Raw genomic sequence first — 55,557 nt, 5'->3', positions numbered from 1 at the left:
TGGGCGGACGTGCGCAGCTCGCTTGGCGAGGAGCGCATCCGCGCAGCCAACCTATGGTCGTTCGGACTGGCAGGATGCATCGTGGCCGGCGTCTTGGCCATGCCCGGCCCTGCCGCCATCACGGCGTTCCTGCTGCTGTGCGCGAGCTCGTTCGCGCTTCTCGCAGCCTCACCGCCGAGCACGACCGAGCTCACGAGCGAGCGCGACGAGCGCTGGCTGGCGGAGACGAGCCGGTACAGCCCGAACGGCTCCTACATCATGCTGGTCGACGGCATAATGTGCGGCGTGATAGCAGGGCTCGTCGTCGCGCGAATCAGCAAGGGCGTCCTGCCGCCCATCACCATGGGCGCGGCGTTCGTCTGCGTCGCGCTTATTTTCCTGCTCCTGAGCCGGAAGGCGCCCCGGCTCCTTGCCATGGGAAGGGTGCAGCTCGTGCTCTTGCCCTTCCTCGTGTGCGGGCTCATCCTCTCCGGGTTCCTGCAGGCGCCTTGGAACACCGTCGCCGCGCCGCCGCTCTTCGTCATCCTGTACCTGCTGGACTACACGAACGCCTCGGTGCTGTCGCTGCGCGGCACGCTGCTGTCCATCTCACCGTGCTACTGCTTCGCGAGAGGACGCTTCTTCATCGTCCTCGGCCAGGCACTCGGCTGGTTCGCCGGCGCGTTCGTGGCCACGGACTTCGGCAAGGGCTGGCTCACCGTGGCGGCCATGGTCCTCATCATGCTGGTATGCGCCTACATCGTGGTCGCCACCGTCAGGCCCGACCAGTACGCCATCGTGGCCGAGGAGCCCGAGCCCGTCGAGGCGCCTCCCGCCCCGATGTCCGAGCCCGAGACCGACCCCGAGGCGGTGGTGGAGCAGCATTACAAGCACAAATGCGCCGAGGCGACCCGCACCTTCAACCTTACCCCACGCGAGGGAGAGATACTGTTCTACCTGGTGAAGGGGCGCAACGCGCGCCATATCGCCGACCAGCTCTACGTGGCCGAGCGCACCGTCAAGACGCACACCTACCACATCTACCAGAAGATGGGCATTCACTCGCAGCAGGAGCTCATCGACATCGTGGAGGCCCAGGAGGCCGGCGATACGGCATGAAGCGCGCCGGCCGGCCGCGCGTCCAACGCGCCTCCCGCTCCGTCAGGCGCCCTGTGCGCCGATGAGCTGCACGAGCGACAGCGCGCCGCGCACGGCAAGCTTGCCCGCCGCTACGCCCAGCACGCAGGCAACAAGGCTGCCGCCGGCGTAGAGCGCGGCCGTGGCGTACTTGCCGCCCTCGAACAGCGCGAGCGTCTCCAGCGAGAACGTGGAGAACGTGGTGAAGCCGCCGCACACGCCCGTCTTCAAGAAGAGCGCCGCCTCGGCCGACAGGGCCGACGTGGCACCCGCCACCTCGGTTATCGCGCCGATGGCCACCGCACCGGCGAAGTTCACGAGGAACGTCATAAGGGGGAAGTCCCCCTCGGAGGGCACGAGCCCCAGCAGGTAGCGCCCGACGGCGCCCAGAAACCCGCCGGCGCCCACCCAGAGCACCGCTGCCATATCCCGTCCTTTCCGACACCCCCCCGCCGGCCGCGCGGCATGAAAAAAGCCGACGACCCGCGCGCGGGCGCTCCCCCATGGGGAGTCCGTTTGCAGAAGTCATCAGCTTTACGCGGTTCAAGCCTTCGAGCGGCTTAGGGAGAACCTCATTCCCGCAGGCATTCTACCGCTTGCGGGCCCCGCCCGCAAGCGACGCGCTCCCCTCGTCCTCGGGTACGACCTCTTCCACGAACCAGCGCGGGTCCTCGAAGAACAGGTACTTGTCGCGGCCGTGAACCGTCACCAGGTAGCGTATCCCCGTGCCGCCCACCCGGGTGGACGCGCGCCGGATGGCCTCGTGCACCCGGTCGATCTCGAACGTCCGGCCGTCGCGCCATCGGATGGACAGCGGCGTCACGCGCCCGTCCACGTCGATGTTCGCCACCACGTCCACGTATGTCTTGCGAAATCCCATGCGCCCATGCAACCATGCCCGGCACCCCGGCGCAATCGCCCGCATCGACCCGTAGCGAAACGAATGCCCGCGCGTCATGCGCGACGGCCGGTGCAAGCGCCGGCGGTAAGGGGTCGGCGGCGCGCACCAGCGGCCACGGGGCACTCGGCGGTAAGAGCCAGGGCGGAACCGGAGGGCCACGGCCTCCGTCTCGAATTTCTTTCCCAAGGGAAAACGCCAGCCTCCCCCCGCCTTGCGAGCCGCCTCTTCATGGTTTAATGGTTCGAACAATCGAACCGTATAAGACGCGATGGACGAAGGATCATCGATGGACGAACGCGAATGGGCGCAGAGCAGGCTGGACCTCGCAGAGGGGTTCAAGAAGTGCCGGGGCATCATCGGGGCTCTGGGCGACGAGACGCGCCAGCAGATCATCATGGCGCTGTTGGAGGCCGAGGAGTGCGGCTTGCGCGTGGGCGAGATCACGGTGCGCACGCACCTCTCCCGCCCCGCCGTGTCGCACCACCTGAAGATCCTGCGCGACGCGAACATCATCGCCCTTCGGCGCGCGGGCACCATGAACTTCTACCACATTGCCGCCGACGACGCGCAGTGGGCGCAACTCAAGCAGCTCGTCGACCGCGTCTACGAGCTGGTACAGCAGGCCAACCTCGAAGGCTACCTGCAAGACAGCGAAGGCAAGGTGCAGCGATGACAACGAACCCGCACGAGCAGAAGGAGCGCGGCATTATGGAGAAGGTCGAAGGAGGGCCCGGCGGCGCCCGCGAAGACGAGGACATGCCCGGGAGAGCGCATGAGAACGCCGCGGCGTGCGAGGATCGCACGACCCCCTCAGGCGGCGCCCTCCCCCTCTGCACCGTCGAGGAGGCGATGGAGCGCCGCCACTCGGTGCGCAGCTTCACCGGCCAACGTATCGAGGGCCCGGTGCTCGCCGCACTATGCGACGAGCTGGACGCCTGCAACCGCGAGGGCGGCCTGCGCATGCAGGTCGTGCTCGACGAGCCGCGGGCGTTCTCCAGCATGCTGGCGCGCTACGGGAAGTTTGCCAACGTGCGCAATTACGTGGCGATCATCGGGAAGACGGCCGACAACCTGGACGAGCGCGCGGGCTACTACGGCGAGCGCCTCGTGCTCGCGGCCCAGGCGCTCGGGCTGAACACGTGCTGGGCAGCCCTCACGTTCAGCAAGCGGCAGGTCCGCCGCCTCGCCGGGCCGGAAGAGAGGCTGGTCTGCGCGCTGGCGCTCGGCTACGGCGCCACGCAGGGCAGACCGCGCAAGTCGAAGGCACCCGAGGACGTGAGCCGTGCGGCCGGGAAGCCGCCGGAGTGGTTCGAACGCGGCGTGCGGGCGGCACTGCTCGCCCCCACGGCCCTGAACCAGCAGAAGTTCCGCTTCGAGCTGCTGCTCGACGGCAAGACGGTGCGCGCCCAAACCCTCTCCGGTGCCTACACCGCCGTGGACCTGGGCATCGCAAAATACCACTTCGAGGTGGGCGCCGGCACGGAGAGCTTCGCCTGGGCGAGACAGGGGGGGGCGTGACAGGGGGACGGGGATAATGTCTCATTCCAATACGTCTGCCGAAGCCTTGCCGCATCGCGGAATGAGACATTATCCCCGTCCCCCTGTCACGCCCCCCCCTGTCTCGCCCTCGAACCTGCTAGATGCTCAAGTCGCGCCGGTCGAACACCGCAACTGCCGCAGCGAACAGCGCCACCGCGCTCGCGGCCAGCGCAATCGCGCCCCCGATGGCCGAAGCGTCGCCTGCGGCCAAGCCGTAGTAGTCGAACAGCGTCAAGGGGTTGACGTTCTCCAGGAACTCGAACTTGTCGCCAACCTGCGACACCATCTGCATGAGGAAGAACAGGATGCAGAGGCCGCCGCCCACCCACAGCGCCGCCGACGAATTGGAGAACAGGCAGGCCGACAGGAAGCACAGCCCGGCCGTAGCCAGCCACAACGCCAACAACCCCAGGTTCACCTGCACGAGCGCCCGCACGTCGAGGTCGCCGGGGAACAGCGCCTCGGCGAAACCCACCTCGAGCGCCGTGGTCAACGCGCACAGGCCGACCAGGATGGCAACCATCACGCCGACCATCGTCAACGCGATGCGCGTGCGGCTGTTGGGCGTGGCCAGAAGGTATGCCATCGCTCCGCGGTCGAGATAACGCACCATCAGCTTGTTCACCATCACGAGGATCAACACGAGGATGAAGATGGTCAGCAGGAACCCGTACAAATAGTTGAGCATGAACTCGAGCAGCGTGGTGGCCTGCATCGACATGCCGAATGCCGCGAACAGCTCGGGCATGCTCTGCATCATGAGGTCGAGGCTCTCGCCCAGCTTAGGATCGTACATCGCCACGATCGTGCCGATGTACATAGCCAGCACCGCGGCGATGATGCCGCTGACGAACAGGTTGGCGCGCAGCTCCTTCGCGAACAGCGTCTTATTCATGGGAGCCTCCTTTCAACCCCGACCTGCGGTTCGACGCGTCGCCGAAGGTGCCGTACAGGTGCATGAACAGCTCTTCGAGCGTCTGCTCGCGCGCGGTGAGATCGACGATCTCGTACGCGGCCAGGTCCTTCACGAACGCGTCGAGGTTGCCGGACACGGCCGTTTCCACGCTGGTCGTCCCCTGCTTCTGCACGCTGAAGCCCGCCTCGCCGCAGCCGTCGGTGTCGCGGTGGGCCGCCGCGTAGCGGTCGCGCGCGGCCTCGTCGGCGAACGTGACGACGAACAGGCGCTTGCGCGACTTCCGCACGTCGTCCATGCGCTCAACGGCGGCCAGCTTGCCCCCGCGGATGAACGCCACCCGATCGCACGTGCGCTCAACCTCCTCGAACAGGTGCGACGATAGCAAGATGGTGGTGCCGCGGCGCTTCTCTTCCAGTACGAGGTCGATGAAGCGGCTCTGCATGAGGGGGTCGAGGCCGCTCGTGGGCTCGTCGAGCAGGACGATGTCGGGCGAGGCCATGAACGCGCAGACCAGCCCCACTTTCTGCTTCGTGCCCTTCGACATCTTGCGAATGCGCCGCGCGGGATCCAGCTCGAAGTACTCGATCAGCTGCTCCATGCGCGTGCGGTCGCGCAGCTTCTTCATGCGCGCCATGAATTCCAGGAACGCCGCGCCGGTCATCTCGTCCATGCAGGCGATTTCGCCGGGCAGGTAGCCCAGGTGCTCCTGGATGCGGGCGCGCTGGCTGAAGCAGTTCAGGCCGCTGATGCTCACGGTTCCCTCATCGGGGCGGATGAAGCCCATGAGGTTGCGCATGGTCACCGTCTTGCCGGCGCCGTTCGGTCCCAAAAAGCCGAACACCTCGCCCCGCTCCACGGCAAACGACACGCCGAACACGCCGCGCCCGCTTCCGTAATCTTTCTTGAGCCCCTCGATCGCAATCGCGGGGCCGATTGTTGCGCTCATCGGTATTCCTCCTTGTACGAATAGGCTTTCAGCATGTCGCACCAGCGGTACATCTCGTCCAGCATCGCATCCATGTCGAGGCGCTGATGCAGGGCGCGCTGCTGGTGCAGGTAGCCGTCAGCCAGCCAAATCAGCAGGTCGAGCACGTACTTCGGGTCGATGTCGTCGCGGAACCGGTCAAACCGCACGCATCTGAAGTACGTGGAGAACATCAGGTCGATTTGCCGCTGCGTCCAGCTGTCCATCGTGTCCTTGATGTCTTTGTGCTCCGGGTAGAAGGCCCGGACGGAGAACTCCAGCAGGTAGGGGAAACGCGAAAGCACCTTGCGCTTGGTTTCAGCTGCGTACACGAGCAGATCGAAGAAATCGTCGATCTCGTAGAATCCGTCGTCCACCACCAGATCGGACACCTTCTCCATGAGGTGCTCCATGAGGTAGAGGTACAGCTCCTTCTTGTTCTTGAAGTAGAAGAACAGAAGGCCCTTCGAGATGCCAGCGCGCCGTGCGATGTCCTCGGTCGAAGCGCTTTTGTAGTCGCATCGACCGAACGTTTCCACGGCGGCGTTGACGATAGCCTCGCGTCGCTGTTCGGGGAGGCTCTCGAACTTGCTGAAGTCCGCATGCTCCCTATCGTCCGTTGCACTCATTGCCGCCGCCTCCCTTCCTGCCGCTCTGCGGCCGTTGACCGCTCGGTCAACGGATTGGAGATCATGCTACCCCGTTGACTATTTTTTAGAAGGGGTCGAGGAGGTTTTTTCATTGGGAGAGCCGCCAAGCCCGTAGCGCGCCGGGCCCGCATGCGAGGCCGGCGCCCCCGAGCCATGTCTGCCTCGCATGCGAGGCAGACGGGCACGACCGACGCGCAAGGCCGGCATGTCACGCTGCACCCACCGACGCGCGCTGCCGCCCTCCCCTGCGACCGGCTGAAACGGGGAGGGGCACCCCCAGCCCCCTTCCCCCTCCTGCTCCCTCCCGCCCGCTCCTCCGGTGGCAGCCGGCCCGGCCCCCTCCTCGCCCGTCTGCTATCATGGACCCGTATCACGCGACACGCCCTCCCGCCGACGACAGGAGACGCCATGGCCCGCTCTTCGAACCTCCCCGAACCCACCGCATCCGCCGCTCCCGTCCGCGCGCTCGGAGCGCGCCGCCTGCTGCTGGCGCTCGCCGTCGTCCTGGCGCTCTACGCCGTCGACCTGGCGTGCGCGGCCACCGTGCCCGCCTCGGCCCACGCGTTCGCCGTGAACGTGGCCGTGCCGTTCGACCTCATGGTGTGCGTGCCCGCCGCGTTCTACCTGCTGGTGGTGCGCCGCCGCGGCCTCACGCCCCTGGCCGTGCTGCCGGTGGTGTGGGCGGGGTACCTCGCGGCGTCCCAGCTGGCCGCGCCGGGGCTGCTCTCGCCGCTGGCGGTCTCCGCGGCGGCGGGGTCGGCCGGCACGTTCTCGCTGCTGCCGCCGCTGTTCGCCGCCTCCTTGTACGCCCTTCTGTGGCTCGTGGCCGCCGCGCGCGCCAGCGTGCTGAACCCGCTGCTCGTGGACGACGAGACGCTCACCGTGCGCTGGGCCGCCTTCGTCTGCGAGGACGTGCCGCTGCGCCTCGTGACCGGCGTGGGTGCCGCCGCGCCCGACGTCCCCAAGCGCGAGCGCCTCGACCTGGGCGTCATGGGCGCCCCGCCCTGTTGGATCGAGCTCTCCGAGCCCCTGGAGGTCCGCACGCTCGCCGGAACGCGCCGCCCCGTGCGCGCCATCAACGTGTCGCCCGACAACGCCGCCGCCTTCAAGCGCCTGGTGGGAGCGCGCCTGCGCTAACGGCAGCGCTGGCGCATCGCAGGCCGCGACGAGACGGCCCCGGCCCGGGCATCGCCCGCCCCAGCCGGGCCTGCCAAGCGAGCCATGCCCGGGCCGACCGCAGCCGTGCAAGCCGACCCGGGCAGACCGCAGCCACCCGCACCCCTCGAGCCGCACGGCGACGAAAAAGGCCGGGGGCTGTGCGCCTCCGGCCTGCTGTTTCCTGGAGCCAGTGACAGGACTCGAACCTGCAACCCACAGTTTACAAAACTGTTGCGCTACCATTGCGCCACACTGGCATAAGAATTGTCGTGCCTGCGTATTGTACGACATCCTGTCCGTTTCGGGAAGAAGCATCCCCCATCTTGACAACGAATATCCGTTCGCCCATACTAAGCGAACAGATATTCTCGCGAACACTTGATCTGGCGAACGGGCGTGCGTATGGAACTGATCGACAAACTGGAGATACTTGCCGATGCGGCGAAATACGACGTGGCCTGCACTTCCTCGGGCATCGACCGCGACGCCCAGAAGGGGAAGCTTGGCAACACGATGGCGGCGGGATGCTGCCACAGCTTCGCGGCGGACGGGCGCTGCATCACGCTCTTGAAGGTGCTCATGACCAACGTGTGCGTCTACGACTGCGCCTACTGCGTGAACCGCTGTTCCAACGAGATGAGGCGCGCCGCCTTCACGCCGCAGGAGCTGGCCGACCTCACCATAGCGTTCTACCGTCGCAATTACATCGAGGGGCTGTTCTTAAGCTCGGGCGTCATCAAGAGCCCCGACTACACCACCGAGCTCATGATCCAGACGCTGTCGCTCCTGCGGGGCGAGCACGGCTTCCGCGGCTACATCCACGCCAAGGCCGTGCCCGGCACCTCCCCCGAGCTCGTGGACGAGCTGGGGCATCTGGCCGACCGCATGAGCGTGAACATGGAGCTGCCCTCGCAGCAGAGCCTGGCCCTGCTCGCCCCCGAGAAGAACAAGCAGCAGATCATCGCCCCCATGCGCCAGATCCGCGACAACATCGCCGTGGACAAGGACACCCGCGCGCTCGTGCGCAAGAACACGACCTACATGAAGGCGGTCAAGCCGAAGAAGAAGGAGCGGGCCTTCGTGCCCGCCGGCCAGTCCACGCAGATGATCGTGGGGGCCACGCCCGAGAGCGACTTCCAGATACTCAACCTCTCGGCCGCGCTCTACCGCACGCTCTCGCTCAAGCGCGTGTTCTTCAGCGCCTACACGCCCGTGAACGACGACGCGCGTCTGCCCGGCACCGACGCCCTGCAGCTCAACCGCGAGCACCGGCTCTACCAGGCGGACTGGCTCCTGCGCTTCTACCGCTTCGACGTCACCGAGATCATCGACGAGGAGCACCCGTTCCTGGACCCCGAGGTCGACCCGAAGGCGAACTGGGCCCTCAACAACCTGGACTTCTTCCCCGTGGAGGTGAACAAGGCGCCGCTCGAGGCACTGCTGCGCGTACCCGGCATCGGCGTGAAGGGCGCGCACTCCATCATGCGCGCCCGGCGCTCCACCACGCTCGGCGAGCGCGAGCTGCGCAAGCTGGGCATCGCCTACAAGCGGGCGCGCTTCTTCATCACCTGCAACGGCAGCTACGCCGGCCAGGGAACGGACTTCTCTCGAGAGGGCCTGCGGGCGCATTTAGCCGCAACGCCGAAGGGCGGCGGCCACGGCCGTCGCGCAGACAAAGCCATCCCCGGCCAGCTGAGCCTGTTCGAGAGCGTGGAGACGCCCGAGAAGGCCCGCATCGCGCAGGGTGCGGGGGCCGATCCCCGCGGGCACTTGGGCGCGGCGACAGGCGGTCGCCTGGGAACGGCGCCCGCCGGACAGCTCGGCAGCAGGGCGAACGGACAGCGCCACGGGAATGCCGACGGCGCGTTTGGCTGGCAGCACGCCCTCGAGCAACCCGAGGCGGCCTGCGCATGAGCACCGACCACGGAACCGGCTTCGAACGGCCCTCGGGAGCTGCGGCGGCCGAGGCCGGTTCCGGCCGCTCGGCCGCCCCGGACAAGGGGGCGGGCGGCCGTGCGGCCGCTTTGGCTGCGACGGGAGCGGGACGGGAGCCCGCCGCAGCCGGCGATGCCCCCCATGGGCCGGTAACGCCGGAAGAGCCGCTCGCCAACGTGGCCTATGCCTACGACGGGACGCTGGAAGGCCTGCTGTCGGCCGTGTTCGAGGCGTACGTGCGCCGCGAGGACCCGCAGGACGTCACGGCGCAAGCCGCGCTCCAGCCACGCCTCGGGCAGACGGTGCGCTTCGTGGAGACGGACATGGAGCGCGCCGTGCGCGTCCAGCGCGGCATCAAGCGCGTCTGCGGCCACGCCGCCTACGACGCCGTCATGCGCGCCTCGCTCTCGGACGACCCGAGCGCCGGCACCGTCGTCTACCGCTTCGTGCGCTACGCCATGGCGGCCAAGCGCCCGCACGACTGCACGGGGTGCCGCCGGCGCGGATCGTGCAGCGGCCCCATGGCCTCGTCGCGGCCGACCGATTCCCTCGGCTGCTCGGGAAAGGCGCGCGGCAGCGTGCTGAACGACCTCGCCCACCCTGCCGTGGAGCCCCTGCACCGCCTCGTGCGCTCCGTGGGCAACGAGCGCCACCACATGGTGCAGTTCCTGCGCTTCGAGCACCTGGAGAACGGCGTGTGGCTCGCGCGCTGCAACCCGAAGGCCTCGGTGGTGCCGCTGCTCATGGACTGGTTCGCCGGCCGCTTCAACACGCAGCCCTTCATCATCTACGACGAGGTGCACCACCTGGCAGGCGTCTACGAGGGGCGCGACTGGTACCTCGTGCGCACCGACGAGCTGGACGTGCCCGACCGCGCCGCGGAGGAGAACCTCATGCAGGCAGCTTGGAAGCGCTTCTACCGCACCGTCGCCGTGGAGGCCCGCTACAACCCGGAGCTCCGCCGCCAGTTCATGCCCAAGCGCCTCTGGAAGAACATCCTGGAGATGCACGAGGATCTCCCCGGTACCGAGCTGGCCCGCGCCGCCTCCCCGCGAACCGAGCGCCTCTGGCGCGGCTGATGATAGCGGTTCGCGAGTTTCCCCAGAACCCGCGAACCGCTATCATGAGACCCGACGAGAGAACCGCACGGGAGGCGTTTCAAAAGCTCCGAGGCCCAAGCCCGCCAGGGGCCGCCCCGTAGGGCGACAAGGCGGAGCTTTTGACACAACCTCGATAAGGAGGGAACATGGAAACGGCAAAGGTGTACTTCACAGACTTCCGCACGCAGGCGTTCGGGGACGGACTGCCCACGAAGCTGAAGAAGCTCGTCCGCCGCGCGGGCATAGCCGACCTGGACCTCGACGGCAGGTTCGTGGCCATCAAGCTGCACTTCGGCGAGCTGGGCAACGTGAGCTACCTGCGCCCGAACTACGCGCGCGCCCTCGTGGACGTGGTGAAGGAGCTCGGCGGCAAGCCGTTCCTCACCGACTGCAACACCATGTACCCCGGCAGCCGCAAGAACGCCCTCGAGCACCTGGAGTGCGCATGGGAGAACGGCTTCACGCCGCTCACGGCGGGCTGCCCCATCCTCATCGGCGACGGCCTGAAGGGCACCGACGACGTGGAGGTGCCGGTGGCGGGCGGCGAGTACGTGAAGGCGGCGAAGATCGGCCGCGCCGTCATGGACGCCGACGTGTTCGTGAGCCTCACGCACTTCAAGGGCCACGAGCTCACCGGGTTCGGCGGCGCCATCAAGAACATCGGCATGGGCTGCGGCTCGCGCGCCGGCAAGACCGAGCAGCACAGCAACGGCCAGCCCGACATCGACGGGGAGAAGTGCCGCGGCTGCAAGAAGTGCCTGCCCGAATGCGCGAACGGCGGCCTCGTGTTCGACGAGGCCGCCCGGAAGATGGGCGTGGACAAGGATCGTTGCGTAGGGTGCGGGCGCTGCCTGGGCGCCTGCAACTTCGACGCCATCGACTTCGCGCAGGACGCCGCCAACGCCGACCTCAACCGCCGCATGGCCGAGTACGCAAAGGCCGTCGTGGACGGCCGGCCGCAGTTCCACGTTTCGCTCGTGGTGGACGTGTCGCCCCATTGCGACTGCCACGCCGAGAACGACGCCCCCATCCTGCCGAACCTGGGGATGTTCGCTTCCACGGACCCGCTCGCCCTCGACCAGGCCTGCGTCGACGCCTGCCTGGCCGCCTCCCCCCTCCCCGGCAGCAAGCTCTCCGACAACCTGGCCACGCCCGGCTTCGAGCCCTCGGGCGACCACTTCGCCAACTCCACCCCCGAGTCGGAATGGCGCACCTGCCTCGAGCACGCCGAGAAGATCGGCCTGGGAACCAGGGAATACGAGCTGGTGAGGATGTAAGATAAGGGCTATTCCATTCGCTGTCCCCGCACGTCTTCGGCCCCTCCCAAGGCGCGGCCGAAGACGTGCGAAAGCAGGCGCCTTCGGCCGCGCCATCCGCACGCTGCGTCCTTGTCGAACCGGCGCGATGGCGTCGGCTGAGCGCACGTCCCCGCGCGCCTTGCTGAGGCCGCCCCCCTACACCCCCGTCAGGTCGAACGGGGGGATGAAGCTCTCCTCGGCTGCGCCGCCCTCCTGCCAGAAGTAGTCCTCCACACCCAGCGCATCGGCGTAGTCCAGCAGGCGCTCGTAGTCCTCGTCCGGGACGCGCCGGGCAAGCTCCGGGCAGCGGTGCAGCGCCGCCGCGGCGCGCTCGTCGCCCGCGGCAGCCGCATCGGCTAGAACCGGCGTGTACTGGTTCATCAGCGACAGCAGCACGTCGTCGCCGAAGCGCTCGTGCACGAGGCGCACGACGCGCTTCGAGTCCTCGAGGGCTCCCGGCAGCATGAGGTGGCGCACCACCGTCCCGCGAACGAGGCGCGGATTCCCGTCCACCTCGTCGAACTCCGGGGCGCCGGTCTGGCGCACCATCTCGCCAAGGGCGGCCAGCGCTGCATCCGGGTAGTCCGGCGCCTTCGAGTAACGCGCCGCCAGCAAGGGATCGGCGTACTTGAAGTCGGCGAGGTACACGTCCACGGTACCTGCGTTCGCCTGCACGGCCGCCACCGTCTCGTAGCCCGAGGTGTTCCACACCACGGGAAGCGCCAGCCCCCGCCCACGCGCCCGCGCCACGGCGGCGCGCGCTTGCGGGGCGTAGTGCGTGGGCGTGACGAGGTTGACGTTCAGCGCGCCCTGCGCCTCCAGCTCCAAGAGCATCTCCGCCAGCCGGTCCACGTTTACGGCGCGCCCCGCCTCGCCAGCGGCTATCACGGCGTTCTGGCAGTAGCAGCAGTGTAGGGGGCAGTGCGCGAAGAACACGGTGCCGCTGCCACGGCTGCCGCTGATGGGAGGCTCCTCCCAGAAGTGCAGCGCCGCCCGTGCCACCACGAGCGCATCGTCGGCCCCGCAAACCCCGCGCTCCCCCGCCGCACGATCCGCCCCGCACCGGCGAGGGCAGAGGTCGCAGGAGGTTGAAAGGTTGTGCTTCATATCCCCACCGGTCCAAATCAGTCAGCGAGGGCCGTCCTCGCGCCCAAGGTCAACCCGTATCGCGGCCTCACGCGCTTCTCCACGAGGCGCAAGCGAGAAGGAGCGGAGATCGGGTACGAGGGCGGCCCGCAGCGCCGGCCCGTTCCGTCGCTCGCCAGAACGGCGGAGCTCAATTCGCCGAATACGCTCCGAAGCCGCCGGGGAAGTCGTCGCCGTCGCCGTCGCCGTCATAGTCGTAGTCCTCCCCCGCCTCCTCGGAGGCGTAGGCCTGCTCGGCGCGCGTCCAGTCCAAGCCGTTTTCGGCGCAGGCCGCCTCCTCTCCGTACACGAGGGCCAGTGCCGAGGGCGCCTTGTCGGCGCCGCCGATCACGGCCAAAAGCTCCAGCAGGTGCAGGCACGCCTCGGCCTGCGGCAGGATGAGGTCCACGTCGTCGGCGGCCATGAGCGCGGCCGACAGCTCGGACATGAGCATCTCCACGGTATACGCGCCGTCGAAGCGCCCGGCGTTCACGGCCGCGAGCACCTGCTCGGCCTCGGGCGTCGTGGCGCCCGCGCGCCCGAACGTGGCGCCGAACGCGGCGGACGATCGCTGCACGGCGCGGTAGAGCGCGTCGGCCTCGATGGCCGACATGATCTGCGCCGACGTCTGCAGCGTGTAAGCTGCGCGCGCCAGCTGGGCCGACCCCGATCCGCCCGTCTCCTGCACGGTGCCCACGAGCGCGTCCAGCACGGGGCGCGCCGCCTCCACGTCGTCCTCCTCGCCCCCCACCAGGCACATAAGGTTGTCGCGGTCGGAGAGGGCGTCGGACAGCATCGGGTCGGCCACCACGAGCGGCGCCTCCACGGCCGCCAAATCGCTCACGATGGCCACGGCGTTCAGCTCTCGCGCGAAGCTCGGCGTCGAGGCCGACAGGTCGATGAGCACCGTATTCGGCGACGCCGCCTGCACGATGCCGTTCTCGTCGAAGTACGCGTCCTCAAGCGCCGTCTGGGACGTGCAGTACGTTACCACCATGCCGGCGCTCGCCACGTCGTCCGTGCGCGTCCAGCCTGCCGCGTCCAGGCGCTCTCGCACCACGTCGCCCACCGCTTCGTTCCCGATAAATGCATACCGCTTGTCCATAAGAGCAGCCCCTTTCCGGGCGTCGTTTCTCGAATGCGTGCCGCGCGCCTCGGCGGCGCCTATCCCTGCTTGACCTTGCGCGCTATGCGGTCGGCCACCGACATGTCCTCGCGCTTGTCGCCGCCCCAGAACACGACGGCTATCATGCCGGGTCCCACATGCGAGCCGATGACGGGCCCTATGCTGCTCTCCAAGAACAGGATGGAGTCGTCTACCTTGCCCAGCGCCTCCTTGAGGCGCCCCACGTCCTTCGGGCAGTCGGCGCCCGCCACCACCACGCACTGGCCGGGAACGCTCTCCGCCACGCGCTTCTGGTAGTACTCGGCCAGCTGCTTGATGCCCTTCTTGCGGCCGCGCGCCACGCCCGCCAGCGACAGCTTGCCGTCCGGCGCGATGGTGAGCATGGGCTTCACGTCCAGCTTGGAACCAGCATAGGCCACCGAGCCCGGGATGCGCCCGCCGCGCCGCAGCGCTTCCAGGTCCTCAACCATGAACTCGGCGTCCACGAAGTAGCGGGCTTCCTCGGCCCATTGGGCCAGCTCGCGCGCCGTCAGGCCCTTGTCGCGCTGGCGCAGCGCCTCGTGCACCAGCAGCCCCTCCGCCACCGAGGCCAGGTGTGTGTCCACCAGGTAGAGCTCCGCATCGGGATGCTCGGCCATGATCTGGCCGTGCACGAGCACGGCCGCGTCGAAGCTGCCGGACAGCCCGCTCGAGAAGCTCAAGTACACGGTGGGCACGCCGCTCTCGACGGCTCGCTCGAAGGCTGCGCGGAACACCGGCACGGGCACCTGGGCCGTGGTTGGCTCCTCGCCATCGCGCATGGCCTGGTAGAAGTCGTGGGCGCTCGATGCGCGGTACAGGTCGTCGGCATGCTCCCCGTCGCTCATGACGTAGGGGAACTCGATGAGCTCCACCCCGTCGCGGTCGACCACCTCGAACGGCAGGTCGCAGCACGAGTCGATAATGAGGTTGCAGGAATGCGGCATAGGGGCGTCGGCCTCCTTGTCGAATACGGTTTCGTCCATCGGGCGGGCCGGCGCGCTCACGACGTGCACAGGCGCGCCTGCACCGGCGCCGTGAGCTTGCCGGCCAGTGCGCTCGCGCACTCGTAGGCGATGCCCACCGCCGGCCCCACGTGCAGGCCGATGACAGGGCTCACGGGCAGCACCGGCACCGAGCGGCCCAAGAGCGGCTCCACCACCTCATGGGCCCACGCCACAGCCGGCGTCTTGTCGCCTATGTAGTGCACCACCACGTTCTTCAGCCCGTACTTCTCCACGTCGTCCTTGAACGTGGCCAAAATCTTCTCCAGCGCCTTCTTGCGCGTGCGCACCTTCGCGAGGGTCGTGGCCTTGCCGTCGCACACCGTGAGCACGGGCGAAAGCTGGATGAGGTTGCCCAGAAGCGCCGCCGCGTTGCCTATGCGCCCGCCCTTCTGAAGGAACGTAAGCGTCTCGGGCGTGAACAGGAAACGCGTGGACTCGATGCCCTTCAGCACGGCGCGCGTGCAGCCCTCCAGGTCCTCGCCGGCCGCGCGGGCGGCCACGGCGTCGAACACCGGCCACGCCTCGTCGTAGCCGCACGAGCTGGAGTCCACGAGCGCGTAGGAGAAGCCGATGTTGCGGGCGGCCACGGCGCGCGCGGCGCGCACCGCCCCCTCGTAGGCGCCCGAGAGGCCCGTGGAGATGAACACGCCCAGCACCTCGTCGCCTGCCTGCGCGGCCTCCTCGAACACCGCTTCCAACGCAGCCTGAGAGGGCTGGCTCGACATGGGGATGTTGTCGACCATATCGTAGATGTCCGCGTAGAACGCGTCCAGGTCCATGTCCGCATCGGCCAGCTCGCGGCCGTCGCGGTTCACGTAGAGCGTTATGACGTCGATGCCCGCCTCCCGCGCAGCGTCGGCGGGGATGGAGGCGACCGAATCGGTGAGTATCTTGATCATGGCACGTTACCTTGGGCTAGGGCGCACGGGGCGCGAGGTTATCGTTCTCCCATTAAACTACGCGATGCCACGCATGCGGGCAACCAATTCGCGGCGGCGCTCAAAAAGACCATATTCGAGGCCCACGGGATAGGTATGCGGGTTCAGCATGCGCTTCTGGCTCTCGTCGAGCAGCGCGAGCCCCTCCTGCGCCCGCGCGCGCGCCGCCTGCGCGTCGCGCCCGGCGGCGTCGAGCACCGTCCTGCCGTCGCGCGCCAGCGGCTCGAGCAGCGTCTTGGAGCACAGCCCCGCAAGGTTCTTCTGCCTAAGATCGTCGGCGGGGTCCACGATCACCTCGCGGCTCTGGTCGCCCGGCGCGTTCACGTCGAACACCATGTCGCCGGCCAGCCGCCCGTTGTCGCAGTAGAAGTAGCGCCGCACGTCCAGCACGCCGGGCGTGGTGAGCTTGCCCACGGACTCCGAGATCTTCAGGCGGTCCGTCCACTCCCGCTCGCCCGGCTCGCGCGTGGCCGACAGCTTGTACACGCCGCCCAGCGTGGGCTGGTCGTAGGCGCAGGCCAGCTTCGTGCCCACGCCCCACGACATCACCTGGGCCCCCTCGTCGCGGATGGACTGGATGGTGAACTCGTCCAGGTCGTTCGACAGCACGATGCCGCAATCGGAGAGCCCCGCCTCGTCCAGCATGCGCCGCGCCATCTTCGCGAGCCATGCGAGGTCGCCCGAGTCGATGCGGATGCCGGCCAGGCGCTCGCCCCGCGCGCGCATCTCCAGCCCCACGGTGATGGCGTTTCTTACGCCCTGGGCCACATCGTAGGTGTCCACGAGCAGGATGCAGTTCTTCGGAAACGCCTCGGCGTAGGCGCGGAAGGCGGATATCTCGTCGGGGAACGACATGACCCACGAGTGCGCATGCGTGCCCGACACGGGGATGCCGAACAGCTTGCCGGCCAGCACGTTGGAGGTGGACGCGCAGCCGCCCACCACGGCGGCGCGGCTCGCCCAGAGGCCGCCTGCCGCGCCCTGGGCGCGGCGCAGGCCGAACTCCGCCACGGGCGCCTGGGCCGCCTGGCACACGCGCGCCGCCTTCGTGGCGATGAGCGTCTCGAAGTTCACGCAGTTCAGAAGCGCCGTCTCGATAAGCTGGCAGTCCATGATGGGGCCGCACACGCGCACGATCGGCTCGTGCGGGAACACCACCGTGCCCTCGGGCACCGCGTCGATGTCCACGGACAGGCGGTAGCCGGCCAGGTAGTCCAGGAACTCCTGCTTGAAGAGCCTTCCACCGCCCGGCGCGTCGAGCGACGCCAGGTAGGCGCGGTCCTCCTCCGAGAACGCGAAGCCCTCCACCAGCTCGGCGAGCTGGGCCATGCCGCAGGCCACGGCGTAGCCGCCCTTGAACGGGTAATCGCGGAAGTACATATGGAAGCACGCCTCCGTGGCGCCCTTCCCGCTTTCCCAGTACCCCTGCGCCATGGTGATCTGGTACAGGTCCGTGAGCAGCGCGTAATCGAGCTTCAATGCATCCTCCTCAAGCATGCGGCGGTTCCGTCAGCGTTCCGGTGCCGGCAGCGTCCCGGCGGCACCGCCAAGGGTGCGGGCCGTCTCCCCGAGCACCCGGCTACTCGGCCTTGCCGCCCGCGGCGCCGCCCTGGCCCTCCTGCGGGCCGCCGGCCTTGTGGCTGCGGCGGCGCGCCCGGCGGTGTCCGCCCTCGCCGCCCGGCGCGGCCCCGGGAGCGCCCGACGCGGAGGCCCCGGCGCCCTGCTGGCGCAGGCCGGAGGAGCGCTGGCCGGGACGCGGTCCCTGCTTGGAAGCGCCCTGGCCGCCCTTCGCGCCCTGCTTCTTGGCGTTCTTGTCCGCGCCGCCGCGGCCGCCGCCTGCCGGAGCGCCGCCGGTGCGCCCCTGGCCGTTCTGGGAGCCGGAGCCCTTCTTGCCTCCGTTGCCGCCGCCCTGGGCGCCGTTGCCGCCCTTCTTCGACCCCTGCTTCCTGCCCCCTCCGGAGGCCGCCGCGCCTCCTTGCTTCGGCTTGCGCTTGGAGGGCGTTTCCTCGGTCGTCGCAGGCTGGGCCGTGCCGTCGGCCGCCACCTTCGTGGAACGGCGCCGCCGCGGCTTGCGCGACTCGTTGCCGGAGCCGGCCGAGCTGCCGCCCGATCCCGTGCCGGATTCCTTCCCTGCGCCGCCGCGGCCCTTCGGGCCGCCCTTGCCGCCCGATCCCGTGCGGCGCACGGCCTTCGGGTCGGCCAGCTTGTCGGAGCCGGTCAGCTGCGAGGTGGCGAAGATGGAGCTCTCGCCCGCCACGCCGATCACGGCCTGCGTCGTGGCCTCGTCCCAGGCGTCCTGCCCCACGCGGTTCGGGCGGTTCGAGCCCTCGTCGGGCGGCTCGAAGTCCGCGAGCGGCACGCGCACCGGCTTCTCGCCCTCCACCTTGAGCGACACGATCTCGCGCGGCACGTCCAAGTCCACGACCTTCGCCATGCCCGCCGGCGTCTCCACCTGCGAGTTCTGCTTAGGCGCACGGCTCTTGAAGTCCTTGTACGCGTCGAACTCGTAGCGCAGGCAGCACATAAGGCGGCCGCACACGCCCGATATCTTCTGCGGGTTGAGCGAGAGGTCCTGCTCCTTGGCCATGCGGATGGACACGGGGCAGAACTCGCCCCCCAGGCGCTTGCAGCACAGCTCCTGGCCGCAATGCCCCAGGCCGCCCACCATGCGGGCCTCGTCGCGCACGCCGATCTGGCGCATGTCGATGCGCACGTGGAAGTGCGCGGCCAGCCTGCGCACGAGCTCGCGGAAGTCCACGCGCTCCTCGGCCTCGAAGTAGAACACGGCCTTGTCGCCGTCGAGCAGGAACTCCACGGACACCGGGTGCATGTCCTCGCTCGCCTCGGCCGCCATCTGCTTGAACACGGGCAGCGCTTCCTCCGAGCGGCGGCACATCTCCTCTGCGCGGGCGACGTCCTCTTCGCTCGCGAGGCGCTTCACCGGCTTGAGCGCGGTCTTCAGCTTCTTCACCTGGGCCTCGTCGGCCTCGAACACGTCGTCGGCCATGCGGCCGAACTCCAGGCCGCGCGCCGTGGACACCACGACGGGATCCTCCTTCTTCAGTTCCAGGTCGCCCGGGTCGAACCAGAGCGTCTTGGGGTTGTAGGCGAGCCTGATGGGCGCTATGCGAACCATTGCCGATACCTCTCTATCTCACGGCCCCGGCGCCCGCGGGCGGGCGGGGGCGGTAGAGCGCGTCCCTTGTTTCGAAGAGCAGCGCGTCGATGCATGTCTCAGGGGATACATTATACGAGATGGCCTCGTCGCAGCGGCGCACGGCCGAAAGCGCGGCGGCCACGCGGGCCTCGTCGGTGGCGCGTGCGGCGTCCTCTATCGCGCCGCGGGCGTCCACGTTTATCACGAGCTCGGGCGTCTCGGCGCACACGGCCAGCACGTCGCGCAGCCACGAGCGGATGATGGCCGTGAGCTGGCGCAGCGACTCGAGGCTCTTCGCCGTCAGCTGGCGCTTGTTGCGCGCCTCTATCTGGCGGATGGCCGACTTCGCCAGGAAGTCCGCGTTCTCGGCCAGCTCCTCCTCCTGCGCGGCGCGCACGACGTCGAGCGGGGCCTTCGCCAGCACCACGAGCTCGCCCGCCTGGCCCACGAGGTCCCAGTCGTCGGCGTTGCGCAGCAGGGCCAGCGCCTCGAGCACGCGGGCGCGGAACGCCAGGCGCTCGTTGGACTTCAGGAACTCGATGCCGCGCGTGATGGAGCCGTCGCACGCCTCGATGGCGATGCGGGCCTTCTCCCGCGACGCGCCCGTGTTCTGCGCCAGGATGCCGGCGGCCTCGCTGGCCGGGATGTGGCGGAACGGCACCACCTGGCAGCGCGACACGATGGTGGGCAGCACGCTCTCGCGCGTGCGGCCCAGAAGTATGAGCACCACGTCGGACGGGGGCTCCTCCAGCGTCTTCAGGAAGGCGTTGGCCGCCTGGACGCCCAGCAGGTCCACGCGGTCGAGGATGTATATCTTGCGGTCGGCCTGGATGGGCGCGAGCACCGTGTCGGCCGCGATGTCGCGGATCTGGTCCACCAGGTAGCCGCCGGCGCCTTCGGGCGCGAAGTAGCGCACGTCGGGGTGCTTCTTGCGCTTGACGCGCCGGCAGATATCGCAGGCGCCGCACTCGCCGCCCCGCGGGCCGTGGGGTCCCTTCGGGCACAGCAGCGCCTGGGCCAGCGCGTAGGCGGCCATCGTCTTGTTCGACCCGGCAGGGCCGGTGAACAGGTACGCATGCGTCACGCGCTCGCTCGCCACGCTCGCGCGAAGGAACTCGCGCACCTGCGGCTGCCCGAGTATGTTCTCGAAGGCGTCGGCCACGGCCTATCTCCCCTGGCCCTTGCCGCGCGGGGCGCTGCCGTTCGAGCCCTGCGAGGGCTTCCCCTGCCTGGCACGGCCGCCGCCGTTGCGGCCGGCTTTCGCTCCCGGGTTGCCGCGGTTGCCGCTTTTCCCCTTCGCGCCGCCGTCGGCGCCGTTGCGGGTGCCGCCGCTGCCACGGTTGTTGCCGTTGCTGCCGCCGCGGTTGCCCGAGCCGCCGCGCGCTCCCTGCGGGCGCGGGCGGCGCACGTCGAGCGAGGCGAAGTACGACGGGTCGTCCACGACGTCCGCCATCCACGGGAAGAGGTCGGCCAGCTCGCGGAACACGAGCTCCGACGTCCGCGACTTCCGCGCGGCCGACTGCACCACGCGCACGCGGTCGGCGTGGGCCCGCGCGATGTCCAGGAAGCCCTCGTTCACGCGCGTGTGGAACTCCTCGCCCGCCCGCTCCAGCCGGTCGGCGCCGCGGTGCGTGGCGCGCGAGAGCCCCGTGCGCGCCGAGCCGCCCGTGGTCAGCAGGATGGTGCGGTCGGGCGACACGCCTTGGCAGGCGAACGCGTTCGCCTGCTCCACGAAGGCGGCGTCCAACCCGCGCCCGTGCACCTGGTAGGCGATGGTGGAGTCCGCGAAGCGGTCGCACAGCACCACGGCGCCGCGCTCGAGCGCCGGGCGGATGACCTCCGCAACGATCTGCGCGCGGGCGGCCTCGTAGATGAGCAGCTCGGCCTCGTCGGAGAGGTTGTCGTTCTTCGGGTCCAGCACCACGGCGCGCAGCTCCTCGCCCACGGCGGTGCCGCCGGGCTCGCGCAGGCGCACGACCTCGCGGCCGCGCTCGCGCAGCTTCTCGGACAGGAAGCGGATATGCGTCGTCTTGCCGGCGCCCTCGCCGCCCTCGAACGTTATGAAGATGCCGCGCGGGGCATCGTTTTCGGCAAGTTCCTGCGTCACGGTGTCTTTTCGATCCTAACGGTCAGCGCCGGAAGCGGCGCGCTCAGGCGAGGTCGTACACGTCGCGTCCCTGGACGTCCACGCCCACGAACACGGGGAAGTCCACCACCTCGATGCGGCGCAGCGCCTCGGTTCCCAAGTCGTCGTACGCCACCGTCTCCGATGATGCCACGCACTTGGCCAGGTAGGCCGCAGCGCCGCCGCACGCCACGAAATAAACGGAACCCGTGGCGCAGCAAGCGTCGCGCACCTCGGCGGAGCGGCGCCCCTTGCCCACGGTCGCCACGACGCCCGCGCGGTGCAGCGCCGGGGCGGCGAAGTCCATGCGGCTGGCCGTGGTGGGCCCGACCGCGCCGAACGGCCGGCCGGCGGCCGCGGGCGTGGGACCGGCGTAGAAGATGGCCTGGCCGTCCAGGCCGTAGGGCAGCGTGCCGTCCGCGGCCTCGAGCTCGGCCATGAGGCGCACGTGCCCGGCATCGCGCAGCGTGTACAGGGGGCCCGTGAGCAGGCACGCGTCGCCCGCATGGAGCTCGGCGAGCCGCGGGCGGTCGAGCGGCAGGAACAGGCGGATCGCTTCGTCGCTCATCGCGCGCCCCCTTCCGATGCAAGGTCGATCGTGCACCGGCGCATGGCGGAGCATCCCATGTTGATGGCGAGGGGCAGCGCCGCGATGTGGCACGGAGCCGTGGCCACGCGCACGGCGAGCGCCGTCGTGGCGCCGCCGAGGCCGCCAGGGCCCACGCCGGTGTCGTTCACGGCCGCGAGCAGCTCCTCCTCGAGCATGCGCAGACGCGGATCGGCCGCCGGCTCGTCCACCGGGCGCATGAGCGCCCGCTTCGCAAGGCCCGCCACCTTGTCGAACGTGCCTCCGATGCCAATGCCGATCACCAGCGGCGGGCAGGCGTTCGCGCCCTTCTCGCGCACGCAGCGCACAAGCTCGTCCACGATGCCCTGCTTGCCGGCGCCCGGCACGAGCATGACCACGCGGCTCGCGTTGTCCGAGCCGCCGCCCTTCAGCATGAGGTGCAGCCGCGCCGCGCCCGGCTCGTCCACCGGGTGGATGTCGCAGAACGCGGGCGTGTTGTCGCCGGTGTTCGCGCGGTCGAGGATGGCGTCGCGCACCACCGACTTGCGCAGGCGCGCCTCGTCGTAGGCGCGGGCGACCGCGTCGTCCACGTCGGCGAACACGTCGCCGGCCACGAGCACGTCGGGGCCTATCTCCAGGCTCGCCCACACCGTGCCGGTGTCCTGGCAGAGGGGCACGCGGTCCTCGCGCGCGATGCGCGCGTTCTCCGCCAGCTGGTCGAGCACCGCCCGACCGCGCGGGTTGCCCTCCACGGCGCGCGCCGCAGCGATCCCCGCCTCGATGTCGGCCGGCAGCTCGCACGCCAGCCGCGGGATGGCCGCGTAAACAGCGTCCGCGACCTGTGATTTCGTGATGATGGTTTCCATGGGGATGAATTATACCGCAAGCAACGCCCCACCGCGCGAGATGCCGGACCTGCGGCGCTGCGCACCCCTCCTCGAGCGCGAAGCCACCGCCAGCGCGGCCGCGCCCGCACGGCAAGAACCCGTCGGCGCGGCATAGTACCGTCGCAGCAGGCAAAGCGACGCGAACCGGACGAAGGCGCCTCGCCAAGAGCCCGATCTCGGGCTTGCGTTGACCCCGCAATAGCATCTTCTGCCGAAAAACACGCGATTTGGCAATCGGCGGCGTTTTTCAAAAAAACCGTAGTAAAACGCCATCTGGTCTTTTCTTCTCAATTCGTCGAAAGAGAGTCCGGCGACGTCACGAGAAATTGCCAAACCGGCTCGTTTCTGACAGCAGGAGCCATTTCGCGCGACATCGCGACAAAGCGTCGAAAACGCGCGGGGGAACGCTTCTACTTCACTATGAAGTCGCCCGGCATGCGCGGGGCCGTGCGGGGATAGGACACGACGGGACGACCGAGCAGCAGGCACATCTGCAGGGGGCGCTCGTCCGACTCGAGAAACGCGCGCACAGCGGGGAGCTCCTCGGAGGCGCGGCAGAGGTAGCCGTTGAACAGGACGCCGAGGCCCTGCGCGGCTGCCATGAGCTCCATGTTCTGAGCCGCCAGGCCCGCGTCGTCGGCGCGCTCGGCAGCCACGTACGCGACGGCCGGTGCGTCGCGGAACAGGAAGTCCTGCCTGCCCGCGCACGCGTCGCGCAAAAACGGCTTGTAGAGCTTCACCCAACGCGGCTTCTCGTCTGCCGGCAGAGCAAGAAGCCCGTCGATACCGTCCCACACGAGCCGCTTGAGCTCGGCGAGGCCGTCCTGGACCACGATGAACCGGCAGCCCTGCGCATTCTTCGCCGTGGCCGTGTAGCGACCTGCCTGCAGCACGAACTCGAGCTCTTGGCGTCCCACCGGCTCCGGCTTGAACGAACGAACGCTGCGGCGCGACTTGATGGCGCGCAGGAGGTCGGCGGCGTCGATCGTCTCGCCCGCCGGCGCAGACGGCTCCACATCGGCCATGTCGTAACCCGGAATGGACACCGCCGCCGTCGGGCAGACGGCCACGCAGTGGCCGCACAGGATGCAGCGCCCTTTCACCTGCGCGATGCCGTCTTCCACGGCCAGATTAGACCCCACGCAGTCGGCAACGCACTTCCCGCACCCGATGCAGCGCCCGGCGTCGATCTCTATCAGCATGTTGAACCCTCTCTTCCCAAGGGAGTCCGACCCCCCCCAACGAAGAAGACGCCGCCTCAAGCGACGCCTCCTTGTGAGCCGCACGGAAGCCCGCCACCTCGCAGCCCCTCGCCTAGGGCGGAGGGAGGCCGTGCGGTGCGACGAGCTTTCGCGAAGTGTGCGAAGAGTGCCGCACGGCCTCCCTCCGCCCGCCCCGCAGGTCGACCTACTCCGGCAGGTTCGCCAACCCCGCGCGCACGCTGTCCGCAGACGCGCGCAGCGCCGCCAGCTCCTCGTCGTCGAGATCGAACTCCACGACCTCCTCCACGCCGCCGCGCCCCAAGCGCACGGGCACGTTCATGTAGAGGTCGTCGATGCCGTACTGGCCGTCGATGTGCGCGCACACGCTCATGATCTCGTGCGTGTCGCCCAGGATGGCCTCCACCATCTTGGCGATGGACGCGCCGGGCGCGTAGTAGGCGCTGCCGGTCTTGAGGTGCGCCACCACTTCGGCGCCGCCCTTCACGCAGCGCTGCACGACCTCGGCCACGGCCGCCTCGTCCATGAGCTCGGTGATGGGGGTGCCGTCCACCGTGGTGAAGCGCGGCCAGCACACCATGCCCTCGCCGTGCGCGCCCACGGCCCACGCCTCCACGGCCGCCGGCTCGCAGCCGAGCTTCTCGCACACCGCGAACGACAGGCGCGAGGAGTCCAGCACGCCGCCCATGCCCATGAGGCGCTCCGCCGGCAGGCCGCTCTCGCGGAACGCCAGCGTGGTCATAACGTCGAGCGGGTTCGTCACGCAGATGAACACCGCGTTCGGGGACGCCTCCTTGGCCTGGCCGATCACCGACTTCATGATGCCGGCGTTCACGCCGAGCAGGTCCTCGCGGGTCATGCCGGGCTTGCGGGCGATGCCGGCGGTGATGACCACCACGTCGGAGTCGCGCGTGTCGGCGTAGTCGTTGGTGCCGGTCACGTGCACGGTGAACTTCTCCACGCTGCGCATGTGCATCATGTCGAGCGCCTTGCCCTGGGGCAGGCCCTCGGCCACGTCGATGAGCACGACGTCGGCCAGGTTCTTGGACGCGATGATGTGGGCGGCGGTGGCACCGACGTTGCCGGCGCCGACGATGGTTACCTTGGGCATGTGATTGTTCTCCTTCGAAGTCAGGTTCTGCGCCCCGCATTGTAGCGCCCCACGCGCCAAGCTGCGACGACGAGTCCCGCATCTCCAGCGAAACGGCACGTCGCAGTTGGTGACTGTTGGCGACGCGGAGCCGCACTGCACACTTTTCACCAGATTTCTGCACTCAGGCACTTGAGACCTCGCCGCAAGGAAACGCGATCAGGGGAAACGGTCAACGCTGATAGCCTGTTCGGCTTCACAAGTCGGAAAACCCGCCTTCCAACGTAAAAAACTGGTGAAAAGTGTGCAGCAAGAGCCCGAAGCCGTTGCCCGGCCGACCGGTCGATGCGTAGGTACGGGACAGCGCAGCCGCGGGGCTGCGCTGTCGAGGTAGGTCAGGGCCGACCAGACGATCGATCGGGAATTGGTCGCTAGGCTTTGTCGGAGGAAACCTTCTTGGCAGCCGGCTTCTTCGCGGGAGCCCTCTTCACCGCGGGTTTCTTGGCGGGAGCCTTCTTGGCGGGCGCCTTCTTGGCCGGGGCCTTCTTCGCGCCGCCCTTCGCGGCGGTGCCCTTCTTCTCCTCGTCCTGTTCCTTGCCCGGGCAGTCGAAGTTGGGGCAGAGCTTCCACGGGCCGCGCGCGGTGGTCACGATCACCATCGGCGCGCCGCAGTGCTCGCACACCTCGCCCGTGGCCGTGAGCGCGCCGTACTGCGGCAGCGGATAGCCCACCCCGCACTCCTCGTAGTTCTCGCAGTGGATGAAGCGCTTCAGCGTGCGCGGGTTCTTCTGCGCCACGAGGTTCGCCTGCTTGCCCTTCTCCTTGCACACGGGGCACTCGCCCACGATCACGTCGGGCTCCTTGTTGGTGGCGCAGTTCGGGTCGATGCAGATGGTGCGCGGCTTGGCTCGGAACGCCGTCACCTTCACCTGGGGCATGCCGCAGGTGGGGCACGGCTCGGGCACGGCCTCCACCTTGCCCTTGGGCAGCGGGTAGGTGACGTCGCAGTCAGGCCAGCCGGCGCAGCCGATGAACATGCCGCGCGTCTTCTGGCTCGCGCGTAGCTGCAGGTCCTTCCCGCACTTGGGACACGGGCCCACGTAGGCGTCGGCGGCCACGGCGTCGGCGAGCGCGTCCTTCACCTCCTCGGAGTGCGGCAGGAGGCTGGCCAGCTGGTCGGCCAGAAGGTCGCGGCTCGTGTCCACCACCTTCACGCGCGTGGTGCGGCCCTCGGCGATGTTGTCCATCTCCTCTTCCAGCTCGGCCGTCATCTCGGGATGCGTGATGTGCGGCGCGAACTTGTCGAGCGCGTCGCACACGGCCATGCCCAGCTGCGAGGGCTCGATGGGGTCGTTCACGATGTACTTCACCGCGTAGAGGCGCTCGATGATGGAGTGGCGCGTGGACTTCGTGCCCAGGCCCAGCTTCTCCATCTCCTGGATGAGCTTGCCCTGGCTGTAGCGCGCGGGCGGCTCGGTCTGCTTCTTCGTGCAGGTGGCGCCGTTGAACGCGATCGTCTCGCCCTCCGCGAGCGCGGGCAGCTGCTCGTCCTTCTTCAGGCCGTAGGGGTAGATGGCGCGGAAGCCCGGACGCACCAGCACGTCGCCCTTGGCCACGAACGGCTCGCCGTTCACGTCGAGCGACACCTTCGTGCCCTCGACGACGGCCGCCTCGGAGAGCGTGGCCAGGAAGCGCCGCGCGATGAGGTTGTACAGCTTGTAGTCGGCCGGCGCGAGGTCGTCGGGCGTGGCCTTGGCCGTGGGGTAGATGGGCGGGTGGTCCGTCGTCTCCTTCTTGCCGCGCGTGGCCTTGAGCTCGCCCTTCGCCAGCAGCTCCTTGCAGTACGGCGCGTAGGCGGGGTTGCCGGAGATGGCGCGCACCGTGTCGGCGAGGTCGAGCGACGAGGGGTACACGGTGTTGTCCACGCGGGGGTAGGAGATGTAGCCGTCCATGTAGAGGCTCTCGGCGATGCGCATGGTGCGCGCGGGCGAGAGGCCCTCGGCGGACGCGGCGGCCATGAGCGAGGTGGTGTTGAACGGCGCGGGCGGCTGGACCGTGCGCTTCTTCTTCTCGACGCCCGACACGCGGGCGGTGGTCGCGCCCTCCACGTGCGCCATGACGGCGCTCGCCTCGGCCTCCGCCTTGAAGCGGGCCGTGGCGTGCGGAGCCTCGAACGCGTCGGGGTCGGCGCCGAACGCGCCGCGGATCACCCAGTAGTCCTCGGGCACGAACGCCAGGCGCTCGCGCTCCTTCGCCACGATGAGGGCGAGCGTGGGCGTCTGCACGCGGCCCGACGAGCGCACGTTGCCGTAGCCGGCGAACTTCACGAGCGTCAGGTAGCGCGTGAGCACCGCGCCCCAGATGAGGTCGATGTCCTGGCGCGACGCGCCGGCGGACGCCAGGTTCACGTCCAGCTCCACCAGGTTGTCGAACGCGTGCGTGATCTCCTCTTTCGTGAAGGCCGAGTAGCGGGCGCGCTGCACGGGCGCGTCGGGGTTCACCTCCTGAATGCAGGAGAGCGCGTCGCTTCCGATGAGCTCGCCCTCGCGGTCGAAGTCGGTGGCGATGATGATGGAGTCCGCCTTCTTCGCCAGGTTCTTCAGCGAGCGGATGATCTCCTTCTCCTTGGGGAGCTTCTTGATGGGCGCGTACACCAGGTACGGCAGCGCGTCCATCTTCCAGGTCTTGAGCTCCACGCCATCCTCAGTGAAGGGCTTTTTCTTTTTGAAGGGGGGCTTGGGCAGCGTCGCGGGCAGCTGCGCCGGGAAGGTCTCGCCTTCCTCCGTGACGCCCTGCCAGCCGCCGCGCTTCTTGTACACCATGGTCGGGGTGAAGTCGGGCTCCAGGATGTGGCCGCGCAGGCCGATGGTCACCCACTCCTCGCCGTCCACGTCGAAGCGGTACACCGGCGTGGAATACACCTTGTCCGCCTTGGGTTTCTTGACGCCGAGCAAGTCGGCGATTTTCTGAGCCGCGTCGTTCTTCTCGGTTACCACCAGCTTCACGCGGTTCCTCCTCGTCTTCTGGGCCGCCTCCCGCGGCTCGGTCGTTCACACGATGCCCCATTCGTTTATTAACGTGTGCGGGGATGGCGCGCTTGGGCGCGCAGCAGACGCTAGCATACACGATTTGCGGCGGTTGCGGCGAAAAATACGCATCTTGAAGCGAGCGCGGAACCGGCGGGCCGCACCGCGGCGGAGGTGACGCGGCGGTAGGGCGCTCACACGAAGCTGATGCGCAGCTTCTTGCCGAGGCCCTTTGCCACCTGCTGCAGCGTCTTGAGCGTGGGGTTCGCGTTGCCGGACTCGAGGCGCGCGAACGCGCTCTGCCTCATGCCGCAGCGCTCGGCCAGCTCGCGCTGGGTGAGGTTCTGCTCGGCGCGCGCCATCGTGATGGCGCTGATGATGTCGTACACCGGCTCCAGGCGCTCGTACTCGGCGGCGTACTCGGGGTCCTGCATGTACCTCTGATGGCTCCTGTCCAGATCATCCATTGACAAACCTCTCTTCCCAATCGGCCTTGAAGGCAAGCGCGCGGGCGAGTTCTCTGCGAGGCGTCTTCCGCGTCTTCTTCACGAACCCGTTCGTCACGACGATGCGGCTACCCGAGAAGAAGAAGTAGAACGACCGCGCAATGTCGTCGCCCTGCCTGCTGCGAAGCTCGGACAGCCCCTCCCCCATGCACTTCGATTGTGGCTCGCGCAGCTTATGGGCCTCCTCGCGCAAAGCACCGAGGTCGCGGTGAACCTTCGCGTTCAGCTTCGGGGGAAGCGACTCAAGGAACTCGTCCATGGGTACCGTTCCGTTCAACTTACGATAGAAAACAACCTCGAAGTCTTCCATTCCTCCCCCTTTGCGGGGTGCAAACAGTATATAACATATATGTTATATACACAAGCATCCGCCCATCTCATACCAGCAGGCTTCCGCCGATCATAGCGCCGCGACCTTGCATGGCAGTCGTCGGCCGACCGCTGCGAAACCGCAAAAACCTCGCGCGCCTCAAGCGTGTCGGCCGTGCGCTTATTGCGCGGCGACCGCCTGTTCCTTGCCGAATCCTTGCACGATTGCCGCATGAACCTAGCAGTTTTTCGCTTCGCACGAAAACCCCTGATGACGCATTGCCTGCCCTGGAATGAAGCCGAACCGCTTCGGGAAATGCGATGGGGATTTCGTTACCGCGCGTTGGAGAAGCTGCGGGCGTTTCGTGAACCGGGCGATTCTCGGGTAGGCTATCCTTCGGGTAGGCCGCCGAACCACGACACCCACCGCCGCGCGCATCGACCACGAAACGCACCAGCGGCGGAACCGCCCGCAGCCGCGCGACCGCGCAGCAGCGCCGCACGGCGCACCGCACGCCGCGCAGGCCATCCAAACTGCAAGGAGGCACCTCATGAAGAAAGTCCTCGGAGCGCTTCTCGCCCTGCTCGCCGTCGTCGTGCTCGTCGGCGTGGGCGTCGTCGTGTTCTCGAACACCTCGCTCGGCCCCGTGAGCGATGCGGCGCAGGGCGCCAAGGCGGCCGTCGCGAACGCCGCCATGGACGCAACCGACCTCAAGGGCCAGGTAAAGAACGCCATCGACGAGCGCAAGGACGACATAGCCGCCGCAACCGGCCTCACGGCCGACCAGGTGGACGCGCTCGTGGCCGAGCTGGACATCGACGGCTGGCAGGCCGCCGCGTTGCCTGCGGACGCCGTGGAGACCGGCACCGTGGACGGGTCGTACGCCGGCATCGACGGCACCATCACCACCTACGACGACCCGGGCTACGTCACCGTCTCGGCCTATGGCCAGAACGTCACCCTCGCCGTCCCCGAGAGCGCGCAGGCGTACCTGCCGTACCTGGCACTCGCGCAGTAGATGCCTCTGGGTGCCCGCGAGACAGGGGCGAGACAGGGGGACGGGGATGATGTCTCATTCCCAGGAGGTTCGCAAGGCCGTACCGCGTCGGGGAATGAGACATCATCCCCGTCCCCCTGTCTCGCCCCTACGCCGTGCGCGCCTCCTTCAGGCGGCGCTGGTAGGCGCGCACGATCTGCGAGAGCGTGAAGCACACGACGAAGTAGATGAGCGCCATGATGCCGAAGATGGCGAATATCTGCACCGTTGAGTTGTAGCTGTTCATGAGTATCATGCCGCGCCCCATGAGCTCCTGCAGCGCCATGGCGCCCCAGAGGTAGCTCGTGTCCTTGATGGTGGTCACGAACTGCGACAGCAGCGCGGGCACCATGTTGCGCAGCGCCTGCGGCAAGATGATCAGCAGGTACGTCTGCACGGTGGAGAAGCCCTGCGACTTCGCGGCCTCGTACTGGCCGAACGGCACGCTCGCCAGGCCGCCGCGCACGATTTCGGCTACGCTCGCGCTCGTGAACAGCGTGAACGCCAACACGGCTGCGCCGATGGGCGGCAGCTGCGCCACGAAGAACGTGAACATGATCCACAGGAGCAGCGGGGTGTTCTTGAATATCTCGATGTAGACCGTGGCCACGCCGCGCAGCACGCGGCTGCTCGACGTGCGCATGACCGAGATGACGGTGCCGAGCACCACCGAGCACAGGATGGCCAGCGCGGATATCAGCAGCGTCATACCCAGGCCCTGCAGCAGGAATCGTATGTTCACCCAGGTGAAAAGGGCGGTTATCTCGCTCATTTGCCCTCCCCTCGCTTGTCCTTGCCAAGGCCCTCGAGGCCCTCGCGCCGCAGGCGCTCCATGCGCGCGGCGGCATCGTCGGCCGCGCGCGCAGCCATGCCGGCAAGCGCCTCCATGTCCACGTCCTCGGGCACGACCGTTTCCGGCCCGCTGGACTCCCTTGCCTCCTCGTCGCCGCTGCGGCGTTCGCGGCGAGCTTGGCGCGCGGCCGCATCCTCGCTCTCGGCGTCGAAGTCGGCCTCGTCGTGCGGCGCGCGCACGTGGGCGGGCCGCTCTGCCGGCGCGTCCAGCTCGCCGGGCACGTAGTCGTTGTCGAGGAAGGCCTCCGCTCCCAGCTCGGCCTCGTCGTGCGCGTCGGCACGTTGGCGATGCACCGTGCGTCCGCCCTCCGCGCCGGCAGCCTCGACGGGAGCGCGTTGCGCATCGGCCTCCAACGCGGCGCCGCCGTCGACGCGCTTGCGCACGTCGCGGGTGATGCGGTCGCTCGTGGCCGTCTCGGCCCGCGAGGCCAAGGCCTCGTCGGCCTCCGGCGAGCGCCTCGCTCCCAGGTCGCGCACGCCCTCGGCCACGGCATCCGGCGACGCGGGCGCGGCGGCGCCGGCCTCGGCCTTGCCGGCAACCGTGCTCTCCACCCCGCGGCGGGCGGCCGCGCGGCGCTCCAGGCGGCGGTGAGCCTTCACGCGTCCGGCCTTCGTGCGCATCACGCGCGCTGCGCAGGCCTCGTCGTCGCCGCATTCCTCGGCTATCTCCTGCGCTATCTCGCGGCCTATCTCGTCGGCGATCTCGGCGGCCACACGGCCGGTGTACGCCTGCTCCATCGGCCCGCGCTCGCCCGGGCCGTCCGCCTCGTCCCCCAGCACGTGCAGCGGGTGGCGCGGAGAGGGGGCCTGGCGGGCCGGGGCTATGTCCACCGTCTCGAACATGGTGCCCACGCCGCCGGCAAGCGCGTCGGCCGCCGCGCGCCCGGTGATGTCGTGCGTGCCCGGCGTGACCTCGAGCGCGTCCTCGGCCAGCTCCTCGGTCGCGTCGCCCGTGGACAGATGCCGGTGCGCGCGGGTGCGGCGCTCGAGGTACAGCGCCAGGCGCGACAGCGGGAAGCAGATGACGAAGTACAGCAGCGCCGCCACCACGTACACGGGGCCGTAGTAGCTCGTGGCGCCGGCGAACGAGTTCGAGAAGTACATGAGCTCGCCGCCCGCGATAAGCGCCAGCACCGAGGTGTTCTTCACGAGGTTCGCCGCCTGCACGGCCAAAGGCGGCATGATGATGCGGATGGCCTGGGGCAGTATGATCACGAACATCGACTGCCAGTACGAGAAGCCCTGGCTCTTCGCCGCCTCGAACTGCCCGCGATGAATGGAGCCGATGCCGCTGCGCACCACCTCGGAGATATAGCCGCCGTGGTAGATGCCGATGGCCAGAACCCCGATCCAGAACGCGGCGAGGGAGAACCCCAGCAGCGGGAAGATGGCGTAGAACACGAACACCTGCAGAAGCAGCGGCACGTTCTGCACCACCTCCACGTACACGCGGGTCACCCAGCGCAAAGGCGCGATGCGCGACACCGACAGCACGCCGAACACGATGCCGAGCGCCAGCGCGATGACGAGCGCGAGCACGGAGATGCCCACCGTGGTGCCGAACGCGGCCAGGATGTCGGGCCAGCGCTGGAAGAGCGCCTCCCACTTGTAGGGCGCGAAGATGTCAAGCATCCTGCCCACCGTCCTTCCCGTCTCCGGCGGGCGCGTCGTCCACGAGCCCCCAGCGCTCCTGGAGCGAGCGCAGCGTGCCGTCGTCGGACATGGCGCCGATGGCGGCATCGATCTGGTCGGCTAGCTGGGTGTTCGACTTCTTCGTGGCCACGCCGTACTCCTGCGGCGCGAACTGCGCGTCCAGCAGCATGGTGGAGTCGTCCACGTAGCCGTTCAGGATGGAGCGGTCCACCGAGAAGGCGTCGACGCGCCCGGTGACGAGCGCGATCTTGATCTCGGGATACGTCGAGTACTCGGCGAACTTCATATGGATGCCGATCTCGTCGCCGGCGGCCGTCAGTTTGTCGCGCGTCGTGGCCGACAGCGCCACGCCCACGGTCTTCCCGTCGAGGTCCGCCAGGTCGGTTATGCCGGAGGACTTCTTCACCAGCACGCCGATGTGGTCGGTATAGTACGGGCGCGAGAAGTTGTAGCTTTTCTTGCGCGCCTCGGTGATGGTGAACGTGGCCAGCGTCGCGTCGAGCGTGCCGTTGTCGAGCATCGCTCCGCGCGTGGTGACGTTCACCCCGGTCACCTGGAGCGCGTTCGGGTCGCCCTTGATGCGCTTGGCCAGCTCGCGCGCGATGTCCACCTCCATGCCCTCGATGTTGCCCGTCTCGGGGTTCTGGAAGCCGAAGCCCGGCACGTCGATCTTCGTGCCCACGCGCAGCACGTCTCCGTCGGGCGCGCAGCCCGCGAGGGCGATCGGACCGCCGGCCAGCGCGAGGCCGGCCGCGGCCAGCGCCGACGTGCGGATGAAGGTTCGTCTCGTGATCATGGGCGGCCTCACAGGATCTTCGACAGGAAGCTCTTGACGCGAGCGTTGTCCGTCTCGTCGAACATATAGTGCGGGGTGCCCTGGTCGACGATCAGGCCGTTCTCCATGAACACCACCGTGTCGGCCGCCTCGCGCGCCAGGCCCATCTCGTGGGTGACCATGACGATGGTCATGCTGGTCTCGGCGAGCGACTTGATCACGTCGAGCACCTCCTGCACCATCTCGGGGTCGAGCGCGCTCGTGGGCTCGTCCAAGAGCATGATCTTGGGATGCATGTTGAGGGCGCGGGCGATGGCCACGCGCTGCTGCTGGCCGCCGGAGAGCTGGTCGGGGTACTTGTCCACCTTGTCGGACAGGCCCACGCGGTCCAGGTAGGCGCGCCCGTCGCGCTCGGCCTGATCGCGCGGCACCTTCAGCACCTTGATGGGGGCCAGCGTCACGTTCTCGAGCACCGTCTTGTGCGGGTAGAGGTTGTAGCTCTGGAACACCATGGCCACGTCGCGGGCGAGCGCGCGGGCGTTCACATGCCGGTCGGACAGGTCCATGCCCTCAACCGTGATGGAGCCGAAATCCGGCGTCTCCAGCCCGTTGATGCAGCGGATGAGCACGCTCTTGCCCGAGCCCGAGGGACCGATGACCACCACCTTCTGCCCCTCGTCGACCTCCAGCGACACGCCCCGGAGCGCCTCGACCGTGCCGAAGTTCTTGCGTATGTCCTTGACCGATATCGCGCTTCCCACCGTCGGAGCCTCCCGTTTCACGCGTGAAAGGCCGCGATCGTCAGTGCGCCGCGGTCTTGCAAGATTTCATGACGAAGTGCATCGACCAGTCTAGCATGCACGTCATCGCCCCAGATGGCAGGGAGGTTACGGGAGGCTGACGATAGCGAAATCGACGGAGATGGAAGCGAAACCGGCACACGCGGGGAGACACGGGGACGGGGATGACGTCTCATTCCGCGGGGCGACGCGCGGCCCGGTGCTCCGCCCCTGACGAGACGTCATCCCCGTCCCCGTGTCTCGCCCCTCCCCGCGTCTCGCCCCCGCCTAGCGTGCGAACATCAGCCGCTCGCTGTTGAACATGCGCTGCAGCACGAGCACGCCGGCCCCCGTGTACGCCAGGTTGCCCAGCACGCACGCGGCCACGTTCAGCGGCTGGAAGTCGAACGTGAAGATGCCGATCATGCACTGCACCGAGTTGTAGAGCGGCACGAGGTAGAACCAGAGCTCCTCCCTCGCGCCGCCGCCGAACATGCCGAGGACGCCCACGAGCATGACCGCGATCATGAGCGGCGTCAGGTACATGCCCGCCTCCTTCGTGGTCTTGGCCAGCGCCGACACCACGGTGATGAGCATGACCACGAGCAGCGTGGTGGACACCACCACCAGCACCAGCAGCAGGTAGTCCGCCGGGCCGTAGACGTTCATGTCCACCGCGCCCTGCATGATGCCGGGCAGCCCCGCGAAGATGCCCAGCATGCTGGACGCGGCGATGGCCAGCCCGATGAGCGTGACGGCCAGCACCTTGCCGAGCGCGATGTCGCGCCGCTTGATGGGCGTGGACAGGAGCGTGGCCATGGTGCCGCGCTCCTTCTCGCCGGCCACCGACTCCGCCGCGATGTTCATGCAGCTGGTGAACAGCAGGATGAGCAGCAGCATGGGCACGATGGACACCACGAGCGAGCCGGCGATGTCGCGTTCCGCGGCCACGTCGTAGGCGCCCTGCCCCGCGTTCACATCGAAACGGTTCGCCAGCGACGACTCGTAGGCGTCGAGCAGGCCGGTGAGGGCCGCGTACGCCTGCGACGAGTTGGGGTCGGTGGAGTCAAAGTAGACCTCCACCTGCGGAGCCGGCTCGCCCGATGCCGGGTCGTAGGCTGCCACGGCCTCGTCGAACCCGGCGGGGAACACGGCGAACGCCTGCACGCTGCCCTGACCGATGCGCTCCCGCATCTCCTCGGCCCCGGGCAGGGCCTCCTCGCCCACCATGTCGATGCCGCCCTCGGGCGCCAGCGCCCCGATGCTCGCCGGCTCGTTCACCACGGCCACCACGGGGCGCTTGCCCTCGTCGGGCGAGAACAGGGAGCCCATGGCGTCGCCCATGACGGTCCACATGAGGAAGATGAGCAGGCCGGGCAGCACGATGGAGACGATGGCCGACGCCTTGTTGCTGAAGAACCTCGCCAGCTCCTTCTTGGCTATCGTGAGCACGTTGCTTCTCATGAGGCCTCCCCCGCGCTCGCGGCGTACAGGTCGAAGAACGCGTCCTCGAGGGAGCGCCCTCCCGTGAGCTCCGGCAGGGTGCCGCTGGCCGCCATGCGCCCGCCGATAACGATGCCGGCACGGTCGCACACCTTCTCCACCAGGCTGAATATGTGCGTGGACAAGAGGATGGTCTTGCCCTGGCCCTTCAGCTCCACCAAGAAGTCGGTCACGACCTTCGCCGTGAGCACGTCGAGGCCGTTCGTGGGCTCGTCGAAGATGATGACGTCGGGGTCGTGCACGAGCGACACCGCAAGCGACGTCTTCTGCTTCATGCCGGTGGACAGGTCGGCCACTTTCGTCTGCGCGAAACGGTCGATGCCGAAGCGCCCGAACAACGCCCTTTTGCGCGCGTCGCGCACGGCCGGCTCCACGTGGTGCAGCTCGGAGAAGAAGTCGAAGAGGTAGTCCGGCGAGAACGTATCCTCCAGCTTGAGCTCGCTCGTCAGGAACCCGATGATGCCGCGCACCCTCATGGGGTCGTCCACCACCGAGACGCCCTCCACGAACGCGCTGCCCTCGTCCGGTTTCACAAGCGCCGCCAGCATGCGCAGCGTGGTGGTCTTGCCGGCGCCGTTCGGGCCCAAGAGGCCGTAGATCTCGCCGCACCGCACCTCGAACGAGAGGCCGTCGACGGCCGTCTTCGTCCTCGCGTCGGTGCGCTCGAGCTTGCGCTGCTTGGCGGAGAGCCTGAAGGTCTTCCGCAGGTTCGTAACGGTGATGGCTGGTTCCATCGGCAAGCCTTTCGGTGTCGCATCGGGAGACGGAGGCGGGAAGGGCGACGTCTCCTCCCGCAAGGCAACACGAAGGCGCCTCGCACCGTGGAGCGAAAGCAACCCGCCCCCATCTCGCCCTCGCATCCGGATCAGTATAGCAGTCGAGGGGAAGGGATCGGCCAGCAACCCCGCAGGCTCCTTTTCATCATAACCCGGTTCCGGGCCGGAAAGAAAACCCGGCAAAGCCTGGTCCAAGCTCTAGTGGGGCGAGCGTATTTCGACCGCCGCCGCGGCTCCCGACCGGTCTGCTATACTGGCCGCATAGGGAGGCTGTCAAGAAGGGCGGGATGGGCATGAAAGGTCGTAGGGCGGTATCGGTACTCGCATCGCTGCTGGTCGCAGCAGCCCTCGCCTGCGGAATACCGGGAGCCGGAGTCGGCGCCCTCGCCTCCGCGAACGCCGCCGAGGGCGGCCGCACGACGATACGCGTGGCCTGGCCCGACCAACCGGGCCTCACCGAAACCGCGGAGGACGGCACGCACTCGGGGTACACGTACGACTACCTCCAGCAGATCGCCCAGTACACCGGCTGGGACTACGAGTACGTTCATGTGGAAGGCGACCTCAACGAGCAGCTCACCATGCTGCTCGACATGGTGGCGAACGGCGAGGTCGACATCATCGGGGCCATGAACTACTCCGACCAGCTCGCCGAGCAGTACGATTTCGCCATCAACGCCTACGGGTCGGCGCACACGGCGCTGTTCGCCTCGAACGAGAACGAGGATCTGTCCTTCACCAACATCTACACGAAAGACAAGCTGCGTGCGGCGTTCAACGGGCCCTCCCCCAAAACGCGCGCCGCAGTGCAGACGTTCTGCGATATGAACGGCATCGAGCTCGAAGCCGTGACCTACGAGAGCGCGGACGAGTTTCTCAAGGCTCTGGAATCGGGCGATGTCGACGTCCTCACGGGCGTGGACATCAATCTCATCGGGGGCGCTCATGTCGTGGCCACGCTCACGCAGACGCCCTTCTACTTCGCCGCCACGAAGGGGAGCCCGGACGTAGTCGCCGCCCTCAACGAGGCCATCGTCCAGACGCGGAAGGCCGAGCCCACGCTCGAGCAGGATCTGTACGACAAGTACTTCAACAGCTACGAGGATTCCACCGGCCTTTCGAGGGACATGCGGGAGTACGCATCGCGCAAGGGCTCCGTCCGAATAGGCTACCTTCCCGGCGCCGCGCCCGTCCAGGATGTCGACGAGAAGACCGGGCAGCTCGTCGGGGCGTCGCAGGCCGTGATCGACTTCATCGCCGACTACACGGGACTCTCGGTAGAGCTCGTCCCCCTGACGGGGAACAGCAGCTGGGTCGACGACATGGCCCGCCTCGACCTCGATGCGGTGGCGGGCGTCCTCCACAACTTCGACTTCGCACAGCGGCATGGACTGTCCTTGAGCACATCCTATCTCACGTCGCGGCGGTGGACGGTGGTCCGCGACGGCTTGGACGTCGCCGACCTATCGACAAAGCGGATCGCCGTGACGAAGGACGCCTACGTCCCCGAAATCGGGGACGCCGTCGTGTGCAACACGCTGCAGGACTGCATCGAGGCCGTCGACTCCGGCAGGGCCGACTATACGTACACCGACGGCTACTCGGCCCCCTACTACGCCAACGAGAACCGCTACCGCAACATCACCTCGCTCGCCAACTCGGACCAGGCAAACGACACCTGCTTCGCGTTCGCGCCGTCGAGCGACCTGGAGCTTATCCGCATGTTCAACGAGGCGGTGCGCGAGATGCCCCGCGGCGCCGTGAACGAGAGCATCTACGACGCCGTGCGGGAGGAAGACGAGCCGACCCTCGCCCGTTTCGTCGAGGCGTACGCCAAGGAGCTCGCCCTCGTCGGACTGGGCGTGATGCTGGTCGTCGTGGCGCTGTCGGTACTCTACGTGCGCAACAGCTCGAAGGCGCTCAAGATCATCCGCGCCGAGAAGGACCGCCTCAAGGCGGTGGCCGACCGGGACGGCCTGACGAACCTGCTCGCCATGGGCGCCTTCCGCAAGGCCGTGGAGACGCTGGCCTCGCGCGGCGAGGTGGGCGGGTTCGCGGTGATCGACGTGGACGACTTCAAGGGCGTGAACGACACTTATGGCCACCAGACCGGCGACAAGGCGCTGCGCACGCTGGCGGACGAGCTGCGCAAGACGTTCGGCGAAGACGACCTGATCTGCCGCTTCGGGGGCGACGAGTTCGCCGTGTGCCTCGTCGGCCCCGTGGATGCCGCACGGCTCGAGGAGCGCTGCGCAAAGCTCGTGCGCTCGGCAGCCGCCGCATCGCGCGCGGCGGGCTGCCCCTACACCGTGAGCGTCGGAGCGGTGAAGGCCGCGGGCAGCGAGCGCTACCAGGACCTATACGACCGCGCCGACCAGGTTATGTACCAGGCCAAGCGCTCCGGCAAGGGACGCTCGGTCGTGGCGTAGCAGGAGCATTCGGGCAGCCGTGCCGTCAGGCAGCCGACACCGCCGTGCCAGGATCGCCCTCCTCGCCCTTCCGGGCGTCGGCGGCACCCGCCGCCTCGGCCTCCTCGCGCTCCAGCACGCGCTGCATGGCCGCGATGGCGCATTCGATCTGGCCGTCGTCGGGCTCGTTAGTGGTGAGGTACTGCATCTGCATGCCGGGCCACAGCACCACCTTCACCAGCGGGTTCTCGGGGTGGCTGCCCGCCCAGCGCACGGTGATCTCGTAGGAGATGCCGGCGATGACCGGCATGAGCAGGATGCGCACGAGTATGACCAGCGCGAGCTTCGGCGCGCCGTCGGGCACGCCCCAGGCCGCGATGAGCCCGTTGATGGGCGTGACCGTGTACACCAGGATGGCGATGATCATGACCATGATGAGGAACGCCGTGCCGCAGCGCACGTGCAGGCGCGGGAAGCTGCGCGCGTTCTCGGGGGTGAGGGGCAGGCCGTGCTCGTAGCAGTGGATGGTCTTGTGCTCGGCGCCGTGATAGCCGAACATGCGCTTGATCTCGGCCATGCGCCCGATGAGCCACAGGTAGAACACGAACACCGCCACGCGAAGGAGGCCGTCCACGACGTTCCAGAGCACGGTGTTCTGGTCGTACTCCCCCACGATGAGGTTCGTGACGAAGGCGGGCGCCACGATGAACAGCACCACGCCCAGCACGAGCCCGAGCACCATGGACACCGCCATGGCCCCCTTGCCGAACTCCGCCTCCTCGTCGAGGAAGGACTTCTTCTCGGGCTCCGCGGCGCAGGGGCGTCCGCCGTCCAAGGCATCGGCATCGCCGCTGCCCTCAGCGTCAGGCCCGCCGACAACCTCGAGCGACGTCTGCGCCCCGAGGGCGTCCATCATCGTGCCCGGCCGCCCGAAGTCGTCCTTCCAAGAAAAGCCCTTCCCCTCATCGGCGAGGGAGCCGCCCGTGCCCCCTTCGACGTCCGATACCGCAGCATCCGCATCGGAAGGCTCGCCGCCAGCATGCACCCCCTCGACCGCCTCGGGGCGGAGGGAGCGGGAGGGGCCTGGGGCGAGTTCCGCACGAGCCGGACAGCCCAGCGGGCTGTCCGTGCGAGCAGGACTGCCCGAGCCACAGGCCCCTCCCGTTCCCTCCGCGGTCTCGCAGGTAGGAGCGGCCGCCTCGCCAGAATCATCTTCCGCAAACGCATGCTCCGCCGCGATCTCGAGCGCCTTGAACCCCAGCACGAGCGACTCAACGAGCGCCCTGCAGCCGCGCACGAGCGGCCAGTGCAGCCAGCCGTTCTTCGCGCGCCCGCTCGCCAGGTCATGCTCCTCCACGTAGATTCCGCCCGCCGGCTCGCGCACGGCCACCGACCAGTTGTACTTGCCGCGCATCATGATGCCCTCGATGAGGGCCTGCCCGCCCACGTGCGTCTTGCGCGCGCCGTCCTCGGAGAATGCGCGCGAGAGGTCGCTCTTCTCTTCGCCCATGCTAGCCCCTCTTCACGCGCGGATACGGGTTTCCGCAGGTCATCTTCCCCTCGGGGCAGGTGCCGCCCACACAGGGGGCGCCGGCGTCCAGGAAGATGAACGGCGCCGTGGGACGCGCCAGCTCAAGCATGCGGTGCGCCATGTCGCGGATCTCCCACTGGGCGCGGTTGCAGCAGCGCAGGGAGAAGAAGTGCAGCAGCTCGCGCACGTTCATGGTGATGACGATCTTCGTCTCGGCCGCGTTCGGCAAGAGGTAGCGCGCATCCTCGGCCGGCACGCCCGCATCCAGCAGCTTCCCGTACGCCTCGACGGCGGCGGCGATGGCCTGGTCGAACACCGAGCTCGCCTCCTCGCTCGCCGCGACGCTCTCGGGCTTCACCGTGGCCACGCCGTCCGCGAACCTCACATAGCGCTGGCTCTGCTGGTTGAAGCTGGCAATACGGTGCCGCACCAGCTGGTGCGTGAGCGCGCGCGACACGCCGTCCACCGCGAAGGTGTAGCTGGCGTGCTCGAGCGTGGAGAAGTGGCCGCTGCCCATGATGGTGGAGAGCACGCTGCGCACGCGCTCCTCGGGCATGGTCTCCATGAGCTCGGCGGCGCCCACGGGCGCGTAGCACAGGCGCGCCGCCGTGGCTATGGCGCGCTCGGGGTCGGGAGTGTGGTACAGAAGTTCGACGTGCATGGGTCGGATACTCCTCAATTCGGGATAATTTTGACGATACGGCTCGTTTCGGCGCTGTCTTTCGCTAGTATGGTAACCGATGCCGAGAACCCGCGATGCGAAAGGCTTCCCTATGGTCGAAAACTCCATCCACGAAACGCCCGACGGCTCCCACCCCGACAAGCCCGCAACCGCCTTCACGCCGCTGCTCACCACGCACGACTGGAACGAGGAATGGAAGGAGCTGCAGAAGGCCCGCCGCGCCGCGGACGACGCCTCGCACTGGGACAAGCGCGCGGCCACGTTCGGCTCGAAGGACGCCCCGAACCCCTACGTGGAGCGGTTCCTGGACCTGGCGGGCATCCGGCCGGGCGAGTCGGTGCTCGACATGGGCTGCGGGACCGGAGCGCTGTCGGTGCCGCTGGGCGCGGCGGGACACCCCGTGGTGGCCGCCGACTTCTCGCAGGGCATGCTGGGCGTCTTGGAGGGCGAGCTCGCCGAGCGCGGCATCGTGTCCGTTACGCCCAAGCTCATGAGCTGGGAGGACGATTGGGCCGCCCACGGCGTGCTCCCCGGCTCGGCCGACGTGGCCGTGGCCTCGCGCTCCATAGCCACCGCCGACCTGAAGGACTCGCTCATGCGCCTGACCGACGCGGCACGCCGTCGCGTGTGCATCACGCTGCCCACCGGCGGCTCACCGCGGACCGACGAGCGCGTGCTCACCGCCCTCGGCCTGCAGAACCAGCTGGGCCGCGACTACCTCTACGCGTTCGCCATCCTTGCAGAGGAGGGCCTGAAGCCCGAGGTGTCCTACATAGAGAGCGCGCGCCCCGACACGTTCGACACGCCCGAGGAGGCCTACGAGACGTTCTCACGCATGGTGGACGACACCGTGGGATCCCTCGTCACCACCGCGGAGCGGGACGCCGCCCTCGCGCGCCTGCGCCCCTGGCTCGCCGACAACCTCGTGGAGAACCCCCGCGCCGGCCAGCCCGGCCGGAAGGGCGAGCCCGAGAAGCGCCTCGCCCTGCGCGAGCCCCGCAAAGTCACCTGGGCGTTCATCGCCTGGGACAAGTAGCGGAAACCTGCTCAGGAAAATCGCCGACCAGCCGCACGGCTTCCCCATCGGGCAGAAAGCAATGCGGCGAGCGAACGGTGCGCTCGCCGCATTGCCTCAACAGCGCCCTCCGCGCGGGCGATCCGCAATACGTCTCTGCAGGGGGTTCCTTACAGCTCCACCCGCTCGAACATATCCTTTCCCACACCGCACACGGGGCACACGAAATCGTCGGGCAGCTCCTCGACGTACTCCATATGGCCGCACACGGTGCAGCGCCAGGCTATCTTCGGCTGACCCGGTTCGGCGGCGGCCGCCTCGGCAGAGGCGTCGGCCGGCAGGGGGGCGCCTACGGCGTCGGGCAGGAAGCTCGAGGCCTTCGGCGGGGTCTTGCCGCCCTTCACCTGGTGGTAGTAGGCATAGGTCATGGGCTCGCAGGAAAGCAGCTTCTCAGCCTCCTCCACCTCGCCCACGAACAGGACATGCGTGCCCAGGTCGATCTCCTGCACCACGCGCGCCGAGTAGTGCGCGCACGCATGCTCGGCCACGTAGGGCAGGCCGGCGGCGTCGAAGGCGTGCTCGCAGGCGGCGAACTTGTCCAAGTCGTCACTGCAGTGGAAGCCGAACGTGCCGATGAGCTCCATGGGCGCATCCTGTGCCAGGCACGTGGCCGAGAAGCGGCCCGCAGCGCGGATGACGCCGGTGGTGGCGTTCCCCTTGTTCAGCGCCACGCTCACCTGCAGAGGCGACGAGGTTACCTGCTGGAACGTGTTGGCCACGCAGCCGGCCGCGCGGTCTGCGTCCTTCGACGAGATCACATAGAGCCCGTAGCTCAGGCTGAAGAACGCGGTTTGATCGATCATGGTGCGCCTTTCCGCCGCGGCGCACTCGCGCCCGGCTTGCGATAAGACCTTCGGATGCCTCTCTGAAACCTAATGATACTCGTTATCGATAAGGGAAGCAAGGCCGAACGCGCGGCGGACGGCCTTGCGCGCCCCGTCGCCGGGCGCGAGCGCCTCGCAGCCGCCCCATGCCGCGGCGAAGCGCTCCTCGGCGCGATCGCGCAGCCGCGCGCGCACCACGACGAGCGCATGCGGGCACCCGGGGACCGGCCCCCGTTCCACCAGGTCCAGCGCGGCGGTCAGCCCACATCCGCGCTCCAGCTCCAAGCGCCCGAGCTCATCCACCACGAGCAGCCAAGGGCGCGCGGCAGCCACGGTTCTCCCCACCGCAGGAATGCATGCGTTTTCCCCTGCCGCGGGCGCAGCCGCTCCTCCCTCGCCTTCCTTACGAACAAATGTTTCACGTGAAACATGTGCCGCTTCCTCGAACGACCGTCCATCCGGCGGCCGTTTTTCGGAATGCGGAAAATTCACGGCAGCGTTGGGCGCCCGTTGTCCGGAGCGCGTGGAAACCGCAGCGCCATCGGACGTCCATTGCTCGGGAAGGGTTGATTTCGCCAGCATCTCGAAGTGCGCGTTCACACGTGCGAGGGATTCCCCGGGTATCTCCCATGCCAGCTGCGCCGCCGCGCTCTGGCTGGCCGGGTTCAGCTGGCCGTCGCGCTCGGCCAGGTCGCGGCGGCGGGCGAAGCGCAGGCGCTCGCCCTGGGGCAGCAGCACGTTGTCGATGCCCAGCTTCTCGTAGGCCCCCTCTCCCGACCCGGGCGGACGCAGGCCGCCATCGTCCCCGTCCGCGCGCGGGCGCCACACGCCGGGCGCCAGCACGCCGCGGCTCTCCACGCCGTCGGCCGCCAGCTCGGCAACCAGACGCTCGAGCCAGCGCGTCTTGCCCGACTGCACGCCCCCCGTCAAGATGAACAGCATCGCATCCCCTTCCTCGCGTCGCCCTCGCCCTGCATTTATTTCTCCTTGATTCTGTATTATACTCTATTGAAGATACGGACAGGGCCGCCGTGAACGGCCCCGAAGGAGACGCCCGTCCGGCGGCTCCGCACGAGAGAGAGGGACGGTACGACCATGGGATGCCCCGAGAAAGACTGCTGCGCGAACAACCCCGGCAACGACGTTATAAGCTTCCCCGGCACGCACGGCCACGACACGCCGTGGAAGTTCTACAACCACCTGATAGGGCACGTTCCCAAGGACCTGGTCGTCCGCGACTACTGTTTGGGCACGCACTGGTCCTACGTGGAGGCGGACTGCGGCATGGGCATCAGCTTCACCTGCAAGGGCGGCGCCAAGCGCAAGCACACGATGGACCTGCGCGGCCTGCCGCTGCGCGCCGTGGCGGAGCTGGCGAAGTCGTGGTGCTTCGAAGAGGCCACGCTCGGCGTGGCGGCCCTCAACGCCTACTACGCGCAGAAGCCCCTGCTCGACCCGCTGGGCGCCGTGTACGACCCGCCCGTCGAGCGCTCCGAGCGCGGCTCGCGCGGAGGCGTGCCGCCGCGCGACGCCTTCGAGCAGTACCGCCCGCGCATCGAGGCCGCCGGGGAGGCCCGCGGCGGGGACGGCCGCGCCCGCGTCACCGTGGTCGGCCATTTCCCGCACGTCGACCGCATCGCCGAGTACGCCGACCTCACCGTGCTTGAGCGCAACTGCACGCAGGCCCTCGACACGCCCGACCCCGCCTGCGAGTACGTGCTGCCGAAAAGCGACTACACGTTCATCACCGGCGTCACCATCATCAACAAGACGGCCCCGCGCCTGCTCGACCTCACGAGGAACGGCACCACCGTCATGGTGGGCCCGAGCGTGGTCATGTCGCCGTTCCTGTTCGACTGGGGCGTGGAGATGCTGGCCGGCAGCGTGGTGGCCGACCCCGACAAGGCCCGCTTCGCCGTCCAGAACGGAGCCGGCCAGTTCTTCGGCGAGGCGCTGCAGATGATGTCCATCACCCGGCCAGGGGCGTAGGCGGGGCCCGCGCGCTCCCAGCGCGGGCGTACCGGCCTTGCAAGCCGCCCATCGGCGAACCCTCCCGCCGGACAAAGGAAAGTTCGTTCATTATTTCAAACGAATGCTCCGACTCCCCCTTTGACGCATAGTCGATGATCGCGGTCGTACCGCATGCGCAAAGCGCTTTGCTCGCGCATGCGGCGACTCAATATATGATCGAAAGGGTAATGGACAAAAAGGCTCGGTAATCTATAGATTCTGGGCGGGAATCAAGGAGTGGTGAATGCGGCGTTTGCGAAACACCTGGTAGCAAGCCCGGTGTTTTAACTATCTTTTATCCAGAATAACGAAAACTGCCCCTTTTTGTCCACGGCACCGCGTACCCCGCGCGTTAGGCAGCTGTTTCGAGGGCCACTGCGCGCGAAGGTCGGCAGATTGCGCTAATCACTGATTGTGCGTCAAAGGGGCAGTAAGAGCGGGTGTTTTGAATATAGCGCCCCTTTCGCATCGACCCCCTTCCCGCCATTTTCCATCGTCTTCCAATTCCCGATTTATATATTCCCAATTGATAATATTCATTTTTTAGGATATATTGGTTATGGTATTATTCTTATTTCAGTCTATAGGGGGCGGGGACGATCGGGGCTCTTGAGCATACCTTCAGGGGAGACGAGGGCGCCTCTGATGCTGGAAGCATCAGAGGCGCCGAGGGGGTACCCCCTCGGCGCGCGGACGAAACCGCCCGCCACGCCACGTGCGACGCATCTCGCGAAACCTCCCGCGACGATGCCCACGCAGCCCGATGCGCCTCGCGCAACCAGCGGCGGCGCGCGGCCATCGTCCTCGTGGCGCTCGGCGTGCTCGTGGTCGCGTCCACGCTCGCCTCGCTCATGCTCGGCCGCTTTCCCATCACGCCGGCCGAGGCCGGGGGCATGCTGGCGAACCTGGTAGTGCCCATCGAGCCGTTCTGGACCGCCCAGCAGGAAACGCTGTTCTTCCAGGTGCGCCTGCCGCGCATCGCGCTCGCGCTGCTCGTGGGCTGCTCGCTCGCGGCCGCCGGCGCGGCGTTCCAGGGCACGTTCCAGAACCCGCTCGTGTCACCGGACATCCTGGGCGCCTCGCAGGGCGCGGCGTTCGGCGCGGCCGTGGCCATCCTCCTGGGACTCGGGGCCTTCGGCATCTCCGCGTTCGCGTTCGCGGCGGCCATCGTCACCGTGATGCTGGTGCTCTTGGTAAGCAGCCGCGCCAAGGGCAACCACATGATGGTGGTGGTGCTGGCCGGCGTGATGATGAGCTCGCTTCTGCAGGCGGCCGTGTCCTACACCAAGCTCATCGCCGACCCCACCGATCAGCTGGCGGCCATCACCTACTGGCTCATGGGCAGCCTCACCGGCGCGAAGCCCGCCGACCTGGCCATGGCCGCAGCGCCCATGGCAGCCGGCCTCCTGGTCCTGTTCGCCCTCCGGTGGCGCATCAACATCCTCACCATGGGCGACGACGAGGCGTCCACCATGGGCGTGAACGCGCAGCGCGTGCGCATCGTGGTCATCTTCGCGGCCACCCTCGTGACGGCCGCCAGCGTGGCGGTCACGGGCATGATCGGCTGGGTGGGCCTCGTCATCCCCCATTTCGCCCGCATGGTCATCGGCTGCGACTACCGCAAGCTCCTGCCGGCCAGCATGCTCATGGGCGCCAGCTTCCTGCTCGTCGTGGACGATGTGGCGCGCCTTGCCACCACCTCCGAGATACCCATCGGCATCCTCACCGCCTTTATCGGCGCGCCGTTCTTCCTGTACCTCATCACGAGGAAGAAGCAGCTATGAGCATCGACGTCGAGCACTTGAGCTTCTCGTACGGGCGCCGCGAGGTGCTGCACGACCTGACGTTCTCCATCCCCGACAACACGCTGGTGAACGTGCTGGGTCCGAACGGCGTGGGCAAGTCCACCCTGTTCCGCTGCATCCTGTGCCTGAACAGGAACTGGGAGGGCGGCATCACGGTGAACGGCAAGGACCTGCGCGCCCTGTCCATCCGCGACCGCGCCTCCGAGATAGCCTACATCCCCCAGTCGCACGCCCCCGTGTACAACTACGAGGTGCTCGACGTGGTGCTCATGAGCGCCGGCGGCCGCGTGGGCCTGTTCGGCACGCCGAAGCGCGGCCAGGTGGACCAGGCGTGGAACGCGCTCGAGCGCATCGGCATCGCGCACCTGGGCCACCGCCCCTACACGCAGATCTCCGGCGGCGAGCAGCAGCTCGTGCTCATCGCACGCGCCATCGCGCAGAACGCGCGCACCATCATCATGGACGAGCCCACGAGCGCGCTCGACTACGGCAACACCGTGCGGGTGCTGTCGTGCGTGCGGCAGCTGGCCCGCGAGGGCCTGAGCATCGTGCAGTCCACGCACCAGCCCGACCAGGCGTTCCTCTACGCCGACCAAACCCTCGTCATCCACGAGGGCCGCGTCTTCGCGCACGGCGACCCGAAGGACGTCATCACGCGCGAGCTGGTGAGCACCATCTACGGCGTGGACGTGGAGGTCAACTCCCTCTATGGCGACAAGGTGCGCGTCTGCGTGCCCGTGCGCGAGATACAACGATAGATTCCAGGAAAAGGGAACGAAAGGGAAAGGAAGGCACATGGAAGGAACGAGGATATCCAAACACGCACGGCTCGTGCGGCTGCTGGCCGCTTGCGCGCTCTGCCTGGGGCTGGCGTTCGCATTCGCCGGCTGTTCCAGCGGCGGCAATGGGAGCACATCGGGAGGCGGCGACGCCAAGAGCGACCAGGCGGCTGTGGACGCCACGCGCACGTTCACCGACTCGGCCGGACGCACGGTCGAGGTGCCTGCGCAGCTCGACCGCATCGCCCCGGCCGGCCACACCGCCACGCAGGTCCTGCTGACGATGGCCCCCGAGAAGCTGGTCACGCTCTCGCAGGAGCTCACCGACGACCAGGTGAAGTACCTGGGCAGCAACTACGCCGACCTGCCCGTCACCGGGGCCGCGTTCGGCGCCAAGGGCGACCTCAACAAGGAGGCCGTGGCCGCGGCCGGCGCGCAGATCCTCATCGACACCGGCGAGGCCAAGGACGGCATCAAGGAGGACCTCGACACGCTGCAGGAGCAGCTGGGCATCCCCGTCGTGTTCGTGGAGACCACCATGGACACCTACGGCGATGCCTACGAGATGCTCGGCGAGCTCCTGGGCATGGAGGATCGCGGCGCGGAGCTGTCCGATTATTGCAAGAAGGCGTACGACGAGACCGTGTCCGTGATGGCGGGCATCCCCGACGACCAGCGGGTGCGCGTGGCCTACCTGCTGGGCGACAAGGGCACGAACACCATCGCCAAGGACTCCTACCAGGGCCAGGTCGTCGACCTTGTGGCGAGCAACGTGGCCGACCTCGGCAAGGTGTCGGGCAGCGGCAGCGGCACCGAGATCAGCCTCGAGCAGCTCTCCCTCTGGGACCCCGAGCTCATCCTGTTCCAGGAGGGCAGCATCTACGACACCGTGGGCAGCGACCCGGCCTGGGCCGACCTCACGGCGGTAAAGGACGGGAACTACTACGAGGTGCCCGGCGCGCCGTGGTGCTGGCTCAACAACCCGCCGACCGTGAACCAGGTGCTGGGCATGCAGTGGCTGCCCCGCCTGCTGTATCCCGACCAGTACGACGACGATATGTACGACACCGTGGCGGGCTACTTCAAGACGTTCTACGGCTACGACCTCTCGCAGGCCGAGTTCGACGAGATCGCCGCGCACGCGCAGACGAAGTAAACGGCTTCCCTCCCCTCCTTCGGAAGCAGAAGCGCCCGGCCGATGGCCGGGCGCTTCCGTTCGGTGCGATGTCTCGTGCGGAGGCGCGCGCTACTCGGCAGCCTTCTCCTCGGCCGGAGCCTCCACGAGCGCGTCCACGGCGGCGACTTCCTCGGCCGTGGCCTCGGGGGCGGCATCCTCGGCAGGGGCGGCAGCCTCGGCCTCGGCGGCCTTGGCGGCATCGCGCTCGGCCTTCTTGGCGAACTCCTCGGCGCGCTTGGCCTTCTCGGCAGCCTTCGCCTCGCGCTCGGCCTTGCGCTTTGCCTCGGCCTCGGCGACGGCTGCGGCCTTGGCGGCCTTCTTCGCAGCCTCGCGCTCGGCCACGGTCTCCTTGGCGGCACCGAACTTGTCGGCGAAGCGCTGCACGCGTCCGCCGGTGTCAACGAAGCGCTGCTGGCCGGTGTAGAACGGGTGGCACACGTTGCAGATGTCGATCTTCAGCTCCGGCTTCGTCGACATGGTGGTGAACGTGTTGCCGCAGCTGCACTTCACCGTGCACTCGACGTATTCCGGATGAATTCCCTGTTTCATTTGGTTCTCCTTAGACAGGCCTTGGTTTCCGACCAAGGCGAAGACAAGCCTTTGCATGATAGCACAGTCGGAACGCTCACGCGAGGGAAAACAGGCAACGCGCACAGCGGAATCCTACCCCTCCAGGAACTCCCCGTTGATCGGCAGGTGGTACGTTTCCGCAATGGCGCGCAGGCCGGCGTCGGGGATCGTGTTCGGGAAGGCATCGCTGCCGCCGTTGAGCAGGCGCGCCTGCGCGTACACGGCGGCGGCCTTCTCCACCGTGTGCATGAGGCCGAACGTGGCGTCGAAGTCCGCGCCCGAGCAGAACAGGCCGTGCTGCGCCCACACGCAGGCCGGGTAGCGCCCCATGAGCTCGGCGGTGGCCTGCGCTATGTCCGCGCCGCCCGGCACCATCCACGGCACGACGCCCAGGCCCTCGGGGCAGGCGATCACGCACTCGGTCATGGCCTTCCAGAGCGCGCGCGTGAACGTGCGCGCGTCGAGCGGCATCACAGCCGACAAGGCCACCACGTTCACCGGGTGCGCATGGTAGAGCACCCGGGCCGCGCCCGCCGTGGCGGCGGCGCGCTTCTCGTGGATGAGCACATGGCTGGCCAGCTCGCTCGTGGGCATGCCGCCCTCCTTGAAGCCCCACACGATGCGCCAGGCGTCGCCCTCGTCGTTCAGCTCCACGATGCCGAGCGTGGCGTCCGGGTCGAGCGCCACGTTGCGCATGAACGCGCCGGCGCGTGTGACCAGGAAGAACGAGCGGCGCATGCCCGGCGCGGCAAGCCCCAGCGGCACCCACGAGCTGGCCGTGTCGTAGAAGAACGAGCGGCAGGACGCCACGTCCTCCGGCGTGAGGCGGTACGTCGCGTTGCCGCCGTTGCGCTCGTGCCAGCCTTGCTCCCAGCCGTCGTTGCACAGCCGCACGAAGCCCTTCACGAAGCCCTGCTGCTCCACGGCCACGCCCGACACGGCGCCCTTCGCCACCGAGACGCCGCGGTCGATCACTTCTTGCGCATTGTCGAAAAAGCCCATGTCCTGCTCCTTGTCCGGCCGCCCGCGGCGGCCCTCGTCTGCAGGCGCGCCCGCAGCCCGCGCCCTCGGCGCGAACCGGGCCGCCCGCGCGTCCTAGTCCTCCCGGATCTGCACCACGTACATGGCATTCGTGGCCGCCACGTCGGTGCGCCCGCAGCCCACGTCCTCCAGCGGGCTCGTGGCGCGGTCGCCCGCCGTGAACACGGCGATGTCGCCGGGCGCCACCAGGCCGCGCTCCAGCACCTTGGCCCGCGCGTTCTCCACCACATGCTGCATGTCGCCCTGCACGTCGCCCAGCATGGGCGTGACGCCCCAGCTCAGCTGCTGCTGGCGCATGACGCGCGGAAACGGCGTGACCGCGTAGATGGGCACGCGCGGGCGCAGGTTCGACATGAGCCGCGCCGTGCGCCCCGACATCGTGGGCGCCACGATGCACGAGGCTCCCAGCGTCTCGGCGGCCTGCACGGCCGCCATGCCCACGGCCAAGGCCACGCGCGCATGCTCGCGGCTGCGGTCGGGCGCGGCCTCGTCGTGCAGGTACGGCTCGCTCGCCTCCGCCACCTGCGCCATCATGCGCACGGCCTCCACCGGGTAGCATCCCGACGCCGTCTCGCCCGACAGCATGACGGCATCGGTGCCGTCATACACGGCGTTGGCCACGTCGCCCACCTCGGCGCGCGTGGGGCGCGGGTTACGCACCATGGACTCCAGCATCTGGGTGGCCGTGATCACGGGCTTCGACGCGCGGTTGCACGCGCGGATGATGTTCTTCTGGATATGGGGCACGCGCCAGGCGGGCACTTCCACGCCCAGGTCGCCGCGCGCCACCATGACGCCGTCGGCGGCCTCCAGAATGGCGTCGAAGTTCTCCACGGCCTCAGAGCATTCGATCTTCGCGACGATCCTGATGCCCTCGCCGCCGTGCCCGTCCAAGAACCGGCGCACGGCCCGCACGCCGTCGGCGTCGCGCACGAACGACGCGGCCACGAAGTCGATGTCCTGCCCGATGCCGAACAGCAGGTCGGCGCGGTCCTGGTCAGTGAGCGCCGGCAGGGGAAGCGCCGCGCCCGGCACGTTCACGGACTTGCGCTCGCCGAGCATGCCCGCGTTCCTCACGATGCAGCGGATGTCGGTGCCGTCCACGTCCTCCACCTCGAGCTCCAAGAGCCCGTCGTCCACGAGGATGGACGTGCCCGCCCCCACGGCCGCGGCCAAGCCCGGGCAGCTCTGCGAGACCAGCTGGGGCGTGCCCTCCACCGCGCGCTCGGTGAGCACGATCCGGCTGCCGGCCGCAAGCTCCACCGGGCGGCCTTCCGCCAGGCGGCCGGTGCGGATCTCCGGCCCGCGCGTGTCCAGCAGCATGGCGCAGGGCGAGTCCAGCTCGCCGCGCACCTTGCGCAAACGCTCCATGCGCGCGCGGTGCTCGTCGTGCGATCCGTGCGAGAAGTTGAAGCGCGCGACGTCCATGCCCGCCCCCATCAGGGCGCGCAGCGACGCCTCGTCGTCCACCGACGGACCCAGCGTGCAAACGATCTTCGTGCGCCTTGCCATGCTGCTCCTTCCGCCATGCGGTGCCCGGACCGGACCCTGCACGTTGCATGATACCGCGAACCCCGCCGCGCGTCCGGGCGGCGGCCGAATCGGAAGCGGAGTTTCACAAAGGGAAAGCGCGAGCGCCCGCCCCGCGCGGTGCGGGACGGGCGCTCGATGCGGCTTGGGAAGCGGGGCCTAGACCTCGGCCACCCACAGGCCGTGGATGTTGCAGTACTCGTACACCTTCACCGGCTCGTCGCCCTCGGCCACGGCGAAATCGGCCACGGGAGCGTCCTCGGGCGTGAGCTGCACGAACTGGTAGCCGTTCTTCGTCTGCAGGCACACGAACGTGATGTAGTGCTCCGGCGTCATGGGATGCAGCGTGCTGCCCACCTGCACGTGGACGTTCGAGCCGTCCACCTTCACGTCGGGCACGTGCTTCTCGAGCGCGGCGTCGGTCGTGTTGGCGACAAGCTCCTCCATCTGCTCGCCGCAGCATACCAGCGGCACGCCGGAGTCGAACGGCTTGACGGCGATGTTGCCGCAGTGGCGGCAATGGTAGAATTTGAGCTCCATGGTTCCCCCTTCGAGGTCGTTCCCGACCGCAACCACCGCCTGCGCGGGGCCCGACCGGGCTTCAGGTTCGTTCCTTGATGGCACGCCTTATATGTTACTCGCCTTGTGGCAATTCAGGAAGACCCTGTTGCGGCTTCTTCATCCGAAGCGCATAAACGAGCACGCCGATTCCCACGAGCACGAGCGGGACGGACAAAAGCTGGCCCATGGTCAGCCAACCGCCCCACAGGTATCCTAGCTGCACATCGGGCTGGCGCACGAATTCGATGGCGAACCGACAACAACCGTACATAATAAGGAACACGCCCAGGAACGTGCCGCGCGGACGCGGCGGGAGCCTGCGCGAGAGCAGGAACAGCACGGCGAAGATGAGCACTCCCTCCAGCAGCGCCTCGTAGAGCTGGGAGGGGTGGCGCGGCATGGGGCCCGCGGCCCCGCCGAACACGACGCCCCATGGCAGGTCGGTGGGGCCGCCCCACAGCTCGCCGTTCACGAAGTTCGCCAGGCGGCCGAAGAAGAGCCCGATGGGAGCCGCCACGCAGCCCAGGTCGGCCAACGTGAGGTACGGGATGCCCGTCATCTTCGCGGCCGCTATGCCGGCGAGGAGCGCTCCCACGAGCCCGCCGTGGAAGCTCATGCCGCCATGGTTGAACGCGAGCACCTCGAGGGGGTTCTGCAGGTAGAACTCCAGGCCGTTGCCGTAGAACAGCACGTATCCCAGCCTACCGCCCGCCACGACGCCGATGATGACGCAGAACATGATGGTGAGCAGCGCGTCGGCGTCCACGCGAATGCGCCAGCGCTTGGCCAGCCGCCAGATGAGCAGGGCGGCGCACACGAACCCCGCCACGTAGGCGATGCCGTACCACCGCACGGTGAACGGCCCCGCCGAGAACAGGACGGGGTCGAGATTCCAGTAAAGGTCGTTGAGCATAGGATTCCTTTGCCTTGCCGATCGCCGGCCCTGCGGCGCCGGCGGAAGGCTCCGCCGCGTGCGGGCCCGCCCCGACGCGCAGCCGGGCGCGTGACGTTACTCGCGGCCCATGCCCGCGCCCACCTCGATGGCGGCGAACCGCACCTCTTCGCGCAGCTGGGAGGGGATGGTCTGCATGCTGGACACCTTGGCGCCGCACGAGGGGCAGCGCAACGTGAACATGGCGAGGTCCGCGCGCACGACCATCATGGAGTCGTAGCAGCACACGTCCAGATCGGACGCGCCGCACGCCGGGCAGGTAATCGTCTGACTCATGCGCCTCACGCTCCTTCGCCTTGCCGGGTCCGCCAATGAAACCCATTGTAGCAGACTTCCCCGAGGCCGAACGTCACGCGCCGACCACGCTTTCGAGGAAATAGGCATGCACGCGGTCGTCGTCGGTGAGCTCGGGGTGGAACGCCACGGCCAGCGCGCGACCTTCGCGCACGGCAAGCGGCTCGCCGTCGTCGCCGGCGGCGAGCACCTGCACGCCCGGCCCCAAATCGGCGAAGCGGGGTGCGCGGATGAAAACGGCCTTCACCGGGCCTCCCGCCACCCCGTCGAACGGCACCGCCGTCTCGAACGAGTCGATCTGCCGGCCGTAGGCGTTGCGCCGGATGCGCACGTCCATGAGGGCGAGCGGCTCCTGGTCGGGGCGCGCGCCTTCTATGTCGCGCGCCATGAGGATGGCGCCGGCGCACGTGCCGAACACGGCCATGCCGGCCGCATGCGCGGCGCGCAGCGGCTCGTACAAGCCGTGGATGGCCAGGAGCTTCGCGATGGCCGTGGACTCGCCCCCCGGTATCACGAGGCCGTCCAGCCCATCCAGCTCGGCCGGCCAGCGCACGAGGCGCGTGTCGGCCCCCAGCCCTTCGAGCATGCGCCGATGCTCGCGGAAGGCGCCCTGCAGAGCCAGGACGCCGATGCGCTTCGTCGTCATGCGAGCCTTACCAGCCGCGTCCGGCCATGAGCTCGTTCTCGGGGATGTCCGAGATCTCGATGCCCACCATGGCCTCGCCCAGGTTGCGCGAGACGCGCGCGATGGTGTCGGGGTCGTCGTAGTTCGTCGTGGCCTCCACGATGGCGCGGGCGCGCTTGGCCGGGTCGCCCGACTTGAAGATGCCGCTGCCCACGAACACGCCGTCGCAGCCCAGCTGCATCATGAGCGCCGCGTCGGCGGGCGTGGCGATGCCGCCGGCGGAGAAGTTCACCACGGGAAGGCACCCGTGCTCGGCCACCCACTTCACCAGCTCGTAGGGCGCCTGCAAGTCCTTTGCGGCGGTGAACAGCTGCTCGTCGCGCAGGCCCTTGATGCGGGCGATGTCGGTGGTCACGGTGCGCATGTGGCGCACGGCCTCCACCACGTTGCCCGTGCCCGGCTCGCCCTTCGTGCGGATCATGGCCGCGCCCTCGGCGATGCGGCGCAGGGCCTCGCCCAGGTTGCGGGCGCCGCACACGAACGGCACGTCGAAGTCCCACTTGTTCACATGGTACTCGTCGTCGGCCGGCGTGAGCACCTCGCTCTCGTCGATGAAGTCGACGCCGAGGCTCTGCAGCACCTGGGCTTCCACGAAGTGCCCGATGCGGCACTTCGCCATGACGGGGATGGACACGGCTTCCACGATGCCCTCGATCATGGTGGGGTCGCTCATGCGCGCCACGCCGCCGTGGGCGCGGATGTCGGCCGGGACGCGCTCGAGGGCCATAACGGCCACCGCTCCCGCATCCTCGGCGATCTTCGCCTGCTCGGGGTTCACGACGTCCATGATGACGCCGCCCTTCATCATCTCCGCGAACCCGGTCTTAACCTTCAGCGTGCCCTGCACCTGCTCGGTCATGCTTCCTCCTGTTTCCATCGTTGGCCCTGCGTGCAACGCGGCCGCCCTCCCGGGCGGCCGCGCGTTCCTGCCTTGCTCATGATACCCCAAACGCCGCATGCGGACAGCGGGAACGGCGTCCCGCCGTGCAAGCGGCAGCCGCGGCCCGCCTTACAGCAGGAAGCGGTTCGGGTTGCCGGCGCGCGGCCCGTCCTCGGGCGCGTCGGCGATGTCCGGGCCGTGCTCCAGGAAGTGCTCGCAGAAGCGGCACACCTCCTTCACGGCCGCATCGTAGTACCGCTCGGGGTTGAGCAGCACCGCGAAGTCGGTCGCCACCACGTGCGTCGGCCGGTCGCAGGCGGCGTAGTGGCAGTCGGCCGGGCACGGCTCGCCGGGCGTGTTGTGCGGGCAGCGCGACATCATCTCTTCGTCGCACCCGCGCCGCTCCCAACAGTTCGCCATGGCCCCGGTCCCTCCGTTCTAGCCTTCGTGGACGGCGACGACCTTCGTCACGCCGGGCACGCGCTCCTTCAGGATGCGCTCCACGCCGTTCGCCAGCGTCATCTCGGACATGGGGCAGCCCTTGCAGGCACCCTGCAGCTCCACCGACACCACGCCGTCCTCGTCCACATCGACGAACCTCACGTCGCCGCCGTCGGCCTGCAGGCTGGGGCGGATGAGCTCGAGCACCGCCGCCACGTCGTTCTTGTCTACCATGAAAAGCTCCTTCGTCGAAATGAT

At 68.4% G+C, this 55,557-nt stretch carries 54 protein-coding genes, 1 tRNA gene and 1 riboswitch (1 of these 56 running past the window's edge); of the genes, 14 read left to right on the top strand and 41 right to left on the bottom strand.

Annotated elements, in window-relative coordinates; genetic code table 11:
* Positions 1–1,098 carry the 3' portion of a response regulator transcription factor gene (locus BN3560_RS11760; protein ID WP_123649924.1) on the top strand. 402 nt of this gene lie to the left of the window's left edge, so only the last 1,098 of its 1,500 coding nucleotides appear in the window; the start codon falls outside the window, past its left edge; it ends in the stop codon at positions 1,096–1,098.
* 42 nt (positions 1,099–1,140) lie between these two features.
* Here the strand turns inward: BN3560_RS11760 and crcB are convergent, their stop codons facing one another.
* Both crcB and BN3560_RS11750 read right to left on the bottom strand, forming a co-directional pair.
* Positions 1,141–1,542: a fluoride efflux transporter CrcB gene (gene crcB, locus BN3560_RS11755; protein ID WP_096228191.1), complete on the bottom strand. Its 402-nt coding sequence runs from the start codon at positions 1,540–1,542 to the stop codon at positions 1,141–1,143.
* A gap of 86 nt (positions 1,543–1,628) precedes the next feature.
* Positions 1,629–1,705: riboswitch (Fluoride riboswitch) on the bottom strand.
* Positions 1,706–1,996: a hypothetical protein gene (locus tag BN3560_RS11750; protein ID WP_154270687.1), complete on the bottom strand. Its 291-nt coding sequence runs from the start codon at positions 1,994–1,996 to the stop codon at positions 1,706–1,708.
* A 307-nt stretch (positions 1,997–2,303) separates the two neighbouring features.
* Between BN3560_RS11750 and BN3560_RS11745 the strand changes: the two genes are divergently transcribed.
* A complete protein-coding gene (locus BN3560_RS11745) occupies positions 2,304–2,690 on the top strand; it encodes an ArsR/SmtB family transcription factor (protein ID WP_096228189.1) in 387 nt (128 codons plus the stop codon).
* Positions 2,687–3,535 (top strand): nitroreductase family protein, encoded by an 849-nt coding sequence (locus tag BN3560_RS11740; RefSeq protein ID WP_197702190.1) that lies wholly within the window; start codon positions 2,687–2,689, stop codon positions 3,533–3,535. The genes BN3560_RS11745 and BN3560_RS11740 overlap by 4 nt, the downstream gene beginning before the upstream one ends.
* A gap of 118 nt (positions 3,536–3,653) precedes the next feature.
* Here BN3560_RS11740 and BN3560_RS11735 read toward each other — a convergent pair whose 3' ends face one another.
* The 3 genes from BN3560_RS11735 to BN3560_RS11725 are packed head-to-tail and all read right to left on the bottom strand — an operon-like array spanning position 3,654 to position 6,065.
* Positions 3,654–4,451, bottom strand: coding sequence for an ABC transporter permease subunit (locus BN3560_RS11735; RefSeq protein ID WP_096228188.1), 798 nt, complete (start codon positions 4,449–4,451; stop codon positions 3,654–3,656).
* Positions 4,444–5,418 (bottom strand): ABC transporter ATP-binding protein, encoded by a 975-nt coding sequence (locus BN3560_RS11730; protein WP_096228187.1) that lies wholly within the window; start codon positions 5,416–5,418, stop codon positions 4,444–4,446. The genes BN3560_RS11735 and BN3560_RS11730 overlap by 8 nt, the downstream gene beginning before the upstream one ends.
* The gene (locus BN3560_RS11725) at positions 5,415–6,065 is read right to left on the bottom strand and encodes a TetR/AcrR family transcriptional regulator (protein ID WP_096228186.1); all 651 of its coding nucleotides are present in this window, start codon (positions 6,063–6,065) and stop codon (positions 5,415–5,417) included. Before BN3560_RS11725 ends, BN3560_RS11730 begins: the two co-directional genes overlap by 4 nt.
* 429 nt (positions 6,066–6,494) lie before the next feature.
* Here BN3560_RS11725 and BN3560_RS11720 point away from each other — a divergent pair, with 429 nt between their 5' ends.
* Entirely contained in the window at positions 6,495–7,223 is a 729-nt protein-coding gene (locus BN3560_RS11720; protein ID WP_096228185.1) for a hypothetical protein, read from the top strand.
* 203 nt (positions 7,224–7,426) lie between these two features.
* On the opposite strand, the gene BN3560_RS11715 is transcribed toward BN3560_RS11720, so the two are convergent.
* Positions 7,427–7,501 (bottom strand) — tRNA-Thr (locus tag BN3560_RS11715).
* Positions 7,502–7,646: 145 nt separating this feature from the next.
* On the opposite strand from BN3560_RS11715, the gene BN3560_RS11710 reads away from it, so the two are divergent.
* From BN3560_RS11710 to BN3560_RS11700, 3 genes are all read left to right on the top strand, one after another.
* Positions 7,647–9,158, top strand: coding sequence for a putative DNA modification/repair radical SAM protein (locus BN3560_RS11710; RefSeq protein ID WP_096228184.1), 1,512 nt, complete (start codon positions 7,647–7,649; stop codon positions 9,156–9,158).
* Positions 9,155–10,258: a TIGR03915 family putative DNA repair protein gene (locus tag BN3560_RS11705; RefSeq protein ID WP_227115521.1), complete on the top strand. Its 1,104-nt coding sequence runs from the start codon at positions 9,155–9,157 to the stop codon at positions 10,256–10,258. Before BN3560_RS11710 ends, BN3560_RS11705 begins: the two co-directional genes overlap by 4 nt.
* Positions 10,259–10,425: 167 nt before the next feature.
* Positions 10,426–11,556 carry a DUF362 domain-containing protein gene (locus BN3560_RS11700; protein WP_096228183.1) on the top strand — a complete coding sequence of 377 codons (1,131 nt, stop codon included), beginning with the start codon at positions 10,426–10,428 and terminating at the stop codon, positions 11,554–11,556.
* A gap of 177 nt (positions 11,557–11,733) precedes the next feature.
* Here BN3560_RS11700 and BN3560_RS11695 read toward each other — a convergent pair whose 3' ends face one another.
* From BN3560_RS11695 to BN3560_RS11625, 15 genes are all read right to left on the bottom strand, one after another.
* On the bottom strand, positions 11,734–12,684 hold the full coding sequence (locus tag BN3560_RS11695; protein ID WP_096228182.1) for a radical SAM protein: 951 nt from the start codon (positions 12,682–12,684) through the stop codon (positions 11,734–11,736).
* A gap of 169 nt (positions 12,685–12,853) precedes the next feature.
* Positions 12,854–13,807: an NAD(P)-binding domain-containing protein gene (locus BN3560_RS11690; protein WP_096228181.1), complete on the bottom strand. Its 954-nt coding sequence runs from the start codon at positions 13,805–13,807 to the stop codon at positions 12,854–12,856.
* Between the two features lie 59 nt (positions 13,808–13,866).
* Positions 13,867–14,793, bottom strand: a complete 927-nt coding sequence (locus tag BN3560_RS11685) for a DegV family protein (RefSeq protein ID WP_087190977.1) — start codon at positions 14,791–14,793, stop codon at positions 13,867–13,869.
* A gap of 56 nt (positions 14,794–14,849) precedes the next feature.
* Positions 14,850–15,752, bottom strand: a complete 903-nt coding sequence (locus tag BN3560_RS11680; RefSeq protein WP_096228180.1) for a DegV family protein — start codon at positions 15,750–15,752, stop codon at positions 14,850–14,852.
* Positions 15,753–15,809: 57 nt separating this feature from the next.
* Complete coding sequence (locus BN3560_RS11675; protein ID WP_172623287.1) at positions 15,810–17,288, bottom strand: nicotinate phosphoribosyltransferase; 1,479 nt, start codon at positions 17,286–17,288, stop codon at positions 15,810–15,812.
* An 82-nt stretch (positions 17,289–17,370) separates the two neighbouring features.
* The gene (locus tag BN3560_RS11670; RefSeq protein ID WP_096228179.1) at positions 17,371–18,927 is read right to left on the bottom strand and encodes a PSP1 domain-containing protein; all 1,557 of its coding nucleotides are present in this window, start codon (positions 18,925–18,927) and stop codon (positions 17,371–17,373) included.
* A 13-nt stretch (positions 18,928–18,940) separates the two neighbouring features.
* Positions 18,941–20,110 carry a DNA polymerase III subunit gene (locus BN3560_RS11665; protein WP_096228178.1) on the bottom strand — a complete coding sequence of 390 codons (1,170 nt, stop codon included), beginning with the start codon at positions 20,108–20,110 and terminating at the stop codon, positions 18,941–18,943.
* Positions 20,111–20,113: 3 nt separating this feature from the next.
* Complete coding sequence (gene tmk / locus BN3560_RS11660) at positions 20,114–21,055, bottom strand: dTMP kinase (RefSeq protein ID WP_096228177.1); 942 nt, start codon at positions 21,053–21,055, stop codon at positions 20,114–20,116.
* 43 nt (positions 21,056–21,098) lie between these two features.
* On the bottom strand, positions 21,099–21,641 hold the full coding sequence (locus BN3560_RS11655; RefSeq protein ID WP_096228176.1) for a fumarate hydratase C-terminal domain-containing protein: 543 nt from the start codon (positions 21,639–21,641) through the stop codon (positions 21,099–21,101).
* Entirely contained in the window at positions 21,638–22,507 is an 870-nt protein-coding gene (locus BN3560_RS11650; RefSeq protein WP_096228175.1) for a fumarate hydratase, read from the bottom strand. The genes BN3560_RS11655 and BN3560_RS11650 overlap by 4 nt, the downstream gene beginning before the upstream one ends.
* 431 nt (positions 22,508–22,938) lie before the next feature.
* A complete protein-coding gene (locus BN3560_RS11645; protein WP_096228174.1) occupies positions 22,939–23,730 on the bottom strand; it encodes a nitroreductase family protein in 792 nt (263 codons plus the stop codon).
* A gap of 205 nt (positions 23,731–23,935) precedes the next feature.
* Complete coding sequence (mdh, locus tag BN3560_RS11640) at positions 23,936–24,859, bottom strand: malate dehydrogenase (RefSeq protein ID WP_087190985.1); 924 nt, start codon at positions 24,857–24,859, stop codon at positions 23,936–23,938.
* Positions 24,860–25,269: 410 nt separating this feature from the next.
* On the bottom strand, positions 25,270–27,843 hold the full coding sequence (locus BN3560_RS11635) for a DNA topoisomerase I (RefSeq protein WP_096228173.1): 2,574 nt from the start codon (positions 27,841–27,843) through the stop codon (positions 25,270–25,272).
* A gap of 215 nt (positions 27,844–28,058) precedes the next feature.
* On the bottom strand, positions 28,059–28,331 hold the full coding sequence (locus tag BN3560_RS11630) for a helix-turn-helix domain-containing protein (RefSeq protein ID WP_096228172.1): 273 nt from the start codon (positions 28,329–28,331) through the stop codon (positions 28,059–28,061).
* Positions 28,324–28,680, bottom strand: coding sequence for a type II toxin-antitoxin system RelE/ParE family toxin (locus tag BN3560_RS11625; protein ID WP_096228171.1), 357 nt, complete (start codon positions 28,678–28,680; stop codon positions 28,324–28,326). Before BN3560_RS11625 ends, BN3560_RS11630 begins: the two co-directional genes overlap by 8 nt.
* A 550-nt stretch (positions 28,681–29,230) precedes the next feature.
* Between BN3560_RS11625 and BN3560_RS11620 the strand changes: the two genes are divergently transcribed.
* Complete coding sequence (locus BN3560_RS11620; RefSeq protein WP_096228170.1) at positions 29,231–29,698, top strand: hypothetical protein; 468 nt, start codon at positions 29,231–29,233, stop codon at positions 29,696–29,698.
* Between the two features lie 127 nt (positions 29,699–29,825).
* Here BN3560_RS11620 and BN3560_RS11615 read toward each other — a convergent pair whose 3' ends face one another.
* The 6 genes from BN3560_RS11615 to BN3560_RS11590 form a co-directional block, all read right to left on the bottom strand.
* On the bottom strand, positions 29,826–30,488 hold the full coding sequence (locus BN3560_RS11615) for an amino acid ABC transporter permease (RefSeq protein WP_087190989.1): 663 nt from the start codon (positions 30,486–30,488) through the stop codon (positions 29,826–29,828).
* Entirely contained in the window at positions 30,485–32,200 is a 1,716-nt protein-coding gene (locus BN3560_RS11610; RefSeq protein WP_096228169.1) for an amino acid ABC transporter permease, read from the bottom strand. Before BN3560_RS11610 ends, BN3560_RS11615 begins: the two co-directional genes overlap by 4 nt.
* A complete protein-coding gene (locus BN3560_RS11605; RefSeq protein ID WP_096228168.1) occupies positions 32,193–33,017 on the bottom strand; it encodes a transporter substrate-binding domain-containing protein in 825 nt (274 codons plus the stop codon). The genes BN3560_RS11610 and BN3560_RS11605 overlap by 8 nt, the downstream gene beginning before the upstream one ends.
* 8 nt (positions 33,018–33,025) lie before the next feature.
* A complete protein-coding gene (locus BN3560_RS11600; RefSeq protein ID WP_096228167.1) occupies positions 33,026–33,757 on the bottom strand; it encodes an amino acid ABC transporter ATP-binding protein in 732 nt (243 codons plus the stop codon).
* A 306-nt stretch (positions 33,758–34,063) separates the two neighbouring features.
* Entirely contained in the window at positions 34,064–35,239 is a 1,176-nt protein-coding gene (locus BN3560_RS11595) for an ABC transporter permease (protein WP_096228166.1), read from the bottom strand.
* Positions 35,236–36,012: an ABC transporter ATP-binding protein gene (locus BN3560_RS11590; RefSeq protein ID WP_096228165.1), complete on the bottom strand. Its 777-nt coding sequence runs from the start codon at positions 36,010–36,012 to the stop codon at positions 35,236–35,238. Before BN3560_RS11590 ends, BN3560_RS11595 begins: the two co-directional genes overlap by 4 nt.
* A 335-nt stretch (positions 36,013–36,347) precedes the next feature.
* On the opposite strand from BN3560_RS11590, the gene BN3560_RS11585 reads away from it, so the two are divergent.
* Positions 36,348–38,483, top strand: a complete 2,136-nt coding sequence (locus BN3560_RS11585; protein WP_161959451.1) for a transporter substrate-binding domain-containing diguanylate cyclase — start codon at positions 36,348–36,350, stop codon at positions 38,481–38,483.
* 25 nt (positions 38,484–38,508) lie between these two features.
* Here BN3560_RS11585 and BN3560_RS11580 read toward each other — a convergent pair whose 3' ends face one another.
* Both BN3560_RS11580 and thyX read right to left on the bottom strand, forming a co-directional pair.
* A complete protein-coding gene (locus BN3560_RS11580; protein ID WP_096228163.1) occupies positions 38,509–39,972 on the bottom strand; it encodes a DUF1385 domain-containing protein in 1,464 nt (487 codons plus the stop codon).
* 1 nt (position 39,973) lies between these two features.
* Positions 39,974–40,654, bottom strand: coding sequence for an FAD-dependent thymidylate synthase (thyX, locus tag BN3560_RS11575; RefSeq protein ID WP_096228162.1), 681 nt, complete (start codon positions 40,652–40,654; stop codon positions 39,974–39,976).
* Positions 40,655–40,766: 112 nt separating this feature from the next.
* On the opposite strand from thyX, the gene BN3560_RS11570 reads away from it, so the two are divergent.
* Complete coding sequence (locus BN3560_RS11570; protein ID WP_096228161.1) at positions 40,767–41,711, top strand: class I SAM-dependent methyltransferase; 945 nt, start codon at positions 40,767–40,769, stop codon at positions 41,709–41,711.
* A 149-nt stretch (positions 41,712–41,860) separates the two neighbouring features.
* Here the strand turns inward: BN3560_RS11570 and BN3560_RS11565 are convergent, their stop codons facing one another.
* Both BN3560_RS11565 and BN3560_RS11560 read right to left on the bottom strand, forming a co-directional pair.
* Positions 41,861–42,553, bottom strand: coding sequence for a flavin reductase (locus BN3560_RS11565; RefSeq protein WP_087191006.1), 693 nt, complete (start codon positions 42,551–42,553; stop codon positions 41,861–41,863).
* A 69-nt stretch (positions 42,554–42,622) separates the two neighbouring features.
* Positions 42,623–43,516 carry a hypothetical protein gene (locus BN3560_RS11560; RefSeq protein ID WP_096228160.1) on the bottom strand — a complete coding sequence of 298 codons (894 nt, stop codon included), beginning with the start codon at positions 43,514–43,516 and terminating at the stop codon, positions 42,623–42,625.
* Positions 43,517–43,669: 153 nt separating this feature from the next.
* Between BN3560_RS11560 and BN3560_RS11555 the strand changes: the two genes are divergently transcribed.
* From BN3560_RS11555 to BN3560_RS11540, 4 genes are all read left to right on the top strand, one after another.
* The gene (locus BN3560_RS11555; protein WP_096228159.1) at positions 43,670–44,563 is read left to right on the top strand and encodes a DUF364 domain-containing protein; all 894 of its coding nucleotides are present in this window, start codon (positions 43,670–43,672) and stop codon (positions 44,561–44,563) included.
* Positions 44,564–45,402: 839 nt separating this feature from the next.
* Positions 45,403–46,368, top strand: a complete 966-nt coding sequence (locus BN3560_RS11550; RefSeq protein ID WP_227115518.1) for a FecCD family ABC transporter permease — start codon at positions 45,403–45,405, stop codon at positions 46,366–46,368.
* The gene (locus tag BN3560_RS11545; RefSeq protein WP_096228157.1) at positions 46,365–47,147 is read left to right on the top strand and encodes an ABC transporter ATP-binding protein; all 783 of its coding nucleotides are present in this window, start codon (positions 46,365–46,367) and stop codon (positions 47,145–47,147) included. The genes BN3560_RS11550 and BN3560_RS11545 overlap by 4 nt, the downstream gene beginning before the upstream one ends.
* 37 nt (positions 47,148–47,184) lie before the next feature.
* A complete protein-coding gene (locus BN3560_RS11540) occupies positions 47,185–48,324 on the top strand; it encodes an ABC transporter substrate-binding protein (RefSeq protein WP_096228156.1) in 1,140 nt (379 codons plus the stop codon).
* Between the two features lie 90 nt (positions 48,325–48,414).
* Here the strand turns inward: BN3560_RS11540 and rpmE are convergent, their stop codons facing one another.
* From rpmE to BN3560_RS11490, 10 genes are all read right to left on the bottom strand, one after another.
* Positions 48,415–48,894 (bottom strand): 50S ribosomal protein L31, encoded by a 480-nt coding sequence (gene rpmE, locus BN3560_RS11535; RefSeq protein WP_096228155.1) that lies wholly within the window; start codon positions 48,892–48,894, stop codon positions 48,415–48,417.
* A gap of 114 nt (positions 48,895–49,008) precedes the next feature.
* Positions 49,009–49,917: a rhamnulose-1-phosphate aldolase gene (gene rhaD, locus BN3560_RS11530; protein ID WP_096228154.1), complete on the bottom strand. Its 909-nt coding sequence runs from the start codon at positions 49,915–49,917 to the stop codon at positions 49,009–49,011.
* Between the two features lie 93 nt (positions 49,918–50,010).
* The gene (gene pyk, locus BN3560_RS11525; RefSeq protein WP_096228153.1) at positions 50,011–51,468 is read right to left on the bottom strand and encodes a pyruvate kinase; all 1,458 of its coding nucleotides are present in this window, start codon (positions 51,466–51,468) and stop codon (positions 50,011–50,013) included.
* Between the two features lie 177 nt (positions 51,469–51,645).
* Entirely contained in the window at positions 51,646–52,026 is a 381-nt protein-coding gene (locus BN3560_RS11520; protein WP_087191057.1) for a desulfoferrodoxin family protein, read from the bottom strand.
* A 94-nt stretch (positions 52,027–52,120) separates the two neighbouring features.
* Positions 52,121–52,960, bottom strand: coding sequence for a prolipoprotein diacylglyceryl transferase (gene lgt, locus BN3560_RS11515; RefSeq protein WP_096228152.1), 840 nt, complete (start codon positions 52,958–52,960; stop codon positions 52,121–52,123).
* A gap of 96 nt (positions 52,961–53,056) precedes the next feature.
* Positions 53,057–53,275 carry a UDP-N-acetylmuramoylalanyl-D-glutamate--2,6-diaminopimelate ligase gene (locus BN3560_RS11510; RefSeq protein WP_087191016.1) on the bottom strand — a complete coding sequence of 73 codons (219 nt, stop codon included), beginning with the start codon at positions 53,273–53,275 and terminating at the stop codon, positions 53,057–53,059.
* 73 nt (positions 53,276–53,348) lie between these two features.
* Positions 53,349–53,939 (bottom strand): pyridoxal 5'-phosphate synthase glutaminase subunit PdxT, encoded by a 591-nt coding sequence (gene pdxT, locus BN3560_RS11505; RefSeq protein ID WP_096228151.1) that lies wholly within the window; start codon positions 53,937–53,939, stop codon positions 53,349–53,351.
* Between the two features lie 7 nt (positions 53,940–53,946).
* Entirely contained in the window at positions 53,947–54,837 is an 891-nt protein-coding gene (gene pdxS, locus BN3560_RS11500) for a pyridoxal 5'-phosphate synthase lyase subunit PdxS (protein WP_087191018.1), read from the bottom strand.
* A 150-nt stretch (positions 54,838–54,987) separates the two neighbouring features.
* Positions 54,988–55,278 (bottom strand): hypothetical protein, encoded by a 291-nt coding sequence (locus BN3560_RS11495; RefSeq protein WP_087191019.1) that lies wholly within the window; start codon positions 55,276–55,278, stop codon positions 54,988–54,990.
* A gap of 18 nt (positions 55,279–55,296) precedes the next feature.
* Positions 55,297–55,533: a NifU family protein gene (locus BN3560_RS11490; protein WP_015540363.1), complete on the bottom strand. Its 237-nt coding sequence runs from the start codon at positions 55,531–55,533 to the stop codon at positions 55,297–55,299.
* Positions 55,534–55,557: the final 24 nt, after the last annotated feature.

It is taken from the genome of Gordonibacter urolithinfaciens (assembly GCF_900199375.1).
Classification (GTDB): Bacteria; Actinomycetota; Coriobacteriia; order Coriobacteriales; family Eggerthellaceae; genus Gordonibacter; species Gordonibacter urolithinfaciens.
Note: the sequence above shows the minus strand (reverse complement) of the source record. Positions and strands in the feature narration are given on the sequence as shown.

Bases quoted from the DNA above. Each gene is read 5' to 3' on its own strand.
- BN3560_RS11730 (WP_096228187.1), bottom strand. From the start codon at position 5,418: ATGAGCGCAACAATCGGCCCCGCGATTGCGATCGAGGGGCTCAAGAAA.
- BN3560_RS11630 (WP_096228172.1), bottom strand. From the start codon at position 28,331: ATGGATGATCTGGACAGGAGCCATCAGAGGTACATGCAGGACCCCGAG.
- BN3560_RS11540 (WP_096228156.1), top strand. From the start codon at position 47,185: ATGGAAGGAACGAGGATATCCAAACACGCACGGCTCGTGCGGCTGCTG.
- BN3560_RS11690 (WP_096228181.1), bottom strand. From the start codon at position 13,807: ATGGACAAGCGGTATGCATTTATCGGGAACGAAGCGGTGGGCGACGTG.
- BN3560_RS11725 (WP_096228186.1), bottom strand. From the start codon at position 6,065: ATGAGTGCAACGGACGATAGGGAGCATGCGGACTTCAGCAAGTTCGAG.
- BN3560_RS11735 (WP_096228188.1), bottom strand. From the start codon at position 4,451: ATGAATAAGACGCTGTTCGCGAAGGAGCTGCGCGCCAACCTGTTCGTC.
- crcB (WP_096228191.1), bottom strand. From the start codon at position 1,542: ATGGCAGCGGTGCTCTGGGTGGGCGCCGGCGGGTTTCTGGGCGCCGTC.
- BN3560_RS11545 (WP_096228157.1), top strand. From the start codon at position 46,365: ATGAGCATCGACGTCGAGCACTTGAGCTTCTCGTACGGGCGCCGCGAG.
- BN3560_RS11520 (WP_087191057.1), bottom strand. From the start codon at position 52,026: ATGGAGCTCAAATTCTACCATTGCCGCCACTGCGGCAACATCGCCGTC.
- thyX (WP_096228162.1), bottom strand. From the start codon at position 40,654: ATGCACGTCGAACTTCTGTACCACACTCCCGACCCCGAGCGCGCCATA.
- BN3560_RS11495 (WP_087191019.1), bottom strand. From the start codon at position 55,278: ATGGCGAACTGTTGGGAGCGGCGCGGGTGCGACGAAGAGATGATGTCG.
- BN3560_RS11490 (WP_015540363.1), bottom strand. From the start codon at position 55,533: ATGGTAGACAAGAACGACGTGGCGGCGGTGCTCGAGCTCATCCGCCCC.
- BN3560_RS11610 (WP_096228169.1), bottom strand. From the start codon at position 32,200: ATGCTTGACATCTTCGCGCCCTACAAGTGGGAGGCGCTCTTCCAGCGC.
- BN3560_RS11650 (WP_096228175.1), bottom strand. From the start codon at position 22,507: ATGGAAACCATCATCACGAAATCACAGGTCGCGGACGCTGTTTACGCG.
- BN3560_RS11605 (WP_096228168.1), bottom strand. From the start codon at position 33,017: ATGATCACGAGACGAACCTTCATCCGCACGTCGGCGCTGGCCGCGGCC.
- BN3560_RS11585 (WP_161959451.1), top strand. From the start codon at position 36,348: ATGAAAGGTCGTAGGGCGGTATCGGTACTCGCATCGCTGCTGGTCGCA.
- BN3560_RS11645 (WP_096228174.1), bottom strand. From the start codon at position 23,730: ATGCTGATAGAGATCGACGCCGGGCGCTGCATCGGGTGCGGGAAGTGC.
- BN3560_RS11620 (WP_096228170.1), top strand. From the start codon at position 29,231: ATGAAGAAAGTCCTCGGAGCGCTTCTCGCCCTGCTCGCCGTCGTCGTG.
- BN3560_RS11695 (WP_096228182.1), bottom strand. From the start codon at position 12,684: ATGAAGCACAACCTTTCAACCTCCTGCGACCTCTGCCCTCGCCGGTGC.
- BN3560_RS11615 (WP_087190989.1), bottom strand. From the start codon at position 30,488: ATGAGCGAGATAACCGCCCTTTTCACCTGGGTGAACATACGATTCCTG.
- BN3560_RS11570 (WP_096228161.1), top strand. From the start codon at position 40,767: ATGGTCGAAAACTCCATCCACGAAACGCCCGACGGCTCCCACCCCGAC.
- pdxT (WP_096228151.1), bottom strand. From the start codon at position 53,939: ATGACGACGAAGCGCATCGGCGTCCTGGCTCTGCAGGGCGCCTTCCGC.
- rpmE (WP_096228155.1), bottom strand. From the start codon at position 48,894: ATGAAACAGGGAATTCATCCGGAATACGTCGAGTGCACGGTGAAGTGC.
- BN3560_RS11560 (WP_096228160.1), bottom strand. From the start codon at position 43,516: ATGCTGTTCATCTTGACGGGGGGCGTGCAGTCGGGCAAGACGCGCTGG.
- BN3560_RS11685 (WP_087190977.1), bottom strand. From the start codon at position 14,793: ATGCCGCATTCCTGCAACCTCATTATCGACTCGTGCTGCGACCTGCCG.
- BN3560_RS11565 (WP_087191006.1), bottom strand. From the start codon at position 42,553: ATGATCGATCAAACCGCGTTCTTCAGCCTGAGCTACGGGCTCTATGTG.
- mdh (WP_087190985.1), bottom strand. From the start codon at position 24,859: ATGCCCAAGGTAACCATCGTCGGCGCCGGCAACGTCGGTGCCACCGCC.
- BN3560_RS11710 (WP_096228184.1), top strand. From the start codon at position 7,647: ATGGAACTGATCGACAAACTGGAGATACTTGCCGATGCGGCGAAATAC.
- BN3560_RS11590 (WP_096228165.1), bottom strand. From the start codon at position 36,012: ATGGAACCAGCCATCACCGTTACGAACCTGCGGAAGACCTTCAGGCTC.
- BN3560_RS11675 (WP_172623287.1), bottom strand. From the start codon at position 17,288: ATGCTTGAGGAGGATGCATTGAAGCTCGATTACGCGCTGCTCACGGAC.
- BN3560_RS11510 (WP_087191016.1), bottom strand. From the start codon at position 53,275: ATGAGTCAGACGATTACCTGCCCGGCGTGCGGCGCGTCCGATCTGGAC.
- BN3560_RS11700 (WP_096228183.1), top strand. From the start codon at position 10,426: ATGGAAACGGCAAAGGTGTACTTCACAGACTTCCGCACGCAGGCGTTC.
- pyk (WP_096228153.1), bottom strand. From the start codon at position 51,468: ATGGCAAGGCGCACGAAGATCGTTTGCACGCTGGGTCCGTCGGTGGAC.
- BN3560_RS11740 (WP_197702190.1), top strand. From the start codon at position 2,687: ATGACAACGAACCCGCACGAGCAGAAGGAGCGCGGCATTATGGAGAAG.
- BN3560_RS11745 (WP_096228189.1), top strand. From the start codon at position 2,304: ATGGACGAACGCGAATGGGCGCAGAGCAGGCTGGACCTCGCAGAGGGG.
- BN3560_RS11595 (WP_096228166.1), bottom strand. From the start codon at position 35,239: ATGAGAAGCAACGTGCTCACGATAGCCAAGAAGGAGCTGGCGAGGTTC.
- BN3560_RS11750 (WP_154270687.1), bottom strand. From the start codon at position 1,996: ATGGGATTTCGCAAGACATACGTGGACGTGGTGGCGAACATCGACGTG.
- BN3560_RS11720 (WP_096228185.1), top strand. From the start codon at position 6,495: ATGGCCCGCTCTTCGAACCTCCCCGAACCCACCGCATCCGCCGCTCCC.
- rhaD (WP_096228154.1), bottom strand. From the start codon at position 49,917: ATGGGCTTTTTCGACAATGCGCAAGAAGTGATCGACCGCGGCGTCTCG.
- BN3560_RS11555 (WP_096228159.1), top strand. From the start codon at position 43,670: ATGGGATGCCCCGAGAAAGACTGCTGCGCGAACAACCCCGGCAACGAC.
- BN3560_RS11705 (WP_227115521.1), top strand. From the start codon at position 9,155: ATGAGCACCGACCACGGAACCGGCTTCGAACGGCCCTCGGGAGCTGCG.
- BN3560_RS11680 (WP_096228180.1), bottom strand. From the start codon at position 15,752: ATGATCAAGATACTCACCGATTCGGTCGCCTCCATCCCCGCCGACGCT.
- BN3560_RS11625 (WP_096228171.1), bottom strand. From the start codon at position 28,680: ATGGAAGACTTCGAGGTTGTTTTCTATCGTAAGTTGAACGGAACGGTA.
- lgt (WP_096228152.1), bottom strand. From the start codon at position 52,960: ATGCTCAACGACCTTTACTGGAATCTCGACCCCGTCCTGTTCTCGGCG.
- BN3560_RS11670 (WP_096228179.1), bottom strand. From the start codon at position 18,927: ATGGTTCGCATAGCGCCCATCAGGCTCGCCTACAACCCCAAGACGCTC.
- BN3560_RS11580 (WP_096228163.1), bottom strand. From the start codon at position 39,972: ATGGGCGAAGAGAAGAGCGACCTCTCGCGCGCATTCTCCGAGGACGGC.
- pdxS (WP_087191018.1), bottom strand. From the start codon at position 54,837: ATGACCGAGCAGGTGCAGGGCACGCTGAAGGTTAAGACCGGGTTCGCG.
- BN3560_RS11655 (WP_096228176.1), bottom strand. From the start codon at position 21,641: ATGAGCGACGAAGCGATCCGCCTGTTCCTGCCGCTCGACCGCCCGCGG.